This window comes from Paenibacillus taichungensis (assembly GCF_003287275.1).
Lineage (GTDB): Bacteria > Bacillota > Bacilli > Paenibacillales > Paenibacillaceae > Paenibacillus > Paenibacillus taichungensis_A.
Map to the genome: position 1 here is coordinate 1 of NZ_QEVW01000006.1, position 57671 is coordinate 57671.

Here is a 57671-nt window from a genome sequence, read left to right on the forward strand (position 1 = left end):
GCTGTCCATGCACTTGTGTTGCTGTCGGCCAAAGCACGTACACGATATTTATGCGCTGTCCCTGCGAGCAAGCTATTGTGCGTGTACGAAGGTTCGTTCACTGTCGCTACTACTGCTCCATCAGCTTCAACTTCATATTTCGTAGCATCAGTAATTTCTGCCCAAGTCAGATTAATAGCCGTTTCTTCCGATGTGCCTTTCAAAACAGGTGTATTTAATAATGTGGTTCCGCTAATCAAATCACTCCATGCTCCTACTCCCGCGGCATTCTTGGAGCGGATGCGGAAAGTATGCTCTGTATTGGCTGCGAGACCACTCTTCGTGTAGGCAACGCCAGTGACAGCGACAACTGTGCCGTCGATTTCAAGATCGTATCCAGTGGCTCCAGTTACAGTTGTCCATTTTAACGCTATAGCCGTATTGGTTACAGAATTCACTGTTAATCCTGCAACAGAACCTGGTAACGTATTTTGAGTCAGTACGGCTGTCCACGCACTTGTGTTGGTATCGGTCAAAGCACGCACACGATATTTATGAGCTGTAGCTGGTGTGAGTCCGGTATGCGTATATGTCGGATCTACAACATTACCAGCAATTACTCCATCGGCTTCCACTTCATATGAGGTAGCACCGTCAATGGAAGGCCAAACGAGAGTAATTTCTTCTTGTGAAGGGCTTGATTTCAGTACGGGTGTACTCAATTGAGTAGACACGGTTAACAGATCAGACCAACTGCCTGCTCCGCCTGTATTTTTCGGTCTTAACCGGAAAGTATGTTCCGTATTAGGTATGAGTCCTGTTTTGCTGTAAGTGGTACCAGTCACAGCGACGATGTTACCGTCAATCTCCAAATCATAACCTGTCGCACCTTTTACAGCGGTCCAGGATAGTGCAACTTTATTAAAGGTTGCTTCTGTTACTTTCAAGCCACTGACGGAGTCCGGAACGACCAGTTGCGTTACTGTTTTACTCCAATCGCTCTCATTGTTGGAAGACAGCGCTTTTAGCGTATACGTATGACTTGAATTTGCCGCGAGACCCTCATGCTCATAAGAGGTCACATTGCCAAGCTCAATAGGCGCTTCATCATCAATCTTTAATTGGTAATGATCAGCCTGATCAACCGCATTCCATTGGATAATATTTTTACCTTCCTGGGAGCTTGCCGAAACCACCGGTTGTTGGAGCAAAGTTTTGATCTCATACATAGGGCTCCAATCGCTTGTACCTATTGAATTTAGAGCACGTACTCTATAGGAATACAACGTATCAGGCAATAATGAATTGCTGCCAAAGGTTGTCCCATAGTAAGGCCCTTTAACGACCCCATTCTCCTCAATTTCATATTGTACGGCCTGCTGTGCATGCTGCCATTTCAAGTTAACCGTATTTTCACTTTGTTTTCCTGTGATCCCAGCCGGAATAGCAGGTATGTTAGTAATCGTCACCGGGGCTACCACCTGTTTGGTAAAAGAGGCCGGTTCTGCTTTGCGTGTATAATACGGGTTCAGTTCAGAATAGAAGTCCACGACCTCCCCCGTATCCGCATTAACAACCAAACTTAACTGCCTAACATCATAATTGTATACATCAACCGGTGTAAGCTGACCCAGAACATTATAGTTCGAGATCGTCCATTGCCCTACTTCCATACCGGATTGTCTATACGTCATCTCAGTGAAGTACTCACGAACCTTACTTAGATCAATAAGAAATGCATTGTCGATCTGTCCAGTATACTTGGAGGTATACGATCCAAAGCTTATATTCGTAATATCACTGGTGAATCCCAAGATGGACTGTCTTCTTGTAAAAGAGTAACCTGTCGTTGAAATGTTGTAGGATCTGACCCAACTAAGATCAACATCCTTCTGATTCACCTGTAATTTACCGTTGTTGTTCGTCATCACATACTGAAAGTCATTACTCGATGAGACAACTCCGTTATTCGTTGCGGCATGTGCACTATTTCCCCCGTACACGTCAAACTGCCCGAATACCAGCATCAGCACCAGTAAACGGACGGTCCATAAGTAAAATCCATTTTTTCTTTTTCCTGCAACCACCGTTGTTCTCCCCTTCAAATGATATGTTGTGCCACTCCCTGTGCTGTCACCTGTGATGAACGGCAGAACTATCAATTCTACATGGCAGAACCGATTCCTCTTTTTTACATGTAAAAATATTCTTGTCTAATTCATATTCATAATTTCGTCAAACAACCAAGTTACAATTCATATGCGTGTATATAAAAATTCACAATAGTAATAGCGCTATACATACAAGAACGTACTTTCTCTTTTCTGTGTAAAAGTTATTAATTAGTATCATCATGTTGCTTGTGTAGGGTAGAAATTTATTAAGTGTATATGCATATCTTAAGGTCAGGATCTGGCCAAAGTCAGCGTGTAAATTTCGATTGGAATGTTCAAGGAAGATCCAGCATTCAGGATCACCTGTCCACAGGCATCCAGAGTACTACCGGTTGTGTAGATATCATCAATTATCAGCAAGCGTATGGGAGAAGTCTGCGAGCTTTGTGGGGCTAATCTGAAATGTGAAGAGACTCCCTTTCCAATGGCGTATGAATTTGTTGCTGGCTGTGAACGCATATCCTTGTGCGCGAATTGAGAGTTGGCTTGATAGAGGTCATGTATCAACTCCAGTCCATCCGACTGCATTGCAAACGCATCTTGCATGGTCTGAATACGCTCGCCGCGTGTTTTGAAGCTTTGTTTGGTGGTGTTGATCCGGCGCTGCAGCAGATCAACTACAGGCAGGCGGACGGCTGCGGCAAGTCCTGCTGCGAGCCGCTCGGCCTGGTTGAAGCCGCGCTCGGCAAGGCGTTCGTTGCTGACGGGGACATAGGTCACCGCGTCTGGCCGCCATAGCGGCTTATTGTTTTGGAGCAGCGACTGGCGGCTGAGGGGCGCTGCTCCGGTAGGAGCGTACGTATAGTACGCGTCTGAGCTGTGGCTGTTGTGTTGCGCGTGTATATGTACGTGCGCTAACGCGGCAGGTAAGTGAACGGACGCGGGCGCTGTTACGCGCCCGTTAGTTCGGTGAACGAGTGCGTTTGTTGTCGCGCTCGAGCCAGGTGGGTGTGAACCAGCAGCCACCTGGTATTGAGCAGGCGTGGCGGAATGAGCCACGGGGGCCAGGGTTTCTTTTGCCAAAACAGGATTCAGTTCTTCGCTCATTGCTTGAAATGCTTGAATCATAAGAGCAGTTAACAGTTGCGCGTAGCGCTCGTGGCCTCTGAATTTGTACATCCCAATCCATTCCTTCATTAAAGCGTTATACTGGACGGCGCTGCGGTTGCATATGAAAGAACGGTTTTGCATGTGTGGGCGGACGCAGTCCGGGCAGCCGATCCCTCGACCACAACGCAGACAGCGAATGGAACGAATCCATGGAATTTGCTGCACACAACGCGGACAGATGCCCGGGTAGATCGGAGACAATATCGCTCGTGTACCACAGGTTAGACAAGTCGCTCCGGGTGGAGCGAGCAATCCATGCAGGCGATGGGTGAGTTGGTGCACGTGGTCTGTTATGCTGCTTAGCCAGTTCGACATTAGGTTGTTGCCTCCCTCAGTATCTATTGGTGTGTTGGCGGGTGAAGGTAGCCTTTGCGTTTTGCGATGGTGTTCATTTTTTGGATCTGGGCCACCGCTTTCACCTGGGAACGCGTACGACGGGATGATGCGAAGACGACTCTTCCTGCTGGATCATCCATAGATCGACCCGCTCTACCCGCCATCTGTACCAGAGAAGCTTCGTCAAAGAGACCATTATCCGCATCCAAAATAAATACATCGCTACGTGGAATGGTGACGCCCCGCTCCAAGATAGTGGTGGTCACGAGCAAACGTATGGTCCGTTCACGAAAAGCAATAACTTTGCTCGCCCGATCCGGATCTTGGGATGATGTTCCTTCGATATGGATTTGTGGAAACATGCGACGCATGAGATTTACAAATGCCTCAATCTGAGCGATCCGTGTCACAAAAACAAATACCTGTGCATCCCGTAGCAAGGAGGTTTGAATGCTCTTTTTTAGTGTGGCGGGCAGCTCTCGCTTCCGAATACACTCGGCGACGGTAAGCATTTTCAGTAAACGCGGTACTGGTAAAGGGTGACGGTGGAAGCGGACCGGGACTTTGGCGTGAGTGAGTTTCCCTTGCGCTGCTTCCCGCTGTAGCCTAGCTGGTGGCGTAGCGGACAAGTACACAAAATGGCCATCAGGCTTGCACGAGGACGCCGCCGCATGAGCGAGCATGGGATCATTATGATAAGGAAATGCGTCGAGCTCATCGATAATGACCAGATCGAATGCCTGGTAAAAACGCATCAGTTGATGTGTGGTGGCGAGTGTGAGCTGCGCGTCTTTCCAGCGTTCGGTGCTGCCTCCGTATAGCGTAGCGAGCGAGATGCCAGGGAATGCTTTCGCCAAACGAGGGGCAAGTTCCAGCACGACATCCCGGCGCGGCGTAGCCACAAGCGCTCGTCCACCGCGCTCCAATATGTATTGGAGCAAAGGGAAAATCATTTCCGTCTTGCCGGCCCCGGTCACGGCCCACAACAAAAACCTCCCCGGCCCATCCCCTGCGGATGGCTGGGCCAAAAACGCAAGAGCCGCGGCTGCCGCCGCGCTCTGCGCAGGGCTAAGCCCCCACCGGGCAAGTCCGCCCTCGGTGGGGGCAACGGCCGTACCACGCTGCGATGCGCCGCGTGGTACGGCCCCAGGCGCTGCGCTACGCAGCAGCAGCGCACAGGCACGGCTGCGCCCCAGCGCGAGGCAAGCCTCGCAGTAGGCGCACGCCGCCAGGCCGCAGGCAGCGCAGGGCACGCACTGCCCGGCAAAGCTGCCGCATCGGCGGCAGCGGGGCGCGCTGCGCGCGCGACCAAGCCACGCGAGGCGTTGCCGCCGCGTGGCAGGCCCTTCCAGGGCGGCTGCTATGCTCAGCCGCCCACGCAGGTGCGCGAGCTGTACAGCCGCGCGCCAAACCGAGGCAAGCTGCGGCGACGTGTCCGCCAGCAGCGCCTCAGCCTCGGCCGCCAGCAATTGGCGACCGCAAAGCCGCTCACCCAGCAGGGCCGCGCCCCGCTCCAGCTGAGCCCACTCCCCGGCGGGATAGGGCTCTGGCATCCCGTCCACCTCCGCACCTCTTTCAGCGACAATCCCTACATTGCCTCCCATCTCTCCCCTAGCCGCAAGTTCCCCGGAGGCCCTCTCGTACTCTTCCAGTTTGCGCTGCATATACGTCTGCCAATGCTCCTCTCCCCACTGATCCATACCTCGCTCCACCTCAATATTCTCTACCATCCACGAGGCCTGACTTAAAGGTAACTCCCTGCCTAGCAGCAACCATCGCAACACCCGCTGTCCACTCACCCCCTCAAGCCACCACGCCACATCCACTCGGACATCCAGTGACAGCACCATCTTCCACTCTTCTCTCACTCGGCACACATACAACCCAACCTTCATCTGCTCTCCTCCCTCATCCTCCATGTCCCTTAACGTGAAACACAAAAAAAGCACATGCCAACCGACTATTCGTCGGAGCATGTGCTTCATGTCCATATCTCATTTATTCAATATTCATTTGTATTATCACTATATCAATTGTGGAGTCGTCCCACAAGTCGTTTAGTTTCCAAAAGCAACCGATACGATCATTTTACCTATTCAATGAGTAACGATAATCTTTCTTCGATCATGCGAAACTTTTTCCAATCTGTATCGTCTATACTTTTAACTTAAGAGTTCTGATTTCAAAAAGGTTCGTCCTGCGATCCCCACAAGTCTCCAACAGGGACAATAACCATAGATTGCATAAAAACCCATATTTAATTTAACAGCAAGCTTGGCTACAATGACAAAAAAAGACTACAGCATAAGCTGTAATCTTTAACCTCAAACATGATGAAATTCACGCTCATTTTGGCAAGCTGGCATGACTTCATTGAAAGTGCATTCTGACTGATGACACGCTTTAGCCAGTCTGTCTCAGCCGCTTGCACGATTAATGGACCCAACTGTTGCAAAAAAAAAGCATCTACTGCTTTGGCTCACGTAAATCGATAAGGCGAATAGAACGATTCCCTGTCTGATTCCCCTGTTCCATATCGGAAGGGACAGCGGACAAGTAGGATAACTCCATTCCTTGCCTAAGCATAAGCTTCTCAATAATACGAACCGTTTCGGCTTCCGTACGATCAGCGACAACCGTCAATGTGAAGCTCTTTCCACGGTAAAATAATTCCCGGCAAAGCGCTCTTACAATGCCTTCAATCCGCTGCTCCTGATTGGAAGGAATGAGCATAATCTGCTCGTAGCCTTCGGGGTCCGGACGGGAAAGATGGCGCTGGTGCATGGCATGAACGGCCATTGCCGCCAGGAAGTATATGAGCAGAATCATAGTCAGATGAGCAACCATGGCAACTGCACCTCCTCGGAAGGTCATGCTCACCCATGGCGAACATCCCTGTATACAGCAGTATATGCTGCATCCCCCGAAGGGTTACACTTGCAAATCCAAAACGCGCATATTCCATTCTGATCGACACTGGACGAAGAAGACAGGCCAGGTCGTTCACTCATTCATGCCGAAGCTTGAACATAAGTTCTCCTAACTTCATACTTTGCTCATTTGCAGTAATAAAGTCCATTAACCCGCTAACCAGTCCAACATTCTGGAATGGGCGCGAGTAAACAGAATCCTATAATTGCTATAATCAAACTGCATCTAAATACAATCGTATATTAAAGGGTAACCCAACCATATTTGATCGAGTTGATAACCGCTTGTGTACGATCGTCCACTTCCATCTTCTGCAGAATACTGCTGACATGGTTTTTTACTGTTTTCTCACTGATGAACAGGAACTCACCAATCATTTTATTGCTCTTACCTTCAGCCATCAGACGCAGAACTTCAGCCTCACGACGAGTAAGCGGATTATTGTCGCCAGCGACAAATTTAACGCCTGCTTCCTTGGAAGCTCCTTCGCTCATTGCCCCTGTCTCATTAAGGTACGTCATCCGACGCAACTGCATGATCAGTTTGCCAGTTACTTTAGGGTGGATGAATGCATGCCCTTCATGAACGGAACGAATCGCATTGATCAGGGACTCGGCCTCCATATCTTTCAGCAGGTAGCCATTAGCACCTTTACGCAGCGTCTCGAACACATAACTCTCATCATCATGAATAGACAAGATAATGACTTTGACATCCGGGAACAGCTCACGCAATTTCTCCGTCGCTTCAACCCCGTTTTCCACAGGCATGTTGATGTCCATCAAGACGATGTCCGGTTTATCCTGATTACAGAATTCGAGCACCTGAATCCCATCGCCGCATTCGCCGATGACCTCAATGTCGTCCTCCATATTTAAAATGCGTTTCAGACCTTCACGGAACAGCTGATGATCATCAGCCAAAAGAACTTTAATCGATGTCTTGCCAGTATCACGGTTTTCCATCCTGCTACTCCTTTCCCTTATCCACGTTTGTCGGGATATGAATCACTATTTTGGTTCCTTGATTTTCCGCGGATTCGATCTCTATTCTTCCTTCTAACAGTTCAACCCGCTCTCTCATCCCAATCAGACCGAAGTGGGTATGATCCTTGCTCTTCTTCGCAAGAAGCTCCGGTTTGAACCCAAGCCCATTGTCCTGCACGACAATCTTAACGAGCTGAGCCTGGTATGTAATTTCCACTACAACATAAGTGGGATAAGCATGCTTCGCAGCATTGGACAGACCTTCCTGCACGAGGCGGTAGATCGCAGCCTCCATTGCCGAAGACAAACGGTGTTCCTTGCCTCTCGTTTCAAAAAGCGAGCGGATTTTTGTTTTTTCTTCAAAATCCTGCACGTACTTCCGAAGCGTTGGAATCAATCCCAGGTCATCCAGTGCCATAGGACGCAAATTGAAAATAACTTTTCTCATTTCTCCAAGACTCGAACGAACCTGGCCTTTCAAATCTACTATTTCGGCCTGGACCATCTTAAAATCCTGCTTTATGAGCATTCTTTCTACAATTTCCGTCCTAAGTACTAGATTTGCGAGCATCTGCGCAGGTCCGTCATGGATCTCACGGGCAATACGCTTCCGCTCTTCTTCCTGGGCCAAAATTATTTTCAAACCAATCATTTGTCGATTTTTGGCGGATTCAATGATGCGGGTCACTTGACCCAACTCACCCGACAGATACTCCAGTACAACCCCCATCTGGGAACCGATCGTCTCGGCGCGCTCCACGGAAGCTTCCACATTTTTGGCACGCTTCTGCAGATCATCCCGACGGGCTTTCAGATACATTTCCTTCTCACGGTAAATCATCAGATCCAGCTGCAACTGCGTCGCTTTCTCATACGCCTGCTTGATATCATGCTCGGAATAACGGACGAAGTCGCGGCTAACCTCAGTTAGCCGGATTCTGGAGCGGCGGTAGTTGAGCTCCAATTGATCTACTTTCTCGATCGTTTCCGCCGTCTCCTTCAGAACCGACTTCAATTCCTCGTTCAGCGTTTTCAGCTCATTCCGAGTCGAGTCCATAATCTCAAACATTTGATATTTACTGTTTTCCATGACTTGTATGGCGTTTTTTATGACGCGGTCTATGGCATCGGCTTGTAAATCCACGTTTGTTCGACTCCATTTCTATCGTTTCCGGTATATATCATACCATATCACGATGAGATGGTAACGGTCTTCGTGTTCTGTTCCCATTTTACAGTCAGTCCAAGCTGCTCTGAAACGAGTCTGAGAGGGACTAAAGTCCTACCACCAGATACGTAAGGTGCTACTGTTGCACTTTGTCTTTTGCCATTGATGATGAATTCTTTCTGGCCAACAACCAGATCAATCAGCTTGCCGCCACGCACAACGGTAATCCGTTGATTTTTGCTATCCCAGCTTGCCTGCCCACCAAAAGCATCCAATACATGCTTGATTGGGACATATGTTGTACCATTTTTCAGTACTGGCGCAGCATCAATTGCCTTTTTCGTTCCGTTTACGGTCATGGATTTCTGTCCAAGCACTAGTGAAGCAGTTCCTGTAGGCAAGCCCACTTCACTGGATTTGGATGGCATGGTGAAAGCGATGTTGTCAAAAGCAACCGTGCCCGTCTTCGCACGCTCATCCTGACCTTCTTCCACATTCACCACATACACCCGCTTAAGCTTCGCCGGATAAGAAATATTCAGCCCATTCAGGTCCACATTCAGCTTTTTCCAACCGTCCCAATCAATCGCCTTGGCGAGATCAGCATATACCGTTTTGCCACTGGCATCGGTAAATTCGGCACGCAGCCAGTTCAGACTCTTATCTCCCATAACATCCATCGACATGGATGTAGCAGTTGCAGATACTTCTTTGCCAGTGGAACCGTTCAATTGGGCATATGCATACATTTTCCCTATTCCTGCGGTCATGTCATAGCTCAGCTGCAGCACCTTGGAGCCGGCTTTTTCACCTGTTCCCGCTGTCACGGACGCCGATCCAGTTACACCTGATGCGTTGGTCGTGAAGTTGATCGGGTAGCTTACATTCTCGAAGTTCTCCCACATTGTTTCACTTGCCGCAGCGGAAAGCACAACCACCGTGCTGTAGCCGTCATAACGACCGATCGCATAGCCAACTTGAGCGCCGGAGTTCACAGAGGATACGGTTAATTGGTCTGCAACCACTTTACCTTTGAATCCAATAAATTCCCAAGTCAGCGAGTCCGCCGGAACCGTTACACTTTGTCCGTCTTTGGTCTTCGCCGTTACTGGAATGGAAATCGTTGTGCCCGCTTGAAGCGATCCCAAGCCAGACCCCGCTGTCAGTGAAGCCAGTTCACTTCCGCCCAACACTGTAACTTTAATGGAAGATGAAGCACCGTTACTTGTTGCAGTCAACGTCGCTGTACCTGGTTTCACACCTTTGATCGTTCCATTGCTTACACTCACGATGCCGTTGTTGCTCGATTTCCATGTCATCTTGATATCGCCTGTCGCAATCGGGTTATAGTAGGTGTCATATCCTTTGGCTGTATACTTGCCCTCTTGCCCTACCAGCAATGTTTGGCTACCACTCACGGCAAAGCCCTTCAGCTTACCTTCTGGAGCCGTAGAGAACACGCCCAGCGTGTTTACGACCTGACGCTGCTCTGTACCGTACTCCGTGTTGAACGTAAGTCCTGCTGTCTCCTCGCCAAGCGGACGAGTTACCATCGTTGTGGAGCCGCCTCCGTCCAAGTTCATGCCTTTCCATACACCAATGCTGGTCATGAAGGATTGCAGTTCGGTCAGCGACAAACCGCTGCTGTTACTGTTTTTCTCCGCTGCAATAATGTAGACATACCGACCATCTTGAGAGTAGCCGACTGCTGTTCTCGCACGAATGCCACCGATACCGGAAGCAGCGATATCACGGGAAAAAGTAGCCGCCTTGCCACCATTCACCAGAATGGTATGACCTCCGATCATCATCTGCAGGTTGCTTGGATCAACGGTCTCCCCCGTCGTTTTGGCTTTCAACTTGTAATCCGCATTCAACGTCTGCCCTACCGCCAGGTGAGTCATAATCCATGTCGCTGCCGTTCCATGCGCACGCAAAATGTACCCATCTGCCGGCACCGTCATGTTCAACGCCTTTTTATCCGAAATTTGGGTGATTACACCGTTCTGTACAAGTACCTCGGTTGGTGTTGTGGAAGGATCATTCGGCCGCTTCGTTGATGTCCAAGCCGGTGTATAAATATACATCGAATTGGCGTGACTATATTTCACCGAGCCTGATTCAACCGTGTAGTCCTCTTTATTTATCCCACGCAAAGCAAACGTTGAACCATCATCTGCCTTCACGGTACCATCGAATGAATATTCATCGATCATCGGCTTGCCGTCTTTGGTTACGGTGAGGGCATACATCCCTGACAGTTCGGATGGAGTAGATACGAGGATCCCATCCGAGACCTGTCCACCGATTGGGGCAAGTTCCCCGGATACATTAAAATAATCGCCGTTCACGGCGGCTACTGCACCATTTTCCTTGGCCATGCCACCTGTGCTTTGTTTACTATTCAGATTGCCGCCCTTGCCTGTCATGACATCCAGTTTCACATAGGGATTTTGCAAATCCACTTGAATGACGTCTGCCAGTACGTTCACCTTCGAGCCGGAACGTGTCGTTGTATAATTGTATTTCATCAACTTCGCACCCGAAGTCAGAATTTCTTCACTCAGTTTGCTTGTTGTTGTAGAAGCCGCTGCAGCCACTGACTGCCATGAACTTCCCGACCACACCAGTTGTCCCGCTCCCAGAACCGGTGCAATCCAGATCACGCCTGCCAGTGTCACAATCGCCCATTTTTTCGCCTTGCTACCCTTAACGTCGTTCAGCCGTTTCCCTTGTTTCCCCAGCATGTTTGAAACGTCTCTCCCATCTTGTATATCAATCTTAGATATATCACGATCTCTGCCATGTGGCAGCAGATAGCGAGATTTCTAGTATACTCTTCTATTAATAGACTACTTTTTGTGGAAAAAGTTACGCCCCGAGCCTGAATTCAGGTATTTATTGGGTTATACGACATCCTATTGTTTTGTTATACGTTTTTACAGTCAAAAAAATAAACTTCAGTTATGCTTGAGTTAGCACAACCGAAGTCTATTTGGAGTAGATCTGGCTGTTGAAACAATTGATGTAACCAAATCAACGTTGTTTCTACATTTAGGAACGTTGAAGCTAATATTTACGACGACGGTTTTGAAATGATAAACTCACCAATAATTGTTGTTCCATCTTTCTCGTACACGGGTATGTTTCGATCCATCTTCTGCTGACTCTGCTATTGCAACGCTTCTTCAGGTGTTCTGTGATCTAGACCAAGACCAGAAATATCTAGTATTAAATATAAAAAAGGACCATTTCAAGAAATAAGCTTCTTGAAATGGTCCAGCATATTACGTTCGTTATCGTGACTATTCCTAAATAACATTATTGAAATATCATTTCGTTTCTACAAGTATCCTAACTTATCCAACACACGCTTCAACATTACCGCTGCTTGTGCACGAGTAGCATTACCTTGAGGGACAAACGTTTTTGACGTCATACCCTGGATAATTCCTTCTTGCACTGCTTTGGCGACAGAATCCTTGGATTGGATTTTGTTGCTGTCCTTGAACTTCGATAACGTGGAGGCAGCTGAAGATTGCAGTGAGACCGTTTTTCCACCATAATTCATAGCCCGAACCATCATAATGGACATCTGTTCACGGGTAATTGGACGGTCTGGCTTGAAGGTACCATCCGTATTCCCTGTAATAATTCCTGCTTCAGCAGCTGCACCGATATAAGCACTCGTTGTGCCACCGCCCAAAACATCACGGAAACGGCCTGCAGCTGTTTGGTTCCCCGGCAGCCCCAATCCTCTTGCTACTAATTCAGCAAATTCTGCGCGTGTAATATTTTGATTTGGTCCATAGAAAGAACCGTTCGGTGTACCGATAATCCATTTGGCAGAAAGCTCTTTAATGACTGCACTAGCCCAATGGGAGGATGTATCCTGGTAGTTTACGATATGAGTAACAGGAACAACCGTTTGATTGCCATTCAACTGTCCTTGGACAACCACACCATTAATCGTGGTTTTAAATGAGCTAGGTACGTTAGATAGGATAAATGTTCCTGGATCCATATAGGTTAGCCCTGAAGTTGTTGTCGTTGTTTTCAACGGCAACTGTATAGAGAGCAGGCTTTTAATATTTTGCTCCACACGTAGGTTGTTATTTCCGTTAAATGCTGACAAGTATATATTCGTATTATTACCTAACTTCTGTGCGCCTGCTGCTAGTAACAAGCCATCCAATGTACCTGATCCGGAGACCGGTACTGTCTCGATCTGTACATAAAGATAGGAAGAACCTACACTCGTTGATCCCCCCACGTCCTGAATTATGGAGGACACATCCAAACCAGACAAGGGAAGTGTCCATAAGCGATTACCATATTTGATTCCAATTGAACCCGTTCGATTGCTCGATGCCAACTGAGCCAATGCGCTCAGTGGGAAGCCAACATATGCCGAAGATTCATCAGCATTCATCTCAAATACAACAGGCTGTGCCGTTTTTCCAACCGTCCTTGCATACTCAAAGGCCTGAAGCAATTTGGCAGCATCTACGTTAAATTGGCGAGTTGAGAGATTGTTGCGAGTCATTGCTGACACATTGGTAGCCGTATCATTACTCATGACAATAACAGCCTGACCATAACTCGATGCATCTAATTCTGTCAACCAGGAAGGACGACCATTCGTTTGATTACCTGTGGAACTGCCATTAACCTGTAAGTTAATTGGCCCGAAAGCTACAATTGTGTTATTTAATGCATCTCTTAGTGGAACGGCTCCCGGAACGTAACTAACCGTTCCCGTCTGTCCAGATGTAACTGAACTTGATAGCTTCAGAGTTACTACGGAACCTGAACTTGCAGCTGAAAGTACACTTACCGTAGAACCACCAAGCTGTACATTGAACTGCGACGAAGTAAGAGCAGTCTGAGCTTGAAGTGGGTCCTTAAAGTTAATGGACACGGTATCTCCTTGGAGGACAGCCGAGAGAATTTTTCCGTTTCCATAGGTGTAGGTCACTGGCGCCAAGTTAATGTAACCAGCCGGGTTGCCATTCAAATCGGTTAATCTCAACGTTCCAGGCACGTAGGATAAACTAACATTTTGTGTACTTGAAACGGCACTTGCCAAGGTTAAGGTAACCAAGTCATCCTCAATCTCTGTATCATTTACAAACACTGCCTTCCCATCTACCAATACGGAGTATTGACTCTTTAGGGGCTTGTTCGTCCTACTAAGCGGTTCATTGTAACGAATCCATAATGTTGATCCGCTTACTTCTGCGTTTTTAAATTCGGGAGCTTTTGTATCAAGACTATTGCGAACGTAGAATCCACTGAAGCCGGCAAGCGCCTGTCCACGGGTGTCTTTTACAGGCCATGAGCCTGGTTCATACGATACTCTAACCACTTCCCCATTTTGTATGGAACGGCTGAGGCTGAGTGTCACCAGAGAACTGCTGTTGGTAGAAATGCTGTTAATTCCCACTGATGTGCCGTCAGCAGTAACACTAAACTGTCTTACAGCATCACTTGAATTGATATAGACCGTCTCTGGGTAATACAAATTAATCGTACTATTATAAGCTGTACCTTCACGTGGTTTGGACATGATGGAATCCAGATTATTCTCCACATCTCTGGCAGAGAATGCTGCTGCAGCGTTAAAAGACAAATCTTGAATTTTACGAGTTCCTGTTCCCGGGGCGTACGCAATTCTAACAACCTGTCCTACCGCTACACCCGTGTCCAGTACAACATAGACACTATCTCCTGAGACATAGGAAGTACTCACATTCCGGTTCTCTCCGTTAACCGTGACCGTGAAGCTGGAAGCAAACGGATCAATACTTGAGAGCAACTCGTCATATGTCAAACGTATGATGCTATTGCTGTACATTTTAGCTGTCTTTAAAACTGGAGCGGTGGTATCCGAGCCCAATGTCCTGAATGTCCATGAGTTTGCCCCATTCAATCCAGTAAACAGATTCCCCGCGTTATCCCGCAAAAAGCCTCCTAAAATATCCACAGTATATGTGGTATTGCTCGTTAGTCCGCTTAACGGGATAATCCTTAATTGCCGATTATTAGTACTGTTGAGTAATACCGTTGCCGGTACTGCAACACCATTTGCATTTTTTAATGTAACCGCTCCAGTGATGTAAGCTGAGCTCAGCTCTTTGCTGAATGTCACTGTAAGTTCATTCGTTAAAGAAACATTGCTTGCTCCATTAGTCGGAGATAACGAGGATACGGTTAATGCTGATGGATCAGAAGAAAACGCAGTGAAGTTCCATTCTCCTCGGCTAATCCCTTTTACATCATTACCAACGCTGTCCCTTAATACCCCTTCAGGTATCACAACGGAGTATGTAGTGTTATTTGAAAAGTTGTTCGTTGGATCAATAGTGAGCGTTCTACCATTTATCACAATTCGCGGTGAACCTGTTGCTATATCCAATTCTTCTACGACCGAACTTCCCTGGAAAATCTGAATTTTGCCTGCACCAGCTGAAATACTGTCACTGTAAGTCAACTGTATGTTGGATGTAGTTGGAACAGATACTGCTCCTAAAGTCGGGTAATAGGAGCTTACCTTAGCTGTTCCAATTCCCTGGGTGCTAAACTTCCATTGCTGCGATGTCAGACCTTTGACCGTAGTTCCTCCATCAGCAGTTACCAAGGAACCTGAATCAAATTGCACATAGTATGTTCCTCCAGATAACAGTGGATGAGCAATACTCACTTCTTTTCCTACTCCTTCAACACTCTCAGGTGCATCTGGATCTGTTAGAGTTCCTTTAATTTTCACATCAGAACTATCCATTTTAATAGTAGCCACTGCTGTATTGTCCTGAAAACGCTTGATTACTACATTTCCCGCAGCGCTACCAGACTTCTTAACCGCTTCCTTAAACCGAACAACGAGTGGTGCTGCGCCGTCAACGTCCGTTGCTCCCACCACAGGGACTGTAGCCTCGATCAATGTGTCGTTAAATTCATCGGCGGCATACACCGTATTTGTGTTCATAAACGGGATACCTTGCCAACCTTGAATAGACATTAGCACGATTAACAGTCCGATGATCCCCCTGCGAGCCGTTCTTTTTAAACTCACCGTTCCTTCCTCCTCATCCTGTTTCATTTCAACTGTCTGATGCACAGACCTCATTATGTATGTCGGTTACATTACCAATTTTCTTTAGTTAAAAGGTAATAAAAGGAATTCTTTTGTTTTTCTCCACAGTCCTTAGTACTTTCACACAAAAAGCCCCTGATTCCTCATCGGAACCAAGGGCTTCTATTGATGACTTTATTGTTAACTTACAGACCTGCTTGCTCTTTCAAAACGTCTGCTTTGTCCACTTGTTCCCAAGGTACATCCAGATCTGTACGGCCGAAGTGACCGTAAGCAGCCGTTTGTCTGTAGATTGGGCGACGCAGATCCAGCATACGGATAATACCAGCCGGACGAAGATCGAAGTTGTTACGCACAAGCTCAACCAATTTCTCTTCGCTGACTTTGCCTGTTCCGTATGTATCCACGTTGATCGATACCGGGTTGGCTACACCAATCGCGTATGCGAGCTGGATTTCCACTTTGTCGGCAAGACCTGCAGCAATAAGGTTTTTCGCAACATAACGAGCTGCATAAGCTGCGGAACGGTCTACTTTTGTTGGATCTTTACCGGAGAACGCGCCACCGCCGTGACGTGCATAACCGCCGTAGGTATCTACGATGATTTTACGTCCAGTCAGGCCTGCATCTCCCTGAGGTCCGCCAATAACGAAACGTCCAGTTGGGTTGATGAAATATTTAGTCTGCTCATCCAGCAATTCAGCTGGAACGACAGGCAGAATTACGTGTTCTTTGATGTCTTTTTGGATCTGCTCTAATGTGGTCTCTTCAGCATGCTGAGTAGACACGACTATCGTATCAACACGCACCGGTTTGTCACCGTCGTATTCAATCGTTACTTGAGTTTTACCATCCGGACGGAGATATTCCAATGTACCGTTTTTACGCACTTCAGCCAAACGGCGAGCGATACGATGGGATAATGCGATTGGCAAAGGCATGAGTTCAGGTGTTTCGTTGGTTGCAAAACCAAACATCAGACCTTGGTCACCGGCACCAATGTTCTCTGTCTCGCGAGCCATTTGTTCCGGGTCACGGTTCTCCAGAGCTGCGTTAACGCCTTGGGCGATGTCAGCAGACTGCTCGTTCAGAGAAGTCAGGACTGCACAAGTATTATAATCGAAACCGAACTTGGCACGAGTGTACCCGATTTCCTTAATCGTATTACGAACGATGGACGGAATGTCCACATATTCAGATGCGGAGCTGATCTCACCGATGACAAGCACAAGTCCTGTTGCTACGGAAACTTCGCACGCTACACGAGCGTTTGGATCATTCGCCAGGAACGCGTCCAACACGGCGTCCGAGATCTGATCGCAAATTTTATCCGGATGTCCTTCAGTTACAGACTCCGATGTGAATAGATGTCGGCCTTTAATAGACATTGAAGTTTCAACCTCCCATAACGAGTAGTATGGCGATTGCCCGAACAAAACATTTACGTTGATTCGTTCACTGTACCCTCGAAAGCTTTCCGGGCGGAATAAGGACGCAGGGTCCGCAGTTACGAAGATAAGGATTTTTCAGGTAATGGCCTCAACAAAAAATCAACCTTTCCCTAGCGGAAAAGGTTGCGTACCTCAACTGCCATCTTAACGTATTTGTCAAGACGTGTCAAACGGATTGGGATAAGGAAAACACCCTATAAGTGCTGCTGTGCCTGGCGAATCAGCCTTTTTGTAATCTCTCCACCGACCGATCCATTCTCACGGGAAGTCAGATGGCCCCAGCCTTTGTACTGGCCATAGGAGTGATCACTTACCTCACCCAGTTCAGAACCAAATTCGGTATCTGCACCAGCAAGACCTCTACCGCCATATCCCACATTCAGACCGAACTCAGCGGCAATTTCATACTTCATCTGATCCAACATCTGACGACTTTCGGGTACCACTTTGCGGTTGCTTCTAGCCATGATTCCTGCACCTCCGGTTATTGGTTGTGTACAGTTATAGAGTGAACAGGAACAAGGCTGGCTAGCCGTATTAATGTTTGTTAGAACTGGTTAATCTGAACAAATAAAATGCATATGAACGAATAATTCCATTACACGCTGCACAACCTATTTCAACGAGTATCCACCACGTACCATGACAGTCAGGCTGTACTTGTTACCATCCAATACCGCTATACCCCGTCCATCTCTTGGAAAAGAGAGCAAGTGATTGGTCGGTGCTGTCTGACCATTCGTCAAATCAACCCCGTCCGTCAGATCAGCTACACCATTCGTACCTTCACTGACGATCACAGCTTTACCGCTACGCACAATGAACTCCGCGCCAGATGCACCGATTAGCTGTTGACCTGGCTTAACGGTCACAATCTCAACAGCATCAGAGGCGCCAGAGACCAATGGAGGAAGCGTTGTGTCTCCACCCGTGCTGCCTGAGTTGCCCGTTCCCGTAGAGCCGCTGTTACTACTACCTGACGTATTTCCAGACCCTGTGTTCGTGCCTCCACCCAAAGCCTTCTGAATTTGCTGATCAACATAACTCTTCGTCACTACCGGATCATCTGCTGTTCCCGGTTGACTTGTGCCTGCACCTATTGCTGTATTGCTGTATACAGACCCTACCCACACGCCAACACCAATCGCTAGTGCAGCCAGGGATACCTTCATATAAGGTTTCATGTGATTTATTTTCCTCCTCTGGTAATCTATTAACTTTAACTATAGAGAAAAAGTAGGGATGCGACAAGCAAAACCTCGCTTCCATTTCTCTGGAAACGAGGTTTTTTGGATAAATCACTAATCATACAACGACTTCGTTTATCTTGAATCTACAGGTTCTTCCTTTGGAAGCTTGGTCAGATCGTATCCATAGCCTTGTTCAGCCAGACGAATACGTTGTCCCTGGAACTGGTCATATACCGCCAAACGATACGAGCCTCCACGCAGTTTCTCGAAGAAGCTGTCTTCTACACTCCAAGTGAGTGTTTGATTCGTTCCCGCTTTCAGATCGGTTCCCAAGACTAACTCTTTCTCATATGTTTTACCTGCTTGATCGGTAAGAGCCAGAATCAATTTATGTTCATTCTCGCCCATCTCGATCTCTTCATTGCGGGATAGGCTATAATTCATCTCTACCTGCACAGATGAGCTTCCCGCCAGATATGCACGTACACTACTAGCAGAGAGCGTATATGGATAGAGATCAATATTGTTCAGCGTCCCTTGAACACTGATCGAAGTTGGTGGCACTTCGAATGCTAGAGCATTCACATAGGCTGTGGCTTCCCCTTCACCGATGACAAACTTGCTATCTGCTATGCCTTCACCCACAACCAACCGCATATCCGAGAATGTGACTGACTTCGGAACCTTAGCCCAGAATGTAACAATTGATTTCTGGCCTGGCCCGGGTGAACGCTCGGATTGTTTTGCAGTTGCTCTGTAATATTGACCGTCCGATGTTTTGAAGTAACCCACCAGTTTGCCAAGCCCACTTTGACGCAACGATTTGTTTGTCATTTCAAATTCGGTATATACGATATCCGAAGATGTTCCTGGGTAACGGATCGTTCTACGCACACCCATTTCAGTCTCTTTATCCGCAGCACCCATTGTATATGTCTTGCCTGTTCCTACGTAGGATACAGGTTGAATCAATCCCGACGTATTTAACGTGATCCACTCATTTGTTTCTTCTTCACTAACTTTTTCGATCAAACTTACTTCCAAACGTCCCATACGAAGCTCAGAAGGAATTTTGGTCAACAGATAAGCCTCGGTCGTCATGCCCGCTCCAAGCAGTTTTCCGCTTTGCGTATAGATTAACTTCTTATCTCCATCAATTTGAGCCGAATCAATGGTGAACATTGCTTCTAGCTCTGGGAGCTGTACCGTTTTGCTGCCGGCATTACGGATCGTTACTTTTGCAGCCACAATGTCACTATCTGCCCAAGGTAAACGCTGTAACGATCCTAACGAAACACCAAACGTTCCTTTACTATTCTTAATGACCGTCTCTGTTGTCAAACCGTCTCCAGTAGATACAGATTGCGGAATCGCATATACGCCTACAGGATAGGAGAACACAAAACTACTTGTACTCGTGGGAGTCGTCGACTCAGTGCTTTCGGTCTTATCTACAGGACTCATCGCGTACAGCTTAATTTTGCTTGTGTCCCCATCACCTTGTAAGGTCGCGTTGAGTTTAATCGTTTTAATATCTCCCGGATTAAGCTTTAATGCATCTAATGCTTTGGTTTCAATCGGATAAATTGTTCCGTCAGCAGTTCGTACTTCAAATGTATATGTTGGTACTTTAACAGCTTTCTTGCCTTCGTTCTTAAGCACATATTGCATATTCAGATCATATTCACCGTCATCAATACGAACCTTTGCTGACTCAAGCAATGTAGATAATCGCTGTCCCTCAACAGATATGATATTCGGTTGATTCGCAGCCACCTCTACGTTCGTTGCTTTGCTTGCCTCAGGCAGCTGCAAGGCAGCAACAGGTAAGACCGTTTTCTCTTCACCCTGCTCTTCCACCAGCAACAGTTCAGACTTTTGCAGCTTCACCGAAGTCGGTAGAGATGCCATCAGACTCAGAGCTTTATTGGCCTGTGCCTGAATGCTAACGCTTGTACTATCCTTGTCTGGCGTCAACGGATAATTCGTACCACTTGGTGTACGCAAAATCCATTTGATATTCGGATTTTCAAGCAATTTGTAACTAATATTGTTTAAATTCACACCTATTTTGACATACTGATTCTTATCTTCACCTGGAAACACTTTAATACCAGACACTTTCACCTTCACGGCAGAGTCGCTCAAACGTACCGTCTTAGGTTTGCCTACAGGCGTTGTAATGCTATAGGATGCGGGTACATTAAACTTACCCAGCGTACGTTCATAGTTAGATTGACTGAAATCCCACTTCACGATGAGGAAGTTTAGATCACTCAGCTTCACTTCGCGACCAACCTTCATGACATAAGTCAGATCTACAGTTGATCCAGGTGAGACTGTTTTCTTCTCCTGATCTTTCGCAATCAGTTTGGGCGAGAATAGCGTTCCACCCTTAGTCTTCACCTTGCTCCAGTAATCCAGCATCATCATCGGGGTACTGTCATTGTTATTGTATGATAGCGTATACGTAACAATGTTTCCATCATCTTGAGATAAGATGTTCACATCCGTTAATCTCACGGAGCTATGTGCGGTTACTTTGACGGGAGACAAGTTACTCAGTGTATGTACGACTTTGTTCGTTGATGTTGTTTTCTTTGATACATTGCTATTTGAAATGGTGGCAGACGTTTTATTCGTTGTGCTCGCTGCCATCGCAATGCCAGCGGTTGAACTGATCAACAAAGCACTTGCGAGCAAGCTCACAAACATTTTCCTTTTATCCACTTTCAAACCTCCCATAACTTGCTTGTTGCATTTATAGTATAAACGTTTAAAAGGTGAAAAAAGTTACGATGTTGTTGGTTTTCAGTATAACTTTGGCTGACTAAATATCAGCTATTGGATTAAGTATAAAAAAAGGAGCTAGAGAAAATTCTCTAGCTCCTTTTAGGAAAATGGATTATTGAGTTCTAACTGCACCTTTAGCTGTGATTACATTACCTTGAGTATCTTGGATATACTTAGCGTTATCCTTGATTTCAATGGAGTAACCATTTGCACTACCTTTAGCGTCAACAATCTCAACGATAAAGTGAGCAGGTGTAGTGCCTGCTGCATCAACTACTGTAACCACTCTGTAGAAGAAGTCAGTTTGGCTAGTAAATGCAGGTACTTCTTTATTGTCTGACAAGCGAGTTACGATAAGATCTTGAGCATACAAACCAACAAGAGCTGTAGTTTTGTCCAAGTTCTCTGTTACATTTACTGTAGCACTGTAAGTGGAACCAGTAACTGTTGTAGCATAAACATTTTGGTTAGCTGCAACTTCAGGCTTAACTTCATCTTTGATGCCAGAAGAAATTACAATTGCAGTTGAGCTGTTGAATGCAATTTCATTTTGAGCAGCACCGATGAACTTAGTACCATCAAATTGTACAGACAAACCTGCTGGAGAGTAAACATCACGATCTAGTTTAATTTTTACTGTGTCTGTATCATTAGCAACAACGTCAGTTACACCATAACCAGCTACAGTAACTGTATTTTTGTTAACAACACGAGAAACAGATTGATTCAATTTAACTTCAATTTCACGTTTACCTGTAAGGGAAGCAGTATTTCCTGCATCGTTATAGTCTTCAAGGCTGATATAACGATAGTCTGCAAGATTCAATACCGTGTTAAATCCAGCAAGGTAGTTACCTGCTACGTCTTTAACACCTTGTACTCTGACTTTTGTAAGCAGAGTAGAAGATACATCTTGACCACCGATAGTTACAGGCAATTCAATTACAACTGCTTTACCATCTTGTGTTACTGACAGATAAGCATCGCTAGGCAAACCAATTTCTTTGTTATCAAAAGTCAAAGAGTAATTTGCACGATTCAACAAGGATTCTGGATCCATTTTTTCGTCAAATACGATAACCGCACGACGATTGTTGTCAGAAACATTGAAGGAAACTGAAGCAACTTTAGGAGCTGTAGTATCACCAACATTAAATGTAGTAGTGTAATCCAGCATTACATTACCTAGAACAGTCGCGTCTTTAACACCAGCAATATTCAAAGTGTTAGTACCTTCTGGAAGATCCGAGAAGAAATTAACCAACAGAATGTTTTTAGTCGAAGAATCTTTGAAAGTTACACTGGAGATTTGACGAACTTTACCGTCTTTATCTTTAACAGTGATCAATTTCACGAAATCTTGACTAGCAAGTGGCTTGCTAAATGTCAAAGCTACTTGGTTTTTAGTTCCAGTTGTTACACGTGCATCCAGAACTTGTGGACGCTCTGTATCAATTTCAGCTTTAACCAGTTTGGACGTTTGAGTAATTTCGTTACCAGAGAAGTCTTTTACTTTCTCTACGAAAATTGTAGTTTCGTAAGAAGGAAGAGCTTTATCAGTATCGAAGTAGAACTCGTATTTGTTAGCAGACAATCTAACTACGCTGCTAGGAGTGATTTTGGAATCGCCACGTTTGTGGTAAACGTTAGCTTTGTCCAGTGTAGAGTCATCGATATCTTCACTGAATGTAACAGTCAGTTTTTCCAAAGTTGCAGTAGCTTCTGCGATTGTTGGAGCAGTAGTATCTTCAACAACAGAGAATTTGTGGTCGGATTTCAATGATTTGAAACCTGCGAAATCTTCAACACCAGTTACTGTCAGAGTGTGTTCACCAACACTCAGTGCAGAGCTAGATTTCAGAATCACTTCACGACCTTCAACATTTGGAGAGCTGTAGAAACCTTGGCCATCAACTTGGAAGTTGTTTGTGTAAGATTGTTTTACAGGTTCGCTGAAAATGATTTTGATTGCTTTAGTTCCCAAACCAGTTACACTTACAACTTCAGGAAGCTTATTGTCTACCGGAGTAAATTCAACATTGCTTGCTTCAATTGTTCTAGCACCAGCTTTAACGCCAGTAACTGTCACAGTGTATTTTTGTTGGTTTTTGAAAGATTGATCTTGATCCAAAGTCAGAACTACTTCATTTGCGGAAGCGCTCAGTACTGCGGATTTAACAGTCAGATTAGCATTCAATCTGTAGTTATCTTTCAATTCTGCAGTAGCTTTATCAACTTTACCGTCAAATTTGACAGTTACTTCTTTCAAGTTGTCTGCAGATACGGATTGCAATTTTGTCGCTTCAGTTACTACATAAGTAACTTTCTCAGTGAACTCTTTATCTTTGTAAGTGAATTTCACTTCAGTTTCTTTGTTAGCTTCGAGAGCTTTATCCAAAGTTACTTTAACGGATTCACCGTCGCTGATTTTGAAAGTAACAACTTTACCAGCTTCGCTTACTTCATAAGAAGCAACTTTCAAGCTTTGAGCTTGATCAATTGCGTAAGCTGCGCCTACAAGCAATTGACGGGAAGCGTTGGATTGGAAGTTCAAGCTAGTGTCAAGCAAACCAGCGTTGATTGCTGCTTGAACATAACCTTTAGCCCATGCTGTTGCAGTGTTGTTAGTTTCAGTTGGAACTTCGAGGTCCAAAGCGATAGTCAGAACTTTCGCCATTTCTTCGATTGTTACTTTACCGTTGAAGTCAAAGATTTTCTTTTCAACGTTTTTACCTTCCATGATGCCTGCAGCTGTTACTGCTTCGATGTAAGGAGCAGCCCAGTTTTTAGCATTGTAGTTTTTATCGTTGTAAGAATATACACCAGTAATTTCTTTCAGGCCAAGCAATTTAGTGATAACTTTTGCGAACTCAGCGCGAGTCATCTCTTTATCCAAACCAGCTGTTCCATCTGGGTAACCAGTGAAAACACCTTTAGCTTTCAATGCATCAAACTGTTGTTGTGGCGAAACTGCTGTATCACCGAATGCTACAGATGCAAACATTGAGAATGCCATTGCTGTAGACAATGCTACGGATAAAATTTTCTTCATAACCTTTTTTTCTCCTCCTTGGGCGTTCATAACATTGGAATTTTCTTTAATAGGGTCGCTCGTGTTCCTCATTCTATTGTCGCACCCCCTTTCCAGAGTCATGAGCAAGTTAATATAAATGATGTCTGTGAGCATATCACAGAAACTTGTAAACGAGAATAATGATAGATCCATACGAAAATAGAGTAGTTTCCTAATCCTACCTTACGTATTATACAATGGGTCTTCCTTGCCGTAAAGCAATTTTTTCTAATAAATAGACAAGATTCTTCACGAGGTCAATCTTGGTAAGTTGCCCAATGTTTTCGACTCTACATCTTAAACGCAGCAGATTTCAAAAAGTTGCGGATTCAGCAAAAAAAGTTTTGAACTTATTTATGTATTGATGCAGTGCGGGTAAATACGAGGTTCAAAACCTTTAAACCACCAACGATGGAGCAGTCTGCATGAGATTATGCTGTGTCTGGATTGATGGGGACGTTTATTTATACCCGATAACTTGCTTCATGAAGCGACAAATTCTTCTAAATACAAAATAAATAAAAGGCATTCCATATGGAATGCCTTTCGTAATGCTCTGGTTCTATATCTTAGCGAATTTTCATCGCAAGATCAATAATTTGAGCACGCATATTCGGATCACTGTTCAATCTCAGATACATGTCGTCAATGGGTTGTCTATTTTCCCGGTATGTCTTTTCATGCTTCATCGTGGTATGAGACCATTCAATTAAGTCATTCTCAGCCAGAACCAAATTGTTATACGCATCATGGAAGCCAGTCGCCTTGACAAGCCCTTCCATCACTTCTTGGGAAACTTCCTGCGTTTTACGTGTATCTTCTATTTTCTTCTCCAGAATGACTGCTTGTTTCTCGAACTGTGTCTTTGCCTTCATGTAGCCCAGCTGGGCTTTCGAATAAATCGGTTTCATTAGCTAACTTCACCCTCTAGATCATTGTGTATTTACCGCTATTGTATCTTAATCTCTAGCAAATTACAAAAATAGATATTGGTAAAAAACAGATTTCTTCTATTATAAAAGTGTTCTTTACCAGTTGATAAAAAGACCTGTCCCTTTAGTCCAAGGGACAGGTCTTTCAGAATTAAATAGTTTTCTATACAGATTAGCTCAAATTTTTAGGGAATAGCTTCGTGCTCTTCTTAAGTAATTCAACTGCAATTTTGGCAGCTTCTGCACGAGTCATATTACCCTTTGGATTGAACTGATACTGAGCCTTGGTTGCACCAGGCACCGTGACCGGGCTTCCTTCCATAATTTTCGCTTTGGTTATCGCGAGCACAGCAGGACGAGCATAGAATTCAATAGAGCCTGAGTCCAGGAATGACTTTCCAAGCGTTGCAGCTAGCTTACTGTCGTTCGTTGCCAATTTGGAGTTCATTGCACGAGCAATCATAACGGCTGCCTGTTCACGAGTAATTGGCATTTCCGGTTGGAAATATCCATCACTCAACCCCGTAACGATACCTGCCCGAGCAGCTGTCTCAATAGCTTCGTAGGTCCAACGATCGGACTTGGTACTGATCGATACGTCTTGGAACGTTTGTTGGTTCGCATAATTCAACGGAATATCCAGACCTCTAACGAGTAACGTTGCAAATTCTCCACGAGTTGTCTGATCATCTGCACCAAAAGAACTTGCTCTCAAAGGATTCATAATTCCTTTGGAATACAAAGCATTAAGCAAATTACGAGCCCATGGGTGGTTTGTAATATCAGGATAACTTCTGCTCAATTTCATTACTTTGTAGTATCCGAATTCATCAAATGGTACCGTAATGGTGTGTCCTTTTGTATCAACAACTCCCCCGATAGGAATCCACTTGCCTACATTGGTTTTATCTGAGTATCTGAAAACAGTAATGGTAGAACCTACATCGTCTACAATCGATGGATCATAAGCGATCGTCAGGCTACCTCTTTGGGATGGAGTTAGGACTCTCTCAGCAGCATATTGCGTGAAGTTCCCTTCCAGACTGTAAGGAGCCAAACCATTGGTCCCTGCGCTATAGCCACTTTCTCCTTTATCTCCTAGTTCACCAACGCCACCGTGAATCCAGTAAATATCTGAGATTGGCGTAAAGTTGCTTGTATTAAGTGTTGAACTGAACAAACCCGTAAGTTCGGGCGATACAGCAATGAAACTTTGCGCATTTTCACTACCTTCATCCGGAGATCCGATCCAGTTACCGTAGTCATTTTTTCTCTCTACAATCCCTTTATCCGAATCAGCAATTCCGAACAAAATCTTGTTATCTGGGTAGAACTTGGTCATATTCCTTACTGTTGTGGATTGCAGAACCGTTCCCTTCGGAAGTGAAAGCTGCAGCTCCTTATTAAATACAGTGTATTTATTGGCCACTTTCGGAGCCATGTATTGCGTATCTGTTGTAATTGTAGATGTGTAGAATACATTAACAGTGTCATTAATTGTCCCGCCGGGACGGGTAATTTGAATCTTGATTGCGTTATTTTTGTCCGGTTTCAGTCCTACGTAGTCCAGTATAAAACGATTGTTAGAATCCGTACGTTTAACCGCAGGCTGCTTATCAATAACAACCTGAGTAGCCCCTTCTGCCTCAATATCGAATCTTACAAAGTTTTTATTAACAACAATCTTATCTCCTACGGTTGGCTGAGGAGCAAGAATACGATAAGAGGAAGGCTCGCGTACAATCTCCAGTCGTTGTGTTGTTCTGGCACCTGTTCTATTAATAAGTTCAAGTGTATATACGTGCGTTCCAGGTGCATCAAATTTCAGGTTCTGAATCCTTACGAAGAACTGATTTTCATTACCCACAAAATCGAATGTAGGCATTCCGTTTTCGCCTAATTTATTCGTTTGTAGTACACGATCAGTAGCTTGTGTATGGGTAAACACTAGTTTGGAGCCAAAATAAACGTTAGCAATTTGTGCTCCACCGCCATTGATCACAAGATCATAATTTTCTTCACTTGTTACATATTTATCTTCTTTGAATGCAAATTCAGGCGTAACCGCGAAGATTTTCTTCAGTTCGTCCTGTGTATAACTGGTTAGAGCCTTATCAATAAAAGGTTGTCTGGAATCCTTAGGAACCAGCGTAGGCATAAAGGTTGTAACTGTTGATTGGTTCGTATCAATAACATTAATTCTAAGCGTTGTTGTTATGGTTGTAGGCTGTTTGTTGGCATCTTCATCGATTGCACGAATCACAATCGTGTTCTCACCATATACAATTGGTCCTTCTTTCAGCACTTTTAATTTAATAGAAAAATCTCCATCGCTGTTCGGGAAGCCTGGTGTAACCTGTGTATATTCAGTATCTTTAAGCACCTTACCATTAACTACAAGCTCAGGTTTAAAGTCATTACCTAAGGTCTTGAAGCCGATGAACTTACCTTTAACAGACATGGTCTGTTCCGTACTCTTCGAATCAAAACTATACGTCTGTCCATCTTGCAAATTCTCTACATAGATCGAACTAACGGATGAATAAGAAATCTTGACTACTTTGGGCAAGTCGGTTGGTTTACCGAAATAAAAACGAATTTGTTGTTCTCCAGGAATGAAACCTGAGATTTTATATATCTGTTGCGTACCTTCTAGTTTCATGTCACCAGTTGTTGGTACTGCATCGATTTTCAGTTTTGTAGTTCCTGTAGGTAAATATTCACCAAAAAGAGTTGCTGCATTAATATCTTTGCTGGATTCAACCATAATGAAGAATGTATCGCTTTTCACTCTTGATCCATCCAGTTTTGTTTTGGACTCTACCTGGCCACTTTTGTAATCCGGAAGATAGTACATATTCAAGATATCTTGGGAACCTGGAGAATATACGTATCCACCAGTAAAACCTGTGCTGAAGTTACCATAAGTGAGACTGATTTTCACTTCTTGATTCTTCTTGACATCAGCCCCCCCTTCTTCTAACTCCATTTTAAAAGGTGTGTCCACTACAAAATCCACAAGTCGATATTCCAAACTAATCCCATCTGCTCCTGCGATTGCTGTTGATTTGGTAACGTGAAAAGTGAATGTTGTAGGTTGAGCTATATTGCTATTTGATAATGTAATCGTTCCGTTCGTTGGACTAAAATCGGTGCTACTTGCTGAGTAAGGCAATAATGCTTGTCCAGACAATTTGCCTTCTGTTTGTCCCATTATTGTGAAATTTGGATTTGCGTCGTTCAATATGGATTGCGTCTCTGTTCCTACCGTTAAGTCGAGCTTGGTAAACGGTTGGTTTTTATCAAAATAGTACACCGAACGCTCCGTTTCAATGGAGTTTGATGCACTAGATATTTTAAATTTCAACGTATTTATTCCTGCTTTAAGCTTAAGCTGCGGCAAGAAAAACGACCCATCTTGTAGCATGGCCGAATCAAAAGAATCGCCACCATTTACTGTAACTGTAACCTGCGTAGCATTCTGCACCTTACCTTGAATAGATACACGTTCTGTATTTACGACTGTCTCAGAACCTGCGTTAAGGTCATAGGTTGCATTCCCTGTTCCTCCGGATACAACCGTGGAGATTTTGAAGTTCTCTATATATGGTGCTTGGTCATATAAAACATAAAATGTATCCGAACGTTCAACAGAACCCTGAACTCCTAGGAAGGTAATCTTATTGAACCCCGGAAACAATGTAAGGTTGTTTGCGTTAAACTTGTTGTTTCCACTGCTATCTGCAGTGACTGCAGTTGTAATGGATTTCGTTTCATCTGGAACCCACTTATCCACACTACCTTCAGTAGTAGAATTCAACTGCTCTACTTTTACCTTCATCGTATCTTTAGAAACAAATGCATATGAACCCGAGATACTAATGGTTGATGTTGAAGTGGTATATGCGTTACTTCTTGAAAGGAATTCCTTGCCTGCTTGTCCTGAAACCAAAGACAAAATGGACGTTTCCCTTAATACCTTAATATCTGGTGTAAAGTAAGTTGAATATGCGTTAGATCCTGTCGTCGTGTCACCGTCCGCAGCCGAAGCAACGGCCCCACCGAACAGACCCTGTGGGAACAATGAGAACACCATAGCGACCAACATGATCCATGCCAACGGCCGTTTCTTTTGTTGCATTACGTATCATCTCTCCTCTTTTTAAGTCAGTTACCGTTATATATCGGCGGAAAGGTTCCAATTATTTAGTAAAAACAGCAAAATAAACAAAAAACCTTGTCCACGAAGGACAAGGTTTGGGTTGAAAGAATATTCAATAAGATCAGTAAACGAGCGTTTCTATTTAGGATTTCGAGCGGGTCTCCGGGTTCAACTTGACGCGCATACGCATCAGGAAGTTAATAACCGGCCTTCTGGTTTTACTTACAAGTCCGATGACTTCTGCTCCCACCTGGAGGAAGAACATCATGATACAGATCACGACGAACGTTACCCAGTTGGCTTCGAACATCGCAGCGGAAGATTGGATAATCGCCAGTACACCGAAGAATGCAGCAATACCGTAGATGATCAGCACTGTCTGACGGTGACTGAATCCAAGTTCACGCAAGCAGTGATGCAAGTGACCTTTATCCGGTGAGAAAATCGGTTTCCGTTGTACCGCACGACGAATGATCGCGAAGAAGGTATCCGAGAGCGGCACACCGATAATGATCAACGGTGTAATGAAGGACACGACAGCAATTTGTTTGAATCCAAGCATGGACAGCATTGCCAAAGAGAAACCAAGGAATAGCGATCCCGTATCCCCCATGAAGATCTTGGCCGGGTGGAAATTGAAGAACAAGAATCCAACAATACTACCAAGCAGTACAAGACACATCAAGGCAATCATCATGTTACCCATCAGGAAGGACATCACAGCAATGGTACCAATGGCAATACCGGACACACCGGCAGCCAGACCATCCAGACCATCAATCAGGTTAATCGCATTTGTTACACCAACGATCCAGAGAATCGTCAGTGGAATGGACACCCAAGCTTCTAGTGAAGAGTAAGCATCCTGAAAAGGAATATTGACGAAGTCTACACGGATATTGAATCCGAATACGACTACAGCAGCAGCAACAATTTGTCCGAGCAGTTTGACTTTGGCTGACAGTTCAAAACGGTCATCCAATGCACCAATCAGTACGATGATCGATCCACCAATCAGAAAAGCACTGACAAAGCTCATGTCTCTTGTCGTAAACCATGCCGACACAAAAGGAAGCAGTGCAGCAACTGTAATGATAAAGGCCAGGAAAATCCCTAGACCACCAAGACGAGGCATAATCCGAGTGTGCACTTTACGTGCATTCGGCGTATCCATTGCTCCGATTCTGACTGCGAACTTTTTGACAAGTGGTGTCAGGGCAAGAGCCAGTCCCATTGACACGATAAATCCAATGATAAAGATCGCTACCATTTGAACATTCGACCCCCAATTATAATACCTGTAAGAAATTATAAATCCCCTGATCTCTTTTTATATATAAAAAAACATTTGTTAGTCATTTTTGAATACTTGTTACACGATAACGAAGAGAGCAAGGAAAACCTGAAGAAGCGAAGCGTTCGCCTTTATCACCTGATTTCACCCTTATAAATGGATGATAAAAGAAATCTGGGGATAACAGCGATCGGAAGGTTGCCTTGCTATCGTAGTTGCTCAGTGTAACGTTTTAATTCAAGCAGCACGACACATGTAATCCGGAATGAATTATACGCTGATCACAGGCGAAATGCCAACCTCAATTTTTAGCAAAAACGTGCATTTTACTCGTAATAGCCTAATTTTAACGGACTTTAGTCACGTTTTCTTTGTCCCGCATCACTTTGACAGCGAATTTCGGAAGCGCAAGCATTCGACCAGCCCGACTAGGTTCGCGAAGCAGACGATAGAACCATTCCAGTCTTAACTTTTGGAACACTTTAGGTGCACGTTTGGTTTTACCCGAGATCACATCAAAGCTGCCTCCAACCCCCATGGTAACGGGAACTTGAAGCGCATCTTTGTACTTGTGAATCCACGGTTCCTGCGTATCTGCCCCACGGGCAACAAACAGCAGATCAGGTGCAGCTTCACGGATGGAAGCGACAACCTGCTCGTCCTCAGCCGGACCAAAATAACCGTCGCGATAACCTACAATTCGAATCGCCGGATATTGCTCTTGTAACCGAACTGCCGTTTCTTGAATCACCTCAGGTGTGGAACCTAGCAGATAAACGCCCCACCGATAGTTTTCTCCAACACGCAGCAATTCATGTAAAAGATCAAATCCAGGTACCCGCTCTGCCACAGGCTCCCCACAATAATTGGCAGCCCATACAACCCCTGTTCCATCAGGAACAATCATTTCCGCAGACTGCATAACATTCATCATCGCCGGATTCTCCAGCGCGGCCATGACCATGATTGGATTGGCTGTGATGACTTGGTGCGGCTGCTTCGTGAGCACAGCTTCGCGAAGAACCTCCACCGTTTCTTTCATCGTTAGTTTGGAAAAAGGAATACCATAGATTGAAACGGTAGGTATTGGTCCGGTCTGATTCATCTTATTTCACCCTTTGCGGCCTAAATATTTAATAATTTGCTGAGCAGGCACTTTGGCTTCCTGCTTCAATTCGGTAATGCCTTCTTCATGTTCCTTCAGCCACTGTGAACGCTGATCCAACAGGTTAGCCACCGTCTTCGCCAGTTTATCCCCATCCAGCGCATCCGTACTACCCACGGTTTCACTATCCAGACGCAGCATGAACTGATCAATCTTCGGATCATACGAGATACCAACGGGTGGAACATACTGTGATGCGGCATAGATCAGACTGTGCAGACGCATGCCGATAACGACATCACAATTGCTGACTTCCTGAAGCATTAGCTGCGGATCAGTGAGATCCTTGGTAATACTTACTTCGCTACCCTTGTTACCGAGGTCACCGAGCATTTCCATGACAAAACGTGAAGCTTGGTCATCAATCGGTAAGTGAAATGGCATAAAACGCAAGTGAACGGCTTTTTTGGAGCAAAGCTTCTTCAATCCAGTAGCAATGGCTGTAAGCTCTTTACGATCCGACTCCCAGAAACGTACCGAAACGCCGATCACCGGGAGTTTGGTATGAACGCGTGCTCCTTGAGCATTAACCATGACTGAACTTACTTCTCCCGCATTGGCTTCAGGCAGTGGCAGACCCATCACAGGGTCAGGGACCACATGAATCTGATTCCACTGCAATCCGAGCCCGCGCAAATATTCAGCGGATTGTTCATCACGCACAGATACATAATTGCAGGCCTTAAAGACCGAACGAATCATTGGATTGAACATTTTGCGATTTACAGGTCCAATGCCCTGCGCGTAGATAAATGTTGGTTTTTTCAACCATTGGGCCAGTTTGATAACACCCAGGTAGTAAGGGATGGATTTCAGTCCGGTTGCATCCTGCAGTAGACTTCCTCCTCCGCTAATTAAACCGTCACTTTCCTTGATCGCTTCGCGAACCTCCTTCAACTTCATCCGATGTACTGAACGTACACCGTACATTGAAGTGGTCCACTCCGGATCACCGGAGAGCACAATCGGCTCAATCGTGACATTCGATCTGTGGCTCTCCTCTTCCAGCGCCGTCAAAATTGACTTTAGTACCGCTTCGTCTCCGCTGTTGCGGAATCCGTAATATCCCGAGATGACTAACTTTTGAGAAGTGGTGACCATTTTTTCCAACATCCTTCCGCTACTTGCCACACACCCACAGCAACGATACCGAAGATTAAGCCAAGTCCCAGTCCCATCACTCCACGAATGAGTGACAACACAGCTGGCGTATGGATATGAGCGAACGTATCCACCATGGACAATTGTCCAATTGCTGCAATAATGAGCACAAAGATGACTTTACGATATTTTAAAGCGGCGAACACGCCAACGATAAACAGCGGGTGTCCCAGCATAAATTCTTTGAATCTTGGCCGCACGCCGAATGTATCTTCCAGCGTTGTACGCAGGAACATCTCGAACGGTGTAACCGAACCCGAGTTTCCGGTACGGCTCAAATAATAGTATCCAACCACAGCAGCAACCAGTGCCAATACAACCATCAATACATTAATCGGTGTACGAAGAATATCCTTGATTTGTTTAATGGAGAACGTACCCGAACCACGGTAAAACAAAATATAAATCGCAACAAGCCCCATAGGTGCAAAGTGTAACAGACTCACGCCTCGGAACTGGTTGATCACCAGACTGTACGTAATGCTGTTCAACAATGCGATGACAAAAGGCACCGCCAGGAACGAAAGAATCGACGTTCTTACATATAAGAAGACCGTTTGTGCCAACCGGCGACCCGCAGGCGCGTCTGGCTGACGCTGTTGCTGATAGTTCACTGTACGAACCGCCAGCACCATCGCGATGGTCGGAGCACTAATCGCTACTAGTAATGCAATTCCTTGCTCCAGCAACGTCGGTTTGAGCAAGAATAACCCGGCACTACCCACCAGAGCTAGCGCAAATACCAGCAATGTCAGCAGTGGTACAAAATAGGAAACCATAAGCGTAATCATTGCGATTGCACCAATCAAGGCAACCAGCTTGGCATAACGCTGAATGGAAGAATCCTTAACCGTGAACGCTTCAGCTTGTCCGAGTTCAAAGCCGTGTTTGCCCATACGTTCAATCGCATGACCTGGCTCACCCAAACTGTTGATCAGATTATCAATCGGATTGGTGATCATGGCTTTGGCTGTATTCCGACTTGGCGAAGCATTCATATAGAGCATACGAATGTTGCGGTCTTTGGTAGCCAAAACAAAACGGTCAGCAATGGTGTCTACATCCAGATTGGCATCCCCGTCACTTAAAGAGTACAGACGAGTTACATTGTAATCAATTTTATAGGAGAGAGTCTCAAAACCGGATTGTGGTTTCTTCAAATTCTCAATAGCCGCCAGTCCAATATGGTGCTTGTTCAGCAACTGGGCAAACATATCGATACTCTTCATCTCTGCATTATCATTGTACCCTTTCACAGCATCGCCATCAAACAAGATGCGCTTTACCCCATTTTCTTCGAAGAAGGTAAGCAGGCGTTCCATGGATTCCTGATTGTAAGGAACACTGTCTGCGATCCGTGGCAAAATGTAAAAACCTTTATCACGCAGCATCTTCACGGCAACAGGATCTGGTTGCAAAGGCTGCATGTTCGCATTCTCCGGTGGAGTCTGCAATATTAAGCCGCTACGACCTTCATATTCCCATGGAAGTACAGGAATCTCCCGATCGGCGAACGTTTGTTCAATGATAGGGGTATACGTTTGTGCATTTTCCTCATTTGTGAAGAGCACATACGTGTAATTATCGTTAGCAGGAATGACATTTTTGGTCATGTTCGCAAGGTCCTGCCCGTTATATACCATCAGACGGCGGGACTTCTTCAACTCATCCAGCGTACTTTCGAACACCGCCATGGTTGTCACTCCGGCATCTTTCAATCGAGTCAGTTGTTCGTTCATGAATTCTTGCGGATGGGCCTGATAAGCCGAGATATCCAATAGACCCCGATAATTGAAGACAAGCTCCACCTTTTTGGCGGAAGATTCCGTCTGTACCCGATCACTGATGACAGGGATGGAAGCAATCAAACCGATAATGACAACAATCCACAGCCACTTCCGTGAAGCGGTATTCCAATAAAGCCATTTTTGACGCACTACGTGTACCTCCTCAAGTGTTGGAACCAAATGCACGTTCAGCTCATGATTTTCATTGCATAATATTGAATAAATACCGGATACAAACAGCTTGTGTCAACAAACGTGCATCTATCCGCAATTCATCCAAAATAGACGTAGGAATTCACCCTTTTACCTAAAAGAAAAGCCCCTCCGCCAACCAACCTTACGGTGCGGAGAGGCTTTCTCATGTTCTTGCTCAGTACTGCATTCGTATTTATTGTGCGTCTACACGCGTCATTACCGTAGTAGCCAAACGCTCAATACGGCTTTCGGCGTCTTCCAGGTTCTCTCCGCGCACGGCGAAGTATACTTTGATCTTCGGTTCTGTTCCCGAAGGACGCAGGCAGAACCATGATCCGTCTGCCAAAATAAATTTCAGAACGTTCTCTTTTGGCAATCCATCCAAGCCAAGGGAGTAATCCAGCACATCTTGTACAGCGATGCCGGCTACTTCTTGTGGCGGATTAGAACGCCAGTCGGTCATTTTCGCCTGAATTTGAGCTACGCCATCCTTGCCTTTCAGCGTACGGGACTCCAGCTTCTCCAGGAAATATCCGAATTGGCTGTACAGCTCTTGCAGGACATCATAGAGGGTTTTGCCTTGGTTTTTATAATAAGCAGCTGCTTCAGCAATCAGCATTGCAGCCAGGACTGCATCCTTGTCACGAGCGTAGCTGCCTGCCAGGTAACCGTAGCTCTCCTCATAACCGAACAAAAACGTATGACTGCCGGTTGCTTCGAACTGGTTCATTTTTTCACCGATATATTTAAAGCCTGTCAGGGTGTTCATCACTTCTGCACCGTAATGCTCGGCAATGACCGCTCCCATCTCGCTTGTTACAATCGTTTTGACAACCGCGCTGTTTTTCGGCAGTTTACCTGTCTCTTGCAAGCGGCTCAACACATAGTGCACCATGATGGCTCCAGATTGGTTACCCGACAGTACGAAATACTTGCCATCCTTGTCTTTCACTACCGCACCCATGCGGTCTGCATCCGGATCTGTACCGATCAGAATGTCCGCACCCACGGATTCGCCCAGCTTCATTGCAAGCGTAAATGCTTCACGCTCTTCCGGGTTAGGGGATTTCACTGTGGAAAATTCAGCATCAGGCTGTTCTTGCTCTGCCACAATGTGAACCTGCTCAAAACCGATCTGTTCCAACACACGACGTACAGGCACATTACCTGTTCCGTGCAGTGGAGTGAAGACGACTTTGAAATCACGGCCGACACCGGATTGAATCAGATCACGACTGAGGCTCAGGCTGGCAACGGTATCAACAAATGCCTGATCTTCCTCTTCCCCAAGCCATACGAGCAATCCCTGAGCTTCGGCTTCTTCCTGAGTCAGTTTTTTCACATCCGCGAGGGAAGGAACTTCCTGAATGTATTGAATGACTTTCTCTGCTTCGTGTGGTACCAGTTGGCCACCCTCGTGGTTGTACACTTTGTAACCATTATATTCAGGAGGATTATGACTTGCTGTCACCACAATACCACCGGTTGCTTGCAGATGACGTACACTGAAGGAAAGCTGAGGCGTAGGACGCAGGGATGTAAACAACTTAGCCACAATGCCATTTCCAGCCAGAACCAAGGCAGCATCCAGTGTGAACTCAGGTGAGAAATGACGGGAATCATGTGCGATCACTACAGAAGGTTTACCTTCTTTGTCGCCATGCTGCTCCAGCAAATAACGGGCAAACCCTTGCGTAGCACGACCCACAGTATAACGATTCATCCGGTTGCTTCCCGCTCCGATCACACCACGCAATCCACCTGTACCAAACTCCAGATTTCTGTAAAAACGATCCTCCAGCTCTTTCGGCTGATCCTCCAAATCACGAAGCTCCTGTTTCGTCGCTTCATCAATCGAAGCATCCTCCAACCACTGCTGCAATGTTTGTGCTGCTGTTGTGCTTAACTGTTCCATCCCTGCAAACCCCTTCCTTCTATATAAAATTCAATTGACTGCTGAACTATAAAATTATTAGCTTGGGTCAGACAGTGCGAACATGATTTCGCCTTCAGCTACCACTTTGTCGCCTACTTTGGCTGTAGCCTTGCCTTTACCAATTGAACCTTTGAGACGCGTAATTTCCACTTCCAGCATCAATGTATCTCCAGGCACAACTTGTCCACGGAATCGGAAATTGTCCAGTCCCGCCAAAAAGCCGATTTTGCCTTTGTTGCCTTCCAAATTAAGAATGGCTACTGCACCGACCTGTGCCAATGCTTCTGTAATCAACACCCCCGGCATTACCGGATACTCCGGAAAATGACCAATGAAGAAAGGTTCATTAATGGTTACATTCTTCAAACCAACGGCACGTTTGCCATCCTCTAACTCTACAATCTTGTCCACCAGCAGAAACGGGGGACGGTGTGGAATAATCTCTTGGATCTGTTTGATATCGAGCACAGTATAATCTCCTCTCAGGGTCATTTATATGAAGTTCTCAATAATAGTGGGCGATGAGCGCGTGGTGGCCGTTACGGTTACGGATCGTTCTTTCGATCGCTGTTGTTTCCGAATGTTTACTGAACTATTTTTAAATGTATAACATTTGGAAACAAAGGCGAGCGCTTCGCTTCTTCAGAATCGATTCCGTCCCCTTCACTGGTTCCAGCGCTAAAATGGACAACCCTATTATGAAGTCGATGCTCATATAAATGGGTTTTTAATTTTAATGTTGTATGGAAAGCATATTTTCAGTTAACACTAGTTATATCCTTCATGACTGCAGTAGTGAAGGTTGAGATAAGGGGTCTCTCTTCGCGATGACGAATGTCTTTCGCAGGGGAGGCCTCTTTTGACGTCAAACGTCATCCATCATTATACTGTTTTCAACGCCAAAAAGAAAACTCCTGCCTGCGCAGGAGTTTTCGCATATATCGTTCATCTACGGAGCGAACACCAAATCATATACATGTTCCCATGTACTCCACTGCAATACGGAACCGATATCCTGTTTGCCCAGTACCACGTAGCCAGCCACCAATCCGCCAGCGAGGGCAAGAACAAGCAGGACCGGAACCAAAAACCATCTTGCGATGCGCCATCCACTCTTCTTCTTCTTGACTTTCGTCTTATCCGGCTTGCTGTTCTGCTGCTGTGTATCTGTCATCACATTCACCTTTTATGCTCTCATATTGTTGGCAAGACCCGCCATGGAATCACTGGATGTCAGTGCACGTGCTGCCAGTTGGTAAGTCCGCTGTCCTTGCATCAGCAAAGCCATCTCTTGTGTCAAATCCACGTTGGATTGTTCAATGTAGCCTGCACGGATCATGGCTGTCGCTTCACGTGTAGCTGCATTGGCTCCAAATACATCATCCTCGGTCAGACCCGCATCCAGACCAAACAGGTTATCCGCATACTGCACAAGCCCTTCCGGGCGCTCGATATCAACGAGTTGCAATTGGGCTCCAATCGTTGCATTGGCTTCATTGCCACGACGGATCAACAGATTACCTTTTTCATCAAATGCAACCTTGCTGTTATTCGGTGCCGTAATGCGATTACCTTGACGATCCAATGCAAAGTGGCCTTCGCCATTGACCAATACCATCATGTCTGGCGCATTGGGATTCGTTTTGGGTCTTGTATCAGGGACAAAATGGAATGCACCCTGACGCGTCCACATTTTCTCACCATTTGCTTCAACGGCAAACATCGCATTGCCTTCAATCGCCAGATCGGTAGGATTGCCTGTCTCATTGAGTGTACCTTGAGTCATATCCTTTGTCACATCAGCCAAACGTACGCCAAACCCGAGGTTGTATCCCATCGGGGTCGAGCGTCCATCCAGCTTGTACTTGTCCGGCTGCTGCTGCACACGTGTCAGTACATCTTCAAAGGCTGCTTGCTTACTCTTATAGCCTGCCGTATTCACGTTGGCAATATTATCGGAAATGACATCCAGACGCTGCTGTATTCCCGTCATGGAGACCATTGCACTAATCATGGAATTATTCATTCGGTGGTTACCCTCCCTGGTTCTACCCTCCCAAACCCTCCCTGGTAGGGAGGGCCCCAGATGGCGCTGCCCTCTGGACTCCCGAAACAGGCGGAGTGGGTGCGTGGGGTATGATCTTGCTAAGCAACGGTGGTGTGTGTGCGCCGCGACTGCCCAGCTAATATTTACGCCATGGTTTCACATGGCTAAATATCAGCTGGGCACGCTCTTTGTGCGGCGGGTAGCTCCGCGTGGTCTCTCCTTGCTTTGCTCCGCAAAGGACTGTCGAGACCGTCGCTGCGCTCTGGATAATGCTACGCAATCCTCGCACAGGCTCGGCTGCGTTTTGGCTTTTGCGCTCCGCGTGGTCTCTCCCTGCTTTGCTCTGCAAAGGGCTGTCGAGACCATCGCTGCGCTTAGGATAATGCTGCGCAATCTTCGCACAGGCTCAGTTGCGTTTAGGCTTTTGCGCTCCGCGTGGTCTCTCCTTGCTTTGCTTCGCATTCGAGACCGTCACTACGCTTGGGGTAATGCTTCGCAATCCTCGCATAGGCTCGGTTGCGTTTTGGCTTTGCGCTCCGCGTGGTCTCTCCCTGCTTTGCTCTGCAAAGGGCTGTCGAGACCATCGCTGCGCTTAGGATAATGCTGCGCAGTCCTCGCATAAGCTCGAATGCGTTTAGGCTTGCGCTTCGCGTGAGCCTCTCTGCTTTGCTTCGCAAAGGGCGTTTGGCTCTTCGCTACGCGGCTATATTATACGTCGGCGTTATACACGCCCAACTTCATTGACGGCTTTATCCAGACTGCGGTCGTAGAATTGTACGACTTTCTGATTCGCTTCATATGCACGGAATGCTGCGTTCATATCTACAGTTGCCTGTGAGGCATCTACATTCGAACCTTCCAGGTAGCCCTGACGGATCTGCACATTATCACCGGCAGCCATCATCCGTGCTGTTGCTCCATTCTGATCATTCAGGCTGAAATTACCATCGCCTTGACGTACCAGTTGGTTGGGTTGATCGATGACACTGATTCCCAATGTAACACCTGTGGGTGCACCCGTGTCTGCATTAACAAGACGACCTTGCTCATCCACTTTAAATTGGTCTACCGAGCCTGTCAACACAACAGGTTGTCCATTATTATCCAGAACCTGTGAACCTGTTGAGCTGAGCAGCTGTCCAGTTCCTGTAACCTCGAAATGACCATCACGTGTATATCTTGTGTTACCTTCTGCATCCTGTACTGTAAAATACGCCTGAGGTTGGTATGTTACCGTGCCATCAGCTCGTACAAATTTGCCTGAACCGTCAAACGGGACAGGTTGCCCTGTCTGTGGATCATTCACGGCCAGATTGGACGAGATGGCAAAATCACTCTTTTGCCCACTTTCCATAATGGCTCCCTGCAAATTCATGGACAAACTTTCTTCCGCGAACACACCCGTGTTCAGCTTGCCCAGCCGCTTTGTCGGAAGATTGGCATCTCCGCCTACCAAAGTAATGAGCATTTCCGGGAAAGAACGGCTTACGCTGTTCACTTGTTTATATCCGGTTGTGTTCATATTTACGATATTCTGCGTTGCGGTGTCATGGCGGCGTTGTTGCGTTATCATTCCCGCGGTAGCGGTGTACAGACCTCTTAACATGTATTAACCCCTCTCCTCAAGCGCTTGTCCTTCATTACAGGATGGCTGCTTGTCCGTTCTGCTTCCCGAGCTTGGGCGAACCTTTGCTTTTTATATCGGCAGATTAGAACTTTTTCTTAACCACTTGATCCAAATTATTCAGCATAATGCCAGTTCCCTTCACGACACAATGCATCGGATCCTCTGCAACCCATACCGGTACATGCAATTCATTGGACAACAGTTCGTCCAGTCCGTTCAGCAAAGCGCCTCCTCCTGTCAACACGACACCTCGGTCAATAATGTCCGCTGACAATTCCGGTGGCGTCCGCTCCAATACCGACTTGGCTGCAACGATGATGGATTGCACGGAATCCCATAGCGCCTCTTGCACTTCATTCCCCGACACCGTTACGGTAACAGGCAAACCGGATACCATATCCCGACCGCGAATGTCCATCTCCGTTTGACGTCCGCCCGGATGTACGGAACCAATCGCAATCTTGAGATCTTCGGCTGTACGTTCACCGATCATGAGTTTGTATTTGGCTTTGATAAACTTGATAATTGCTTCGTCGAACTTGTCCCCTGCAACTTTAATAGAAGAGGCGGTGACTACGTCGCCCATAGACAGGACTGCAACGTCAGTCGTTCCGCCGCCGATATCCACGACCATATTGCCGCTCGGCTGAAAAATATCCATTCCCGCACCGATCGCTGCCGCTTTCGGCTCTTCTTCCAGAAATACTTCTTTGGCACCGCTGCGCTCAGCAGCTTCACGGATAGCCTTCTGCTCCACGGAAGTAATGTTGGTTGGTGCACAGATCAGAATACGCGGGTGGCTGTACCAACTTCTTGCTCCCACACGATTAATGAAATGTCTAAGCATTGCTTCCGTAATCTCGAAGTCCGCAATAACACCGTCACGCAGCGGTCTAATGGCAACAATGTTACCTGGAGTACGCCCCACCATACGACGCGCTTCTTCCCCAACAGCAAGGACCCGCTTCGTATCGCTTTCAATGGTCACGACGGAAGGTTCATCGAGGACAACCCCACTTCCTTTCACGTGAATAAGCACGTTCGCCGTGCCAAGATCAATACCGATATCCTTGCTAAACATAAAAGAGCCCCCAAAGTGATATTATTTGGTCAGCGTATCCTGTGAAAAAGAGTCCCTTATCACGTCACCGCTCGTTCGACAAAGTGCAACATATATATGTAAAAATCGGGCTGATAAGATGTCATAATTCGATCCTGTACCAGCTTTTAACATATCATACTTCAGGGGAGGGATTCAATGCATGTGTGAGCTTTTTGGCCTACGTCTTTCCGTAGGTCCCTACGATTTAGCGGAAGCCAACACCTCGCGTTTTTTACCGCTTGTTTTTTTGTATTTAATTTTGGTCGCTTCACCGCCCCGCAAATGACGGATGGACTTATGATACTCCAGAATGTGTTTCACCTGGTCAGCAAGATCAGGGTTAATTTCCGGCAGACGCTCCGTCAGATCCTTATGCACAGTACTCTTTGACACGCCGAATTCCTTGGCTATGGTACGGACCGTATTCCTCGTCTCAACAATGCAGCGACCAATTTTTATGGTCCGTTCCTTGATGTAATCGTGCACGCTCCCGCCTCCCTACTGTGTGGATAGTTTGGTACATTATATGAGGAGCATGCCTATATATTCGCGGTTTAAAGGTGTGACAAGCTTCGAAGGTCCCATTATTTTCTGAAAAGCACAAAAAGAGCAGAGGAGAATTCCCTCTGCCCATCATGTTACTGCGGTAAAAATCATTTATTTTTCCGGAAGATATCCTTGCGGGTTAACTGGTTGTCCGTCTTCGTAAACTTCAAAGTGAAGGTGGTTGCCCAGCGTTTTTTCCAGTTCATTAACGCCAGCCGATGCAATTGCATCTCCTTGCTTCACTTCATCATCCTGTTTCACTTTGACGTCAGCCAGGCTTTGGTATACGGTTTTGAGGTTATCACTGTGTGTGATTTCCACAACTTGACCTGTCAACGGGTTTTGTTCAACCCGGGTAACTTTTCCGCCGAGTGCTGCTTTGACTTCGAACGTTTTGTTATCCCCACGTGCCAGATCTACACCCGTGTTCGGAATAAATGTGTCATTGTACTGCACCATCGCTGCTTCATGTTCCTCACTTGAAGCTTCGTTGTCATAGAAAGGTTTTACTACCGAAATTTCGGACGGAACCGCTACCGGCCATACAAAATTCTCCGACTTTGCAACAACTTCCACACTTTCCTGTTCTCCGTTAACCGCTGTTTCTTCTGTACCCGCCGATGCGCCTGTTTCTACTACCCCGCTAGCAGGGTCCGAGTTCAGCGTTTTGTCGCCTGTGCCCTGATAGACCCACACTAAGGTTAGTATAATGCCTGCTGCTGCGATGTAGGCTGCCGGGAAGACCCAACGTTTGGACATTGCTCTTTTCCATGAAGAGGGCTGGCTAGCCGGTACTCCTTGAGTTGTTTTAGGAGTTTCTTCTTGGACTGATTTTTTGTTTTGTTCATTCATCTTAATCACCTCAGTAACAAGTGTTACCGGGTGCAACTCTTTTATACACGCGCGACTCTAATTATTTTCACGAAGCTTTCAAAGAGTGCTATATATGCTGGGATGAGTGTTCGTACGTGCACCGCTTCGGGGCCAGAAAACCTTTCGACCGCTGGTTACTCCCAGATTTCTTCTATCACCTTCTTCAAAGGTGGAATCCGGGAGTAAAGACGGACACTTCGTTTCTACAGGCCTTTTCTGTCCCCTTCGCTATCCATACGCTCGCAATTCATAAAATATATAGCCAAGTTTTGAAAGTTACGGAAGGGGTGGTGGACAGAAATACATGGATTGGATTTAGCAGCCAATCCTTATCAAGTGCGGCTGTGAGGATTGAGCACGGCGATATAGTTTAAGTTCATTGGTAGAGCTAACGGTGGGTTTTAATTCTAGGCTTAGCAACTTCATAGAGTATCTGCGAGGGCTCGCTTTATATTATCAGTGGCCCAATACTACTAATAGACTAACAGTTGGTAATTCAAATTGTTCGGTTGATACCGACTTCCATGTTAGCCTATTTGGAGGCTAGCATCTTGGATGCCTGTCCGAAGGAGATGCCCGTGTAGTAGTGTTTGAGAATCTGGGTCGCGGTGTGACCCTCCTGTGCCATGCCGTTAGCCCCCCACTGACTCATGCCGACTCCATGACCGTATCCATACGTTGTAATTTCAACCTCGTTTCCATCGGTCTTCCAGCTGAACTGGCTGGATCGAAGCCCAAGCAGTTTTCGAACTTCCGGCCCGCTAAACGTTTTACCTGCAATCTGTATCTCCTTGATGCGATGGCCTTGCGTTGTCGACAATACTTCCATCCAGCCACCGCTCTGCTGCGCGCTCACAGGGATGGCATTTGCACCCAGATTCAACTTTTGGAGAATCTCACTGCGCTTCATTGTGATGGTTTCCTCAAAGCCTGGGGCCAGTTTTTTATCCCACGGACTCGCTACACTTTGCAAATAAGGTACAGGGTTCCCCCAGACATCCTCTGCATTCTCCGTATATCCGTTGCTTGTGGAGAAAAAGGATGCTGTAATCGCCTTACCTTGATATGTCATGACGGAATCCTTGCTTTCACGGACAGCCTGCTGCAGCTTCTCCCATTCTTTTGCTTTCCCCAGACGTGTCCAGTCCGCTTTCACTTTTTCTGGTGGTATGAACACCTGATGACTCACAGTATCCGTTACATCAGCTTCTCCTGAAGGTACACCGCTCGTATCGTTGGCTGCCAGCCTTCTTACAATAAATGTCCTTGCAGCAATAGCCTGTGCCTTCAGAGCTTCCAATCTGAACTCCGCTGGCATCTCGGCAGCGACTACTCCGGTAACATAATCTTCAAGCGGAAGATTCATCGTTGTACCGGTTGCGGACAGGTACACCCTTACTTGGGGTTCAGGGTAGGTGACGGGTACAGCCGGAGAAGGTGCTGGAGTCGTTACACTGCCTGTACCTGGTGGGACAGGGATCGGTTTAACAGGATCATCCGTCCGCGGCCAGACTAGAATGGCGGGGATCAACAGCGCAAGTGCCAGTACTGCCGATACAGCCGCCGCTGGTTGCCAGCGAGCGTTGTTCTTGCCCCATCTGCGTCCTCGGCCGAACGTACGCATTCGGCGGCGTTTCACACGACGAAACTGATCTAATTCAATGACAGGAATGTGTATACGTGCCGCAGTGTTTTGAGCTGACTCCTGTTTGGAGGTGGCCCCTCTAGAAGATGTTGTTATGGGCTCATCTGGAACAGTTCTGATGTTCGTTGAAGCAAGCTTGTCTTTTTCCACACCGAAACCAGCAACCTCTTCTGGCTCCTTCACTAGTGGACGAGGGACAAGAGGTACCTTAACCTGCACACGGGCTTCTTTCATTTTGATATAACCCTCCGTTGTCCATGGCCGGTCAAGCGCCGGTCCTTTTGTTCAAATCCATAGTTTAGGGTATGAGCTGGCTGGATCTGATAGAACCTGATTTAAGAGAAACGAAGGCATCCCATATGTAGCGATTCCTAACTTACTTCTGTTATGTATTCTTGAAAAACATTGATCTATCGCGGAATCCCATTCTATAAAGTACAATCTCCCCTTCAAAAAGCATGCTCTTTCATTTGTTCAGAATTGGTACAGAATAAGATGTTATGCTATACAAGTTAGGACCAGCTATTAATAGAATCAGGTACTGATTCGATTGATTGATGAACACAAAAAAAGCCAAGCCAGATGGCTTAGCTTTTAATCAGAATTTACATGACAATACGCATGCTCTCTTATCCGCAATTTACAATGATGTATGATTCATACTAGAGAGCAACGTCTATTGTCCAATTCAATGTTATGCCCAGGTCGGTTGTACTTTGAACAGCGGTACTTCTTCCCCGACTTTTTCATTCGATGCTTTGACTGCATCCAGCTTAGGCTCTTCAACCGAAATACGATAAATATCGGCTCCAAGTCCGTTAAGCTTCTCAGCGAGATGTACGTAGCCACGGTCGATGTGATGAACACCGCCCACTTCCGTTGTACCTTCAGCAACAAGACCCGCGATAATAAGTGCGGCACCCGCACGCAAATCGGTAGCTGTTACTTTGGCACCCTTCAGCTTGGCGTTACCCGTGATGATGGACGAACGTCCTTCAACTTTGATCTCCGCATTCATCAATTGGAATTCATCCACATGCATGAAGCGATTTTCAAAAACAGTCTCTGTTACAACAGAGGTTCCTTCAGACGCAAGCAAGAGTGCCATCATCTGGGATTGCATATCGGTAGGGAAACCTGGGTATGGTAATGTTTTCACATCCACAGCCTTAAGCGGACGATCTGCAATGACACGAACGCCATTCTCGTCAGGATGAATGGTTACACCCATCTCTTCCAGCTTCGCAATAACAGAACCTAAGTGGTCTGAAATCGCACCTTCGATATACACATCACCACCGGAGATTGCAGCAGCAGCCATATAGGTACCTGCTTCAACCCGGTCAGGAATGACGGTATGCTTCACGCCAGACAGTTTCTCCACACCTTCGATGCGGATGACTCCTGTTCCGGCACCTCGTACTTTGGCACCCATTCCATTCAGGAAGTTGGCAAGATCCACAATCTCTGGTTCTTTTGCCGCGTTCTCCAGAACAGTTACGCCTTCAGCCAATGTTGCAGCCATCATAATATTTTGAGTGGCACCTACGGAAGCCACATCCAGATAAATTTTCGCGCCACGCAACCGTCCTTGGCTACGAGCTTCTATATAGCCTTGGCCCAAGCTGATCTCAGCGCCCATGGCTTCAAAACCTTTCAAATGCTGATCAATAGGCCGTGTACCGATGGCACATCCACCAGGAAGCGAAATTCTTGTATGACCCATACGCGTCAACAATGGCCCCATGACCAGAAATGACGCCCGCATTTTACTTACCCATTCATACGGTGCCTCACAGGAAGTAAGTTTCTCCGCATTTACGGTAATCACTTCGTCCCGGTATGTAACACCCGCTCCTAGCGATTCCAACACCTTGTTAATCGTCATCACATCGTCTAGAGGAGGAGCGTCAATAATAACGCTTTGTCCTTCTTCCCCTAAGAGAGAGGCAGCGATGATCGGAAGAACAGAATTTTTAGCGCCGCTAACTTTGACACTTCCGGTCAACCTTTTGCCACCGCGGACGATAAATTTGCTCATCATGGTTCCCTCCGCGCTTTTATTCCCTTTTCTTCATTCCGGAATACGTGAGCCCTTCTGCAATAGAAGAGACTGTTGCTGTGTGTGGAATTTCGACATAGCCTGGCAAATAATGCCCTTGATGTCTATTCAGAAAAGAATTGGTTTATAATCCATATCGATGATACCACGTGCGTTGCATGATGCCCTCCGACTTGTAAATGTAATGCCTTACAGGCCAGCAAGCATCTGAACAGACAGAATGGGATGATTATTAGCCGGATTCAACCGGGTATCCCGTTTATAACCACAAAATAAGTGAACAATTGTGAATTCCCTAACTTCCATCATAACATTGTTGAATTGTACGATACAAGCATTTTTACATAAAACATCTCAAATTCATCCAATTCCACGTCACACTTTTTTCTTAATTCATTTGCCGACAACTCATACTCTAATTGTTAACACAATTAATCGATGTTATTCGACATTGAACTGCTTGAAGAACCTAACAGATGATTAACCAACCATCTCAACATTAAAACAAATGGCGCAACATTTGTGTCCATGACAAATAGTCAATGACAAAGCCTGAAACAGCATGCCCAAGTATAATGGCCAACAGTAAATGTAACAGTCTTCCCTGTGCTCCTCGTGGCTGCCTGATGATTAAATCCAGCTTGAGATTCTGCAATGCCCACCACGACAACGCTATACATAAAAGAGAGACGATAATCGAAACTAAGCCATTCGTACTTAATGTCTGGTTCAACTGATTCGTCAGGTCAGTATCCATATATTCATTACCTCCACATTTGTTGCAGCGATCAGCATAATTATGCCTGGCATCCATAACTTGTTAGAACACTGGAATGACTTGAACACAACGTACTGAGCCTACTGTCAGACTTACTCCTGCTATGCAGGAATCTGGATGCCCAATCACGGAGCAGCAACAATCTGGCTGTGAATGACTATGGAATTCATCAACGCAGCTTCCTGCATCTGCTGACTCTATGGAATATAGGCTCTTTCATCATACATTGTCAATTACATTGATTTCCACTTCGATAATATTTTAAATTCAAAATGCCGGGATTTTGTGACTAAAACGACATAAAAGAGCGTTATTTCGATATCGATCCTGTCATTTCCTCGGAAATAATTTGGATTTCCGTCGTTAAAAATGGTTCCAACAGTGATCATTATCGCCACGACTTTAGTCCTACATTCTATTCAACTGCCTATAAACGGTGAATACAATTAACTTTATTTGCCGTTAAATCAAGTACTTCAACCGAAGATAATGTCCATACTTTTTACTGTAATTGGAAAAGATACCGCTCCAAAAACTCAAAAAAGCCTGGCAGACTAAGCCGCCAGGCTCCAATGAATGGTTTATTTGCCGTATACGTTGATCCGGTTAACCGCTTTTTGCAGAGCAATCTCTGCCCGGCGGTGATCAAAATGGTCCTGATTGCTTTGGCTGCTGAGACGGCGTTCTGCCCGCTCTTTCGCTGCACGCGCACGGTCCACATCGATATTTTCCGGGAATTCGGCACTTTCTGCGAGCACAACAACCTTATCTTTACGGACTTCGATAAACCCGCCACCAATAGCGACGCGTTTGTTTTCTTTTCCGTTTTTGATATAGATCGGTGCGATCTGTAAAGGTGTAACCATAGGGATATGGCCTGGCAGAATGCCCAGCTCCCCTTCAATACCACGAGCCGTGATACTATCCACTTGTTCTGAATATACCAGACGCTCAGGTGTTACGATTTCCAACAAAAAGGTGCTCAATTCCATCCCTCCTGAAACTATCCGAAGGATAGCTCGCTTCATAAGGACAATCCTGGATTCAGATTATACCAGTGTTTTGGCTTTCTCCACTGCCTCTTCAATTGTACCCACGAAGAGGAAAGCTGCTTCCGGAAGATCGTCGTGCTTGCCTTCGAGAATTTCTTTAAAGCTGCGCACCGTTTCTTTAACCGGAACGTATTTACCCGGAATACCGTTAAATGCTTCAGCAACGTGGAAAGGCTGGGACAAGAAACGTTGAATCTTACGAGCACGGTAAACGAGTGCTCTGTCTTCCTCACTCAACTCATCCATACCGAGAATCGCAATAATATCCTGCAATTCATTGTAACGCGCCAAGATACGTTTAACGCCTTGAGCTACGTTGTAATGCTCTTCGCCTACAACTTCAGGGGACAAGATCCGGGAGCTGGATGCCAACGGATCTACCGCAGGGTAGATACCCATCTCTGAAATTTTACGCTCCAGGTTCGTCGTTGCATCCAAGTGGGCAAACGTCGTTGCTGGAGCCGGGTCAGTATAGTCATCCGCAGGCACATAGATGGCCTGGATGGATGTTACCGAACCTTTTTTGGTCGAAGTGATACGTTCTTGCAGTTGACCCATTTCCGTTGCCAGCGTTGGTTGGTAACCTACCGCGGAAGGCATACGTCCGAGCAAGGCAGATACTTCTGAACCTGCTTGGGTGAAACGGAAGATGTTATCGATAAAGAGCAATACGTCACGGCCTTCTTCATCACGGAAGTATTCCGCCATGGTCAGACCTGTGAGGGCTACACGAAGACGTGCGCCTGGAGGCTCGTTCATTTGTCCGAAGACCATTGCTGTTTTGTTGATAACGCCTGAATCACTCATCTCATGATACAAGTCATTACCTTCACGTGTACGCTCACCAACACCTGCGAATACGGAGATACCGCCGTGTTCTTGTGCGATGTTGTTGATCAATTCCTGAATCGTTACAGTTTTACCTACACCGGCACCACCGAAGAGACCGATTTTACCACCTTTGGCGTAAGGAGCCAACAAGTCGATAACTTTGATTCCTGTCTCCAGCATTTCAGCCTGGGTAGTCAGTTCATCAAATGCAGGAGCCGAACGGTGAATCGGATTTTTATGTGCAGCAGCTACAGTGCCGCCAGTATCAATAGCTTCGCCGAGTACGTTAAATACACGACCCAGTGTCGCTTCCCCAACAGGTACAGAGATTGGAGCTCCTGTATCTACGGCTTCCATACCACGAACGAGTCCGTCCGTGGAGGACATCGCGATACAACGTACCCGGTTGTCACCCAGATGTTTCGAAGCTTCGAGTGTCAGATTCACACTTACGCCGCTTTCGCTTACTGTAGTGATCGTAATGGCATTGAGGATTTCCGGCAGACCGCCGCGATCAAACTCGACGTCAACAACCGGACCCATGATGCTCACAACGCGTCCTTTGTTCATCTTAACGTTCCCCTCCTACAAGCCTGCTAGTTTTGCAGAAATAAAGTTCCGTTCTCTGTTATCTCTGCACTGCAAGCCTTCATTAATAAAAAACGGTTAGCCTTGTGCTGCGTTGGCACCTGCAACAATTTCCGTAATCTCCTGCGTAATCGCCGCTTGACGAGCACGGTTATAGGTCAATGACAAGTCGTTGATGAGTTTCGATGCATTTTTGGTTGCATTACCCATCGCAGTCATTTTGGCACCCAACTCACTCGCCTTACCATTCAGAAGTGCACCGTAGATCAGCGTTTCCGCATAACGCGGAAGCAGAACTTCCAGTACAGCTTCAGCTGAAGGCTCGTATTCGTAGCTTGCCGTCGGTCCTTCCGCAGCAGTTACCTCAGGTGTTTCCATCGGAAGAAGTTTTTCTACCGTAGGAATCTGGGTCAACGCATTCACAAAGCGGTTATAACAAATGTACAATTCATCAAATTTAGCCAGCTCAAATCCTTGAACAGCTTCGTGTGCGATGGATTTGATGTCTGCAAATGCTGGTGAATCGGATAGATCCGTTGTAGTGGATGCGATCGCAATTTCGCGCCGTCTGAAATAATCGCGTCCTTTACGCCCAATGACGAACAATTCGTAGTCATCCTGAGAGTTGTGTTTTTCTTTGAGTGTCAGATTGACCTGACGCAAAATATTTGCATTGTAACCACCCGCAAGACCACGGTCCGATGTAATGATTAGATAAGCTGTCTTTTTGACCGGACGACTCTCCAGCATCGGATGTTGAATTCCCTGCGTGCTTGATGCAATACTAGCCACAACTTCTTTCAGTTTCTCCGAATAAGGACGAGCTGCTTCCGCTTTTTCCTGCGCTTTACGCAGTTTTGCAGCCGCAACCATCTCCATTGCTTTGGTGATCTGCTTGGTGCTTTGTACGCTTTTAATTTGCCGCTTTATTTCGCGCATGCCTTTTGCCATGATTTCACCACCTTCAAGTTTTGACGTAGTCAAAACTACTTCGTAAGCCCAAACTTAAACTTTGGTAGAGCCAAAGTTACTTCGTAAGCATTCACTAGTTTTGACCAAGTCAAAACTACTTCGTAAGCATAATCTTACCTTTGGCGGAGCCAAAGTTACACATGCAGACATGCGGAATCGGTTAAACAACTCCGCAACTGCATATCATCTATTTAGACGGAGACAGAAAAGCTCTTTCTGAACTTCTCGATAGCGCCCTTCAGAGCATTCTCGTTGTCTGCAGTCAATTCTTTAGTATCACGGATGGATTGAAGAATTTCAGGATGGCTGCTCTCCATGAACGCCAGGAATTCTTGTTCAAAACGAGTCACATCACCTGTAGGAATTTCATCCAAGAATCCTTTAACCGCTGTGTACAAGCTGACTACCTGTTGTTCTACAGGCAAAGGCTGGTTCACACCCTGTTTCAGGATTTCCATCATGCGAGCACCACGATTCAGGCGGGCCTGAGTCGCTTTATCCAGATCGGAACCGAACTGGGAGAACGCTTGAAGCTCACGATATTGAGCGAGGTCGAGACGCAGGGAACCTGCAACCTTTTTCATCGCTTTGATCTGAGCAGAACCACCAACACGGGATACGGAGATACCTACGTTGATCGCCGGGCGTTGTCCAGCATTGAACAAGTCAGCTTCCAAGAAGATTTGTCCGTCCGTAATGGAGATTACGTTCGTCGGAATGTAAGCAGATACGTCGGAAGCTTGTGTTTCAATGAACGGCAGTGCGGTTAAAGAACCACCACCAAGCTCATCATTCAGCTTCGCAGCACGCTCCAGCAAACGGGAGTGCAAGTAGAAGACATCACCCGGATAAGCCTCACGACCCGGTGGACGGCGAAGAAGCAAAGAGAGTTCACGATATGCGGAAGCTTGTTTGGTCAAATCATCGTAGATAACCAAAACGTGCTCACCTTTGTACATAAAGTACTCACCCATCGAACAACCGGAATACGGTGCGATGTACAACAATGGTGATGGGTCAGATGCTGCTGCAGTTACAACAATCGTGTACTCCATTGCGCCTTTACGACGAAGAGTTTCTACGACTTGTGCAACTGTAGATTGTTTTTGACCGATAGCCACGTAGATACATTTCATGCCGCTACCTTTTTGGTTCAGGATCGCATCAATTGCGATTGATGTTTTACCTGTTTGACGGTCACCGATGATCAACTCACGTTGTCCGCGACCGATTGGAACCATTGCATCAATGGCTTTGATCCCTGTTTGCATCGGCTCATGAACTGATTTACGATCCATTACGCCTGGTGCTTTACCTTCAACCGGACGGAATTCCGTTGTAGCGATTGGCCCTTTGCCATCCACTGGAATACCGAGCGGGTTAACAACGCGTCCAATCAATGCTTCGCCAACAGGCACTTGCATGATTTGACCGGTACGTTTTACTTGGTCGCCTTCACGAATATCATAGTAAGGTCCCAGGATAACGACACCAACGTTGCTCTCTTCCACGTTCATGGCGAGTCCCATAACACCGCTTGGGAATTCAACCAACTCGTTGGACATTACGTTCTCAAGTCCGTATACACGAGCAATACCATCACCGACCTCAATAACTGTCCCGACTTCGACTACATCGATATCGGTTTTGTATTGTTCGATCTGGCTCTTAATTAATGTACTGATTTCTTCTGGTTTGATACTCAAGTGTCCTCACCCCAATCTACTGTACTCGTCTGTTAAAAGACTGCTCAAGACGTTCGAGCTTGCCAGCCAAGCTGCCGTCATAGATCGTATCGCCAATGGCGACTTTCAATCCGCCCAGCAGAGTCGGATCAACAAAATTCTCGATACGAATCTTTTTATTCACACGGCCACCGAATTCACGGGCAACCGCTTCTTTTTCTTCATCATTCAATGCATAAGTCGAGTAGACGCGCGCATCAGCTATGCCGAGCGACTCGCCTTGGATCTTCAGATAATCATTCAGCAAAGCTTCCAGCAATTCAACGCGTCCGCGCTCAATCAACAGCAGAACCGTGCGAAGGACAGGCTCGGACACCTTTCCATCAAGGCTTGAATGAAGGACATTCTGCTTTGCTTCGTCCGAGATGTTGGGAGATACGATGAATTTTTCGATATCAGCATCTCCGGTCAATGCACTGACAACCACACGCAGTTCCTGTTCAACTTCAAGTACCTGCTGCTGCTGGAGAGCAACTTCGAACAATGCTTTCGCATAACGCTTGGCAACTATCGTATCGCGGCTCATTGTCGGCCTCCTACCTCATTGAGGTATTGGTTCACAAGTTCCTCTTGTGCAGGACCGTTCTCAACTTCTTTTTTGATCAATTTGGAAGCGATTTGAACGGAAGCTGTACCCAGTTCGCTGCGAAGCGCTGCGACCGCTTTGTTCTTCTCACTCTCAATCTCACGTACAGCATCGTCTTTGAGACGATTAGCTTCTGCTTTCGCATCAGCCAAGATCGATTCGGCTTGTTTACCGCCCGTTTGTTTGGACTGTTCAATGATGTCGTAAGCATCTTTGCGCGCTTGCTCCAGAGCTTGTTTTTGTTCCTCCACATAGGCAATGGCCTGTTCCCGAGTCTGAGCAGCCTCATTCATCTGCGTCATCACGAGTTCACGACGTTTTTCCATTATGGAGAACAAAGGCCCAAAAGCATAACGGCTAAGCAGCCAATATAAAATTGCAAATGCAATAATCGCAAGAAGCGTATTTTCCCATACGAAACTCAATCTGTTCACTCCTTCCTGGAGGTATCCTTGAAACGTCATCCGTTAGAACGGACATTACCTAAAAAGAAGGCGCGGATGGCTATGGCCTTCCCCGCCAAACCTGTATCGATTTAATTAAGCCATACCGTAGAACATGAACGCCAATACCACACCGATGATAGGCAATACCTCGATCAGACCTACACCGATAAACATTGTTGTTTGAAGAGTGGATTTCGCTTCCGGTTGACGAGCGATACCTTCCACCGTTTTGCTGATTACCATACCGTTACCAATACCTGCGCCAAATGCGCCCAGTCCTGCAACAATTGCTGCTGCGATTAATGCCATTGCTCCCATTTGTATATCCTCCTTAAAATGTTAAATCGAATTTTTTATTGTTCAGCCTGGTGAAGAAATCTTCGTAGGGCTTGAAACTTAATGTTCGTCATGCGTCTCGATGCTTTGTGAAATGTACACCATCATCAAGATTACAAAAACAAATGCCTGGATTGCGCCGATAAAGATACTAAAGCCCTGCCACACCATAAGCAACGGAATCGCTGCAATGGCGCCAAACACTTTGAACGTGGTCAGCTTCAGGATCGTTGTAATCAGTACCTCGCCCGCGAAAATATTCGCGAACAAACGCATTCCGTGTGTCAGCAGCTTGGATGCCGTCTCTATCAGGTTGATCGGCAAGAACAAGGCGAACGGTTTAAGATAATGCTGGAGATATCCTCTTGTGTTACGGAACAATCCGAGTCCATGAGATACCAGGAATGCTACGAGTGCCAGTCCCATCGTTACAGACAAGTCGGCTGTCGGTGATTTCCACCAAGCCAGTTCAACGTGTGGATGTGCTTCAGGGTCCTTGGCATGCGCTTCGTTAAACGCATCAACAGCAGTGACAATCGGTTGATTGAATACCTGCGCCTGACTAACCTCCGTAACTTCAGTAACCGCCTGAAACGGAAGACCTAGCATATTACCTACAAAAATGAACATAATCATGGAAAGAGCGAGAGAGATAAAATGTTTCCCTTTCTTCATATCCATCGTGCTGGAAATCAGATTGCGGACGAATTCTACTGCCCACTCCATAAAATTTTGCAGCTTGCCGGGATTTTCAACGGATAATCTACGTGTTGCCAGTACAGCAAAAATGAAAACAAGTGCACCTGTAACAACCAGCATCAACAGAACCGATAGATCCAGTCGAAATCCGCCAAGCATAATAATTGGAGCTTCATGCATATTTTTCTCACCCCTTTCTCGACTTGAAAGCTGCAGCACCTAACATCATTCTGCTCTGCGGGAATAGACGATCCCTATAATCAGTAAGGAAAATTGTGCAATGACCAGACCGCCTGCAACCGCATATGTATTGAAGTACTGCGGAAAGCGCATCGATATGAAGATACCGAGCACTGCGAGTGCCGCTCTTGTCAAAAATCCCAGGTTCACACGCTTCAAGTTACCTTCTGCCGCATCATCAGACATTTTCCTTACTTTGAAGCCCAGGTAAAATGCATTGATCCAGCTAATTCCTGTACCCAGGGCCAGTCCCAAAGCAATTGTCTCCACACGTGGCATAAAGGCCGCTGCGAGAAAACAAATCATAAGAAAGTACATGATGAAAACAGTCATCATTCTGCGGTATCTGGTTAGTTCACTCATCACTTTCCCCCATGAATTTTTTCGCGATAAAGTAGATGCTTACGCCGCCTGCTGCCAAAAAAAAGAGAACGCTTACGGCGATCCATATTCCGCTACCCCCGATGGTCTTGTCCAACCAGGAGCCGACGTAATATCCGGCAACAGCGAGAATGGCAATCTCGATTCCAAAAGCTGTCACGAGCCCCATTGCTTTCCACACATTATCATCATGGTTACGGGATGAATTTGGTTTGTTCGAATCGGCCATTTTCCACGCCACCCTTGCAATCCCAGTTAATTTTACTGAATGATGAGAGCCTTTGTCAATTGAATGATTTTAGCGTTTTAAAGGGGAAAACGACGGGATTACAGGCCATTAGAGCCCATAAACCCGCGTAAACCGTACAGTTTAACTGTATGCTGTACCCTTTATTAATCCATCAGAAAAAATGAATTATTTTTTGAATTTTCTGTGAAATGATTCCGGACGTTCACTATTCACACCAAAATGATGCAAAATCGCATTGACAATTCTTTCCGAAGCATGTCCATCACCATACGGATTGGCAGCCTGACTCATGCTTGCATACAGTGTTTCGTCTGTAAGCAGAGCTTTGGTCCGCTCATATACACGTTCCTCATCGGTACCCACCAGCTCCAGTGTTCCAGCCTCAATTCCTTCCGGGCGCTCCGTTGTATCCCGAAGGACAAGAACAGGCACACCAAACGAAGGCGCTTCTTCCTGCAAACCGCCTGAATCTGTCAAAATCAAGTGAGTATGCGGGTAAAAGTTATGCAAATCCACCACGTCTAGTGGATCAATAAGTTGAATACGGGGGTGATTCCCCAAAATCGCGTGAGCCGGCTCCTTCACAGCAGGACTTAGATGCACCGGATACACGATGGCAATATCCTCAAACTCGTCGGCAATCCGTTTGACGGCCTGGAAAATGTTACGGTGAGGCTCGCCTTGGGATTCACGGCGGTGAGCTGTCATCAGCACAAGACGCTTGCCCTGTGCCCAATCTAGTACCGGATGTGTGTAATCCTGCCGTACTGTATATTGAAACACATCTGTTACCGTGTTGCCTGTGACATACGTACTAGACTCCGATTTATTTTCTTTGGCAAGATTGGAAGCAGACCAGTCCGTAGGCGCAAAATGCAAGTCAGCAAGCACTCCGGTTAACTGACGATTCATTTCTTCCGGGTATGGAGAGAGCTTGTTCCATGTGCGAAGACCTGCTTCCACATGCCCCACCTGGATCTGCTGCAGGAACGCAGCATAGCTGGCTACAAACGTTGTCAGCGTATCACCGTGAACCAACACGATATCCGGCTTTGCTTCACGCAAAACCGGCTCCAGACCTCCCAGCACACGAATCGTAATTTCATTCAGCGTCTGGCGATCTTTCATTACATCCAGATCGTAGTCTGGATGTATATTGAATACTTCAAGAACCTGATCCAGCATCTGACGATGCTGTGCAGTAACGCATACGATCGATTCAATAGATTCGGGATGTTTCTGCAGTTCCAAAATAAGCGGAGCCATCTTGATGGCTTCCGGGCGCACCCCGAATATCGTCATGACTTTAATTTTCTTGGACATTGAAGCAAAGCCCCTTTTCTATAAGTTCATGTTCAAAAAGTCCGGTTTTCAGTATCAAGAATATGGAATGAAGGTAGAAATGGAGTAGCGGAGCGCAGGGAAAACTACGTGAGCAACAGACATTTCGGCTGAATTTCATATTCGATATCGATGATGCCCTTGGGCATCCTTCGTAATCAAAATTGGACTTTTTGAACAACCTCTTACAAAGCATGCGATATGCTTATTTAGTGCCGTATAGACGGTCTCCTGCATCTCCCAGTCCGGGAACGATATAGCCGTGATCATCCAGACGATCGTCCAGCGCAGCAACGTAGATGTCTACATCCGGATGCGCATCCTGAACAGCTTTTACTCCTTCAGGAGCTGCCACCAGGTTCATCATTTTGATTTGCGTGCAGCCGCGTTTTTTGAGCACGTCAATGGCAGCAATGGCCGAACCGCCAGTTGCCAGCATCGGGTCGATGACAATCAACTGACGCTCTGTAACGTCTGTAGGCAGCTTGGTGTAGTACTCAACAGGTTGCAGGGTTTCCGGGTCACGGAACAAACCTACATGTCCTACTTTTGCCGCTGGCAGCAATTTAACAACGCCATCCAGCATCCCAAGGCCCGCACGCAAA

43 protein-coding genes (1 of these 43 running past the window's edge) are annotated in these 57671 nt (G+C 46.2%); all 43 read right to left on the reverse strand.

The annotated features are described in order from the left end of the window. The coding region (locus DC345_RS09405; RefSeq protein ID WP_146752120.1) for a fibronectin type III domain-containing protein at positions 1-2066 on the reverse strand (2066 nt) is incomplete at its 3' end. A 318-nt stretch (positions 2067-2384) separates the two neighbouring features. Beyond that, the gene (locus DC345_RS31475) at positions 2385-2873 is read right to left on the reverse strand and encodes a ComF family protein (protein WP_146752121.1); all 489 of its coding nucleotides are present in this window, start codon (positions 2871-2873) and stop codon (positions 2385-2387) included. 424 nt (positions 2874-3297) lie between these two features. Beyond that, positions 3298-3492, reverse strand: coding sequence for a hypothetical protein (locus DC345_RS31480; protein ID WP_139295648.1), 195 nt, complete (start codon positions 3490-3492; stop codon positions 3298-3300). A gap of 109 nt (positions 3493-3601) precedes the next feature. After that, entirely contained in the window at positions 3602-5494 is a 1893-nt protein-coding gene (locus tag DC345_RS09415; RefSeq protein ID WP_113053327.1) for a helicase-related protein, read from the reverse strand. Positions 5495-6065: 571 nt separating this feature from the next. Further along, positions 6066-6446, reverse strand: a complete 381-nt coding sequence (locus DC345_RS09420; RefSeq protein WP_113052886.1) for a hypothetical protein — start codon at positions 6444-6446, stop codon at positions 6066-6068. 326 nt (positions 6447-6772) lie between these two features. Then, positions 6773-7495 carry a response regulator transcription factor gene (locus DC345_RS09425; RefSeq protein WP_063567747.1) on the reverse strand — a complete coding sequence of 241 codons (723 nt, stop codon included), beginning with the start codon at positions 7493-7495 and terminating at the stop codon, positions 6773-6775. Positions 7496-7499: 4 nt separating this feature from the next. Next, positions 7500-8660, reverse strand: coding sequence for a sensor histidine kinase (locus tag DC345_RS09430; protein ID WP_024631628.1), 1161 nt, complete (start codon positions 8658-8660; stop codon positions 7500-7502). Between the two features lie 47 nt (positions 8661-8707). Continuing rightward, a complete protein-coding gene (locus DC345_RS09435) occupies positions 8708-11431 on the reverse strand; it encodes a stalk domain-containing protein (protein ID WP_113052887.1) in 2724 nt (907 codons plus the stop codon). 596 nt (positions 11432-12027) lie between these two features. Beyond that, positions 12028-15759 (reverse strand): Ig-like domain-containing protein, encoded by a 3732-nt coding sequence (locus tag DC345_RS09440; protein ID WP_181586538.1) that lies wholly within the window; start codon positions 15757-15759, stop codon positions 12028-12030. Positions 15760-15965: 206 nt separating this feature from the next. Beyond that, the gene (gene metK / locus DC345_RS09445) at positions 15966-17168 is read right to left on the reverse strand and encodes a methionine adenosyltransferase (protein ID WP_113052889.1); all 1203 of its coding nucleotides are present in this window, start codon (positions 17166-17168) and stop codon (positions 15966-15968) included. A 257-nt stretch (positions 17169-17425) separates the two neighbouring features. Then, complete coding sequence (locus DC345_RS09450; protein WP_053782866.1) at positions 17426-17698, reverse strand: alpha/beta-type small acid-soluble spore protein; 273 nt, start codon at positions 17696-17698, stop codon at positions 17426-17428. Between the two features lie 147 nt (positions 17699-17845). Further along, positions 17846-18415 (reverse strand): hypothetical protein, encoded by a 570-nt coding sequence (locus DC345_RS09455; RefSeq protein WP_113052890.1) that lies wholly within the window; start codon positions 18413-18415, stop codon positions 17846-17848. A 138-nt stretch (positions 18416-18553) separates the two neighbouring features. After that, complete coding sequence (locus tag DC345_RS09460) at positions 18554-21151, reverse strand: hypothetical protein (RefSeq protein ID WP_113052891.1); 2598 nt, start codon at positions 21149-21151, stop codon at positions 18554-18556. A 175-nt stretch (positions 21152-21326) separates the two neighbouring features. Beyond that, positions 21327-24338, reverse strand: coding sequence for an Ig-like domain-containing domain (locus tag DC345_RS09465; protein ID WP_181586539.1), 3012 nt, complete (start codon positions 24336-24338; stop codon positions 21327-21329). A gap of 518 nt (positions 24339-24856) precedes the next feature. Next, entirely contained in the window at positions 24857-25198 is a 342-nt protein-coding gene (locus DC345_RS09470; RefSeq protein WP_079695642.1) for a hypothetical protein, read from the reverse strand. Between the two features lie 193 nt (positions 25199-25391). Next, positions 25392-29360: an S-layer homology domain-containing protein gene (locus DC345_RS09475; RefSeq protein WP_113052893.1), complete on the reverse strand. Its 3969-nt coding sequence runs from the start codon at positions 29358-29360 to the stop codon at positions 25392-25394. 163 nt (positions 29361-29523) lie between these two features. Further along, a complete protein-coding gene (locus tag DC345_RS09480) occupies positions 29524-30651 on the reverse strand; it encodes a glycosyltransferase family 4 protein (RefSeq protein WP_072733618.1) in 1128 nt (375 codons plus the stop codon). A 370-nt stretch (positions 30652-31021) separates the two neighbouring features. Then, the gene (locus tag DC345_RS09485; protein WP_113052894.1) at positions 31022-31780 is read right to left on the reverse strand and encodes a WecB/TagA/CpsF family glycosyltransferase; all 759 of its coding nucleotides are present in this window, start codon (positions 31778-31780) and stop codon (positions 31022-31024) included. Positions 31781-31786: 6 nt separating this feature from the next. Continuing rightward, positions 31787-32941, reverse strand: coding sequence for a polysaccharide pyruvyl transferase CsaB (csaB, locus tag DC345_RS09490; RefSeq protein WP_113052895.1), 1155 nt, complete (start codon positions 32939-32941; stop codon positions 31787-31789). Further along, positions 32917-34938, reverse strand: coding sequence for a DUF5693 family protein (locus tag DC345_RS09495; protein ID WP_113052896.1), 2022 nt, complete (start codon positions 34936-34938; stop codon positions 32917-32919). Before DC345_RS09495 ends, csaB begins: the two co-directional genes overlap by 25 nt. Before the next feature lie 238 nt (positions 34939-35176). After that, positions 35177-36898: a phospho-sugar mutase gene (locus DC345_RS09500; protein WP_113052897.1), complete on the reverse strand. Its 1722-nt coding sequence runs from the start codon at positions 36896-36898 to the stop codon at positions 35177-35179. A 57-nt stretch (positions 36899-36955) separates the two neighbouring features. Then, positions 36956-37387, reverse strand: a complete 432-nt coding sequence (fabZ, locus tag DC345_RS09505) for a 3-hydroxyacyl-ACP dehydratase FabZ (RefSeq protein ID WP_063567749.1) — start codon at positions 37385-37387, stop codon at positions 36956-36958. A gap of 481 nt (positions 37388-37868) precedes the next feature. Then, positions 37869-38093 (reverse strand): DNA-directed RNA polymerase subunit beta, encoded by a 225-nt coding sequence (locus DC345_RS09510; RefSeq protein WP_024632706.1) that lies wholly within the window; start codon positions 38091-38093, stop codon positions 37869-37871. A gap of 12 nt (positions 38094-38105) precedes the next feature. Beyond that, positions 38106-38945: a flagellar hook-basal body protein gene (locus DC345_RS09515; protein ID WP_113052898.1), complete on the reverse strand. Its 840-nt coding sequence runs from the start codon at positions 38943-38945 to the stop codon at positions 38106-38108. A 742-nt stretch (positions 38946-39687) separates the two neighbouring features. After that, positions 39688-40572, reverse strand: a complete 885-nt coding sequence (locus DC345_RS09520) for a flagellar hook-basal body protein (protein ID WP_113052899.1) — start codon at positions 40570-40572, stop codon at positions 39688-39690. Between the two features lie 103 nt (positions 40573-40675). Then, positions 40676-41674 carry a rod shape-determining protein gene (mreB, locus tag DC345_RS09525; RefSeq protein ID WP_076287598.1) on the reverse strand — a complete coding sequence of 333 codons (999 nt, stop codon included), beginning with the start codon at positions 41672-41674 and terminating at the stop codon, positions 40676-40678. A gap of 219 nt (positions 41675-41893) precedes the next feature. Then, the gene (spoIIID, locus tag DC345_RS09530) at positions 41894-42181 is read right to left on the reverse strand and encodes a sporulation transcriptional regulator SpoIIID (RefSeq protein WP_024632710.1); all 288 of its coding nucleotides are present in this window, start codon (positions 42179-42181) and stop codon (positions 41894-41896) included. 171 nt (positions 42182-42352) lie between these two features. Beyond that, the gene (locus tag DC345_RS09535) at positions 42353-43093 is read right to left on the reverse strand and encodes a M23 family metallopeptidase (protein WP_113052900.1); all 741 of its coding nucleotides are present in this window, start codon (positions 43091-43093) and stop codon (positions 42353-42355) included. 553 nt (positions 43094-43646) lie between these two features. Then, complete coding sequence (gene spoIID, locus DC345_RS09545; protein WP_113052902.1) at positions 43647-44993, reverse strand: stage II sporulation protein D; 1347 nt, start codon at positions 44991-44993, stop codon at positions 43647-43649. 460 nt (positions 44994-45453) lie between these two features. After that, entirely contained in the window at positions 45454-46800 is a 1347-nt protein-coding gene (gene murA / locus DC345_RS09550) for a UDP-N-acetylglucosamine 1-carboxyvinyltransferase (protein WP_083678749.1), read from the reverse strand. A gap of 520 nt (positions 46801-47320) precedes the next feature. Next, positions 47321-47578, reverse strand: a complete 258-nt coding sequence (locus tag DC345_RS09555) for a DUF1146 family protein (RefSeq protein WP_062321714.1) — start codon at positions 47576-47578, stop codon at positions 47321-47323. 602 nt (positions 47579-48180) lie between these two features. Beyond that, positions 48181-48585 carry a F0F1 ATP synthase subunit epsilon gene (locus DC345_RS09560; protein ID WP_113052903.1) on the reverse strand — a complete coding sequence of 135 codons (405 nt, stop codon included), beginning with the start codon at positions 48583-48585 and terminating at the stop codon, positions 48181-48183. Between the two features lie 63 nt (positions 48586-48648). Beyond that, complete coding sequence (atpD, locus tag DC345_RS09565) at positions 48649-50052, reverse strand: F0F1 ATP synthase subunit beta (RefSeq protein ID WP_024632716.1); 1404 nt, start codon at positions 50050-50052, stop codon at positions 48649-48651. Positions 50053-50148: 96 nt separating this feature from the next. Next, positions 50149-51021 carry an ATP synthase F1 subunit gamma gene (gene atpG, locus DC345_RS09570; protein WP_076287594.1) on the reverse strand — a complete coding sequence of 291 codons (873 nt, stop codon included), beginning with the start codon at positions 51019-51021 and terminating at the stop codon, positions 50149-50151. Between the two features lie 212 nt (positions 51022-51233). Continuing rightward, entirely contained in the window at positions 51234-52748 is a 1515-nt protein-coding gene (atpA, locus tag DC345_RS09575; protein ID WP_076287593.1) for a F0F1 ATP synthase subunit alpha, read from the reverse strand. Between the two features lie 16 nt (positions 52749-52764). Then, positions 52765-53313, reverse strand: a complete 549-nt coding sequence (locus tag DC345_RS09580) for a F0F1 ATP synthase subunit delta (RefSeq protein WP_076287592.1) — start codon at positions 53311-53313, stop codon at positions 52765-52767. Then, positions 53310-53798 carry a F0F1 ATP synthase subunit B gene (atpF, locus tag DC345_RS09585; RefSeq protein ID WP_024632720.1) on the reverse strand — a complete coding sequence of 163 codons (489 nt, stop codon included), beginning with the start codon at positions 53796-53798 and terminating at the stop codon, positions 53310-53312. Before atpF ends, DC345_RS09580 begins: the two co-directional genes overlap by 4 nt. Before the next feature lie 114 nt (positions 53799-53912). Further along, positions 53913-54137, reverse strand: coding sequence for a F0F1 ATP synthase subunit C (atpE, locus tag DC345_RS09590; protein ID WP_017691934.1), 225 nt, complete (start codon positions 54135-54137; stop codon positions 53913-53915). 78 nt (positions 54138-54215) lie between these two features. After that, positions 54216-55034 (reverse strand): F0F1 ATP synthase subunit A, encoded by an 819-nt coding sequence (gene atpB / locus DC345_RS09595; RefSeq protein ID WP_076287591.1) that lies wholly within the window; start codon positions 55032-55034, stop codon positions 54216-54218. 45 nt (positions 55035-55079) lie between these two features. Further along, positions 55080-55457: an ATP synthase subunit I gene (locus tag DC345_RS09600; protein WP_076287590.1), complete on the reverse strand. Its 378-nt coding sequence runs from the start codon at positions 55455-55457 to the stop codon at positions 55080-55082. Further along, the gene (locus DC345_RS09605; RefSeq protein WP_076287589.1) at positions 55450-55704 is read right to left on the reverse strand and encodes an AtpZ/AtpI family protein; all 255 of its coding nucleotides are present in this window, start codon (positions 55702-55704) and stop codon (positions 55450-55452) included. Before DC345_RS09605 ends, DC345_RS09600 begins: the two co-directional genes overlap by 8 nt. Positions 55705-55890: 186 nt before the next feature. After that, positions 55891-57048: a non-hydrolyzing UDP-N-acetylglucosamine 2-epimerase gene (gene wecB, locus DC345_RS09610; protein WP_113052904.1), complete on the reverse strand. Its 1158-nt coding sequence runs from the start codon at positions 57046-57048 to the stop codon at positions 55891-55893. Between the two features lie 223 nt (positions 57049-57271). Then, positions 57272-57671: the 3' portion of a uracil phosphoribosyltransferase gene (gene upp / locus DC345_RS09615; protein WP_053782842.1), read on the reverse strand. The gene runs 230 nt beyond the window's last position; the window shows 400 of its 630 coding nt (coding positions 231-630); the start codon falls outside the window, past its right edge — the gene reads right to left on this strand; it ends in the stop codon at positions 57272-57274.

Bases quoted from the DNA above. Each gene is read 5' to 3' on its own strand.
- atpB (WP_076287591.1), bottom strand. From the start codon at position 55,034: ATGCATGAAGCTCCAATTATTATGCTTGGCGGATTTCGACTGGATCTA.
- DC345_RS09520 (WP_113052899.1), bottom strand. From the start codon at position 40,572: ATGTTAAGAGGTCTGTACACCGCTACCGCGGGAATGATAACGCAACAA.
- DC345_RS09455 (WP_113052890.1), bottom strand. From the start codon at position 18,415: ATGAAACCTTATATGAAGGTATCCCTGGCTGCACTAGCGATTGGTGTT.
- DC345_RS09465 (WP_181586539.1), bottom strand. From the start codon at position 24,338: ATGAGGAACACGAGCGACCCTATTAAAGAAAATTCCAATGTTATGAAC.
- atpD (WP_024632716.1), bottom strand. From the start codon at position 50,052: ATGAACAAAGGACGCGTTGTGAGCATCATGGGTCCGGTTGTTGACGTC.
- murA (WP_083678749.1), bottom strand. From the start codon at position 46,800: ATGAGCAAATTTATCGTCCGCGGTGGCAAAAGGTTGACCGGAAGTGTC.
- spoIID (WP_113052902.1), bottom strand. From the start codon at position 44,993: ATGAAAGAAGCCCGTGTGCAGGTTAAGGTACCTCTTGTCCCTCGTCCA.
- DC345_RS09510 (WP_024632706.1), bottom strand. From the start codon at position 38,093: ATGACAGATACACAGCAGCAGAACAGCAAGCCGGATAAGACGAAAGTC.
- csaB (WP_113052895.1), bottom strand. From the start codon at position 32,941: ATGGTCACCACTTCTCAAAAGTTAGTCATCTCGGGATATTACGGATTC.
- DC345_RS09600 (WP_076287590.1), bottom strand. From the start codon at position 55,457: ATGAGTGAACTAACCAGATACCGCAGAATGATGACTGTTTTCATCATG.
- DC345_RS09480 (WP_072733618.1), bottom strand. From the start codon at position 30,651: ATGGTAGCGATCTTTATCATTGGATTTATCGTGTCAATGGGACTGGCT.
- DC345_RS09435 (WP_113052887.1), bottom strand. From the start codon at position 11,431: ATGCTGGGGAAACAAGGGAAACGGCTGAACGACGTTAAGGGTAGCAAG.
- DC345_RS09555 (WP_062321714.1), bottom strand. From the start codon at position 47,578: ATGGATACTGACCTGACGAATCAGTTGAACCAGACATTAAGTACGAAT.
- DC345_RS09605 (WP_076287589.1), bottom strand. From the start codon at position 55,704: ATGGCCGATTCGAACAAACCAAATTCATCCCGTAACCATGATGATAAT.
- atpE (WP_017691934.1), bottom strand. From the start codon at position 54,137: ATGGGAGCAATGGCATTAATCGCAGCAGCAATTGTTGCAGGACTGGGC.
- DC345_RS09425 (WP_063567747.1), bottom strand. From the start codon at position 7,495: ATGGAAAACCGTGATACTGGCAAGACATCGATTAAAGTTCTTTTGGCT.
- DC345_RS09420 (WP_113052886.1), bottom strand. From the start codon at position 6,446: ATGGTTGCTCATCTGACTATGATTCTGCTCATATACTTCCTGGCGGCA.
- DC345_RS09580 (WP_076287592.1), bottom strand. From the start codon at position 53,313: ATGAGCCGCGATACGATAGTTGCCAAGCGTTATGCGAAAGCATTGTTC.
- DC345_RS09485 (WP_113052894.1), bottom strand. From the start codon at position 31,780: ATGAATCAGACCGGACCAATACCTACCGTTTCAATCTATGGTATTCCT.
- DC345_RS09475 (WP_113052893.1), bottom strand. From the start codon at position 29,360: ATGCAACAAAAGAAACGGCCGTTGGCATGGATCATGTTGGTCGCTATG.
- DC345_RS09515 (WP_113052898.1), bottom strand. From the start codon at position 38,945: ATGAATAATTCCATGATTAGTGCAATGGTCTCCATGACGGGAATACAG.
- atpG (WP_076287594.1), bottom strand. From the start codon at position 51,021: ATGGCAAAAGGCATGCGCGAAATAAAGCGGCAAATTAAAAGCGTACAA.
- DC345_RS09470 (WP_079695642.1), bottom strand. From the start codon at position 25,198: ATGAAACCGATTTATTCGAAAGCCCAGCTGGGCTACATGAAGGCAAAG.
- mreB (WP_076287598.1), bottom strand. From the start codon at position 41,674: ATGTTTAGCAAGGATATCGGTATTGATCTTGGCACGGCGAACGTGCTT.
- DC345_RS09500 (WP_113052897.1), bottom strand. From the start codon at position 36,898: ATGGAACAGTTAAGCACAACAGCAGCACAAACATTGCAGCAGTGGTTG.
- DC345_RS09535 (WP_113052900.1), bottom strand. From the start codon at position 43,093: ATGAATGAACAAAACAAAAAATCAGTCCAAGAAGAAACTCCTAAAACA.
- metK (WP_113052889.1), bottom strand. From the start codon at position 17,168: ATGTCTATTAAAGGCCGACATCTATTCACATCGGAGTCTGTAACTGAA.
- DC345_RS09450 (WP_053782866.1), bottom strand. From the start codon at position 17,698: ATGGCTAGAAGCAACCGCAAAGTGGTACCCGAAAGTCGTCAGATGTTG.
- DC345_RS09415 (WP_113053327.1), bottom strand. From the start codon at position 5,494: ATGAAGGTTGGGTTGTATGTGTGCCGAGTGAGAGAAGAGTGGAAGATG.
- wecB (WP_113052904.1), bottom strand. From the start codon at position 57,048: ATGTCCAAGAAAATTAAAGTCATGACGATATTCGGGGTGCGCCCGGAA.